Here is a 53,988-nt window from a genome sequence, read left to right on the forward strand (position 1 = left end):
GGTATCGTCGAGCCAGAGCACGATGTCGGCGCCGGCCATCGCGGAGCGCGCGCGGTCGATCCCGATCTGCTCGATCTCGTCACCGGGCTGGTCCGTCAGACCGGCGGTGTCGGTCAGGACATAGGCAACCCCGCTCCGAACTACCGTCGCCTCGATGCGATCGCGGGTCGTCCCCGAAATGGCCGATACGATGGCAACGTCGCGTCCGGTCAGCGCGTTCAGCAGCGTCGACTTCCCGCTGTTGGGCGGTCCGGCGATCACCACCCGAATGCCATCGTGAAGCCGCTCGACCGGCGGTTCGCCGAGCAGACGATCGATCGCTTGTGCGACGTTCGCAATCTTTGCGGTGACAGCTGCGATTGGCTGCTCGCTGACATCGTCCTCGTCCGAAAAGTCGAGCGCCGCCTCGATCTCCGCCGCGACCGCGACAAGTTGATCGGTCCAGCGATCGAGTTCGGCGCGCAGCCCGCCCTCCGCTACGCGCAGCGCCGCCTTGCGCTGGGTCTCGGTCTGCGCCGCCAAGAGATCCCCCAGCCCTTCTGCCTCGGTCAGGTCGATCCGGCCGTTGGCGAGCGCCCGCCGCGTAAACTCGCCCGCCTCCGCCAGCCGGGTTTCGGGGACCAGGCCGATCGCAGCCTCGACCGCTGCTATCACCGCTCGTCCGCCATGGATGTGAAACTCGACCAGATCCTCGCCGGTCGCGGTCGCAGGTCCCGGGAAGAACAGAACGACCGCCCGATCGAGCAGCGTACCCGTCGCTGGATGGCGCAACGCGCGCAGCGACGCACGGCGCGCTTCCGGCACGGACCCTGCCAGCCTCTCCACCACTCGGCGCGCCACGGCGCCACTGACGCGGACAATCGCGATCGCCGCTGGCGCAGCGCCGCTGGAGGTCGCGTAGATGGTGTCGCGGTGCGGCATGCTTACTTCTTCGCAGTGTCGAACATCTGCCGCCACATTGCCATGCCGGCGTCCCCCATCGGCATCCAGCTGCGCATCACCGTTTCCATCATCTCGGGCGCGACCGATCCGTCCATCGAATTGGTAAGCATCGCCAGATACTTTTCATGCACCGGCGCCATGTCGGGCAGTCCCATGAAGCGGCGTGCTTCTTCCGGCGTGCAATCGACTTCGACGTTGATTTTCATCGCGGCTTCTCCCCTTGAGCGGGCGGGCGCCGCGCTGCATGATGCCGCCATGTATGCGCGCGATAAGGCCAGGATCGCAACGCCTGTCGGCACCGTCACGGTGTGGGGCGACCACGTTGCCGTGGCATCGATCACGATCGATGCTGCCGACCTCCCGCTGAATGGCGGATCGGCGCGTGCGGTTCGCGCCGCCGCCGTGCAGCTCGAGGAATGGTTTGGCGGCACGCGCCGAGACTTCGATCTGCCGCTCCTTCCCGCCGTCTCGCCCCGCGGAGAGGCGCTTCGCGCGGCAATGTGCGCCATCCCTTACGGCGAGGCCTGGAGCTATGGACGGTTGGCCGCCGCTGCCGGATCCAGCGCCCGGGCCATCGGGCAGGCATGCGCGCGCAACCCTTATCCGATCGTCGTCCCCTGCCACCGCGTCACGAACGCCGACGGCACGCTCGGTGCCTATTCCGCCGGCGCCGGCAGTCACACCAAGGCATGGCTACTGGACTTCGAAGCGCGGGATCGACGCGGCCTTCTATAGCCTATTTGCGGGGCAACAGCGTCAGGATGCCGACATTGTGATCGATGATCCCATCGTAAATCATCCGCCCGGCAACGAACAGGATGACAAGCAGGCCGACATAGGCGATCCAGCGGTGCTTGCCGATGATCCGTGCGATGTAATTGGCCGCAACCGCCATCAACGTCACCGACAGGGCCAACCCGAAGAACAATACCGACGGATGGTCCCGCGCAGCACCGGCAACCGCCAGGACGTTGTCCAGGCTTAGCGACAGATTGGTGATGGCGACCTGAACCGCCGCCTGGGCGAACGTCTTCTGCGCCTTGGGCGCCAGCCCTGCGGTAGCGTCAAGCGCGGGCACATTGTGCGACCGGATCTCGCTGAAGAGTTTCCATGCGACCCACAGCAGCAGGATCCCGCCGGCCAGGAGCAAACCAACGACATGCAGCAATTGCGTCGCAATCAGCGCGAAACCGATCAGGCAGACGAGGGCCATGATGACCCCCAAGCCAAGGACCTGCTTGCGCTGCTTCGCCGGGAGGCCTGCCGCGAGGGTGCCGAGGACCATCGCGTTGTCGCCGGAGAAGATCAGGTCGATCAGGATCACCTGGCCCAGCGTGGCTAGCCCCGCGGCGGTGAAGACATCGGCTATATCGAACATGGTCCTACCCCCGCACGGCAATGGCCGGGATCGGGCTTCACCCCCATCCCGGCCATTTCAAACCGCGTTACTCTGCACAAACCCGATCACCGCGCTTCCGCGCCAGACCTTGCACCGTCAGTTTGACTACTGGTTCATGCTTTCGAAGAAGTCTTCGTTGGTCTTCGAATTCTTCATCTTGTCGAGCAGGAACTCCATCGAGTCGATCGTGCCCATCTGCATCAGGATGCGGCGCAGCACCCACATCTTCGACAGCTTGCTCTGATCGACCAGCAGCTCTTCCTTGCGCGTGCCCGACTTGCCGACGTCGAGCGCCGGGAAGATGCGCTTGTCCGCAACCTTGCGGTCGAGCACGATTTCCGAGTTACCCGTGCCCTTGAATTCCTCGAAGATCACTTCGTCCATGCGGCTGCCGGTATCGATCAGCGCGGTCGCGATGATCGAAAGCGAACCGCCTTCCTCGATGTTGCGCGCGGCACCGAAGAAGCGCTTCGGGCGCTGCAAGGCGTTCGCGTCGACACCGCCGGTCAGCACCTTGCCCGACGACGGCACCACGGTGTTGTAGGCGCGGCCGAGACGCGTGATCGAGTCGAGCAGGATCACGACGTCCTTCTTGTGCTCGACCAGGCGCTTGGCCTTTTCGATTACCATTTCGGCGACCTGGACGTGGCGCGTCGCGGGTTCGTCGAAGGTCGAGCTGACCACCTCGCCCTTGACCGAGCGCTGCATGTCGGTGACTTCCTCGGGGCGCTCGTCGATCAGCAGGACGATCAGGAACACCTCGGGGTGGTTGTCGGTGATCGCCTTGGCGATGTTCTGGAGCATCACCGTCTTGCCGACGCGCGGGGGCGCGACGATCAGCGTGCGCTGGCCCTTGCCCTGTGGCGAGATGATGTCGATGACGCGCGCCGACTTGTCCTTGACGGTCGGGTCGGACGGATCGAGCGTGAGCTTCTCTTCCGGATACAGCGGCGTCAGATTGTCGAAATTGACGCGGTGGCGGACCGCATCGGGATCGTCGAAATTGACAGCGGTCAGTTTCACCAGCGCGAAATAACGTTCGCCATCCTTCGGTCCGCGGATCTCGCCCTCGACCGTGTCACCGGTGCGCAGGCCGAACTTGCGGACCTGGTTGGGCGAAATGTAGATGTCGTCGGGGCCCGCGAGATAGTTCGCCTCGGGGCTGCGGAGGAAGCCGAAGCCGTCGGGCAGCACTTCGATCGTGCCGAGCCCCATGATCTGCTCGCCCTGCTCGGCCTGGACCTTGAGGATCGCGAACATGAGGTCCTGCTTGCGCAGCGTCGACGCGCTCTCGATCCCGAGCTCCTCGGCCATCGCGACCAGCTCGGCCGGTTTCTTGTTCTTGAGATCTTTAAGATGCATTTCGGGCGTCCGGGGCATGAAGATGCGGAGGAGGAGCTTCGGTCGGCGAAGGGTACGCGACGATGCTTGAGGAAGGATAAGGCAGCCGAACGGCGCAAGGCCGTCGCACTACAATACCGGCCTCAGATACGACGCGCGCCTGAACGCGTCAAGGCGTGGCGTACCGGGATGGCGACGTAGCCGCGGCGCCTGTCCTTCAGAACGGCTGGACGATCGCCAGGATCACGATGAAGGTCACCAGGACCGCAGGAACCTCATTGATCATGCGGAGCTGCCGCCCGGTCAGGGTTGGTTTGCCTGCCTTGAGCTTGCGTGCATAGCCGACCGCCCAGCCATGATACCCGCTGAGGACGACCACGAGCAACAGCTTGAGATGCAACCAGCCAAGCCCCGCCTGACCCGAGAACAGGCCTGCGTTCGCCGCCAACAGCAACCCGAGGACCCAGACGACGATCATCGCCGGCGTCAGGATGATGGTGCGGATCTTCGCCTCTCGCTCGACCCACAGCGCGGCATCACCCCCCGCCCCGGCAAGCGCCTCCTGATGATAGACGAGATAGCGCGGCAGCATGAACAGTCCCGCCATCCAGAAGATCACGAAGATCACGTGCGCTGCCTTGACCCAGAGGTAGGCGTTGCCGAGCATTCCAGCCATCATGCGTTCCGAACGAAGGCCAGCAGTTGCTCGACATGCGCGATCGGCGTGTCCTGCAAGATGCCGTGGCCGAGATTGAAGACGTGGGGACGGCCCGCGAACGCCGCAAGGATCCGCGCTGCTGCCGCATCGAGGTCGGCCCCGCCGGCAATCAGCGCAAGCGGGTCGAGATTGCCCTGGACCGGCATGCCTTCAGGAAGGTTAGCCGCGGCCCATTCCGGGTTGATCGTCTCGTCGACGCCCACCGCATCGACCCCGGTTTCGCGCGCGTAGATCGGCAGTTTCTCGCCCGCCCCTTTCGGAAAGCCGATGACCGGCACCCCTGGATGCCGCGCGTGGAGCGCCGCGACGATCGCCGCGTTGGGGGCGATCACCCAGCGCTCGAATTGGGCGGGGCTGAGGCTGCCCGACCAGCTGTCGAACAATTGCACCGCCTCGACCCCTGCCTCGATCTGCTTCGACAGATAATCGACAGTGCTGCCGACGATCGCATCGATGATCGCGCCAAAGGCCTGTGGGTCGGCATAGGCGAACCGACGCGTCTCGCTCTGATCACGGCTGCCCTTGCCCGCGACCATATAGGTGGAAACCGTCCAGGGGCTCCCTGCAAAGCCGAGGAAGGTTGTCTGGGCAGGCAACCGCGTCGCGACCCGCCGCACGGTCTCATAGACCGGCTCCAGCCGTTCCGGCGCCTGTTCGAGCGCTTCAAGCGCGTGGTCGACCAGCGGCGGCGTCAGGGCGGGGCCCTCGCCGACCCCGAAGGTCAGGCCCTGCCCAAGGGCTGCCGGGACCATCAGAATGTCCGAAAACAGGATCGCGCCATCGAACCCGAACCGGCGGATCGGCTGGATCGTCACTTCCGCGGCGGCGTCACTGTCGTTGACCAGCGCCAGAAACCCCCCCTTTTCGGCGCGTAACGCGCGGTATTCGGGGAGGTACCGCCCGGCTTGGCGCATCAGCCAGATCGGCGGAACGGCTTGGCGCGCGCCTTTCAGCGTCGCGAGCAGCGGTTTGAACGGTACCTGAGACAGGGGTTCCGATGGAGTCGATGCAGGCAGGATCGCTGTCCCCTCTTCAATAAGAGTCTAGATTCTTAAAAGGTATTAGCAGTTGTTGGCCGGTGGAAGCCGGGGCTTATGCAATTGTCCCCGAATTGCCAACACTCCGTGCTGAATCGCAGAGCCGATTCCCCGAGACGATCGGCGATTCCATCCCCATGATTCACAGCCTGTGGATAAATCCGGCGGCTGTGCACGCGGTTGTGGAAAACTCGGGCGTTTTCCACCGGTCCGGGCGGCTTTGCGCGGTTGCGAAGTTACGCTAGCGGTTATCCCCATGTTATCCACAGGCCTTTCCCGGGAACACGGCTGATGCGGCTTCACCTCCACCTCCTGTCGGATTCGACCGGCGAGACGCTCGAGAACATCGCCAAGGCGGCGCTCGCGCAATATGACGACGTCGAGACGATCCGGCATTTCTGGCCGATGGTGCGGACCGAGGCGCACCTCGAGCGGATCCTCCAGGAAATTTCGCAAAATCCGGGGCTCGTGCTCTTCACGCTGGTAAACAGCGAGACGCGCAAGACGCTCGAGGCACGGTGCCGTACGCTCGGCTTGCCCGCGGTCGCGCCGCTCGATGGAGTGACCGGTGCCCTGTCGGGTTTGCTTGGACAGGCGGCCAAGGCGCGCCCGGGGCGTCAGCACGTCCTTGATGCCGCCTATTTCGCGCGTGTCGACGCAATCCAGTTCACCATCGCGCATGACGACGGCATCTTGTCCGAGGATTGGGAAGAGGCCGACATCGTGCTCGCCGGGGTTTCGCGGTCGTCCAAGACCCCAACGTCGATCTATCTCGCCAATCGCGGGTTCAAGACCGCGAACATCCCGATCGTGATCGAAAGCCCGCCGCCCCGCAGCCTGTTCACGCTCAAGAACCCGATCGTCGTCGGGCTTACCACGAGCGCTGACCGGTTGATCCAGGTTCGTCGCAATCGGTTGCTGTCGCTCAACCAGAAGACCGAGACCGCCTATGTCGATCAGGAAGCCGTGACGCGCGAGGTCGCCTTTGCGCGGCGCATGTTCGCGGACAACGGCTGGCCGGTGATCGACGTCACGCGACGGTCGATCGAGGAAACAGCAGCGGCGATCATCGCGCTCGTCGGCGAACGCGTCGGCGCGCAGCGGGGCGAAGCATGAGACTGATCCTCGCTTCGCAAAGTGCGTCACGGCGCGCGATGCTAGCCGCCGCGGGTATTCCCTTCAGCGCGGTATCGGCCGGGGTGGATGAGGATACCGCGAAAGCCGCCCTTCTTGCCGACGGCGTGGGACCGCGGGATCTCGCGGATGCGCTCGCTGAATTGAAAGCAGTCAAGGTATCGGCGGGGAACGACCAGGCGCTGGTGCTGGGGTGTGATTCGGTTGTCGCGCTGGAGGACGGATCGATGCTCGACAAACCGCGATCGCGCGATGAGGCGGCAGACCATCTGCGGCGCCTGTCGGGCAAACGGCACGATTTGATCAGCGGTGCAGTCATCGCCGAGGGCGGACAGCCGGTGTGGCGCGTGGTCGATCGCGCGCGGATGCATGTTCGCCCGTTGAGCGAGGCCTTCATCGAAACCTACCTCGATCTCGAGTGGCCCGAAATTGCGGGATGCGTCGGGTGCTATCGGATCGAGGGCCCTGGCGCGCAGCTGTTCACGCGGATCGAGGGAAGCCAGTTCACCGTCCTTGGCCTGCCGCTGCTGCAGGTACTCGACTATCTACGGGTTCGCGGAGTGATGCCGTCATGATGTATGCAGAAGTGATTGGCGACCCGATCGCCCATTCCAAATCGCCGCTGATCCACGAGTTCTGGCTCGAAGCGTTGCGTTTGGAGGGCAGCTATCGCGCGTGCCATGTGGCGCCGGAGGGCCTGAACGCCTATTTCGCCGAGCGGACGGCCAATCCCGCCTGGCGTGGGTGCAATGTCACCTTGCCGCACAAACAAACAGTGTTCGATCATATCGCCGACCCGGGTAGCGTGCGCGGGTCGATCGGCGCGGCGAACACCGTGTTTCGCGGTGAGGACGGTGCCTTTCTTTGCACCAACACCGACGCAGCGGGCTTTTACGCTCCGCTCGCCGGAATGGACCTGACCGGAGCGCCGGTCGTGGTGATCGGTGCCGGGGGCGCCGCGCGCGCCGTGCTGTTCGCGCTCGCGAAGCTCGGCGTCGGCCCGGTCACCGTCCTCAACCGCAACGTGCTGAAGGCTGCCGCCCTCCTGTCGTCTTTCGGACTGAAGGGCCAGGCGCTGCCGCTGACGGCATCGCTCCCTCCGGCGGCGCTCGTGGTCAATGCAAGCGCGCTCGGCATGGCCGGGCAGCCGCCGCTCGACCTCGATCTCGATCCGCTCCCCGAAGATGCTGTGGTCTATGACGTGGTCTATGCACCGCTCGAAACGCCGCTGCTCGCCGCGGCACGCGCGCGCGATCTCGATACGATCGACGGTCTCGACATGCTGATCGGTCAGGCTGCGCTTGCCTTCGAGCTGTTCTTTGGCGCCGCCCCGCCACGTGACGAGGAACAGGACCTGAAACTGCGCGCCCTGCTGACCGCATGATCACGATTGGCCTTACGGGGTCGATCGGCATGGGCAAGTCGACCGTCGCGGCGATGTTCGCCGATGCCGGCGTGCCGGTTTTCGACGCGGATGCAACGGTGCACCGGTTACAGGCCACAGCCGGTCCCCTGGTGACCGCCATCGAGGCGGCCTTCCCGGGATCGACCGGCCCGGGCGGCGTCGATCGCGCAAAGCTCGGGCCGATGGTCCTTGGCGACCCCGTTGCGCTCAAGCGGCTCGAGGCGATCGTCCATCCCGCCGTCGGCAGGGAACGCGCGGCGTTTCTTGCGCAAAACGCCGATGTGCCGATGGTCGTGTTCGACATTCCCTTGTTGTTCGAAACCGACGGCGAGTCGCGCGTCGATGCCGTCGTGGTCGTTTCTGCGCCCGAGTCGGTGCAACGCGCGCGCGTGCTCGCCCGTGCTGGCATGACGGCGGACAAGCTCGATGCCATCCTGCGCCGGCAGCTGCCCGATGCAGAAAAGACCGCACGTGCAGATTTCGTCGTTCCGACAGGCGGTTCGCTCGATACGACGCGTGATGCGGTGCACCGCATCATCGCTTGCCTCGCAGCGCGCAAAACCCCACTATCCTGAGTCTATGAGAGAGATCGTCTTCGACACAGAGACCACGGGGTTCAGTTTTTCCGATGGCGACCGGATGGTCGAAATCGGATGTGTCGAGATGATCAACCGGGTCGAAACCGGTCGAACCTTCCACGCCTATTTCCACCCCGAGCGCACCATGCCGCCCGAGGCGCAGCGCGTGCACGGCCTCAGCGACGCGTTCCTCGCGGACAAGCCCCTGTTCCACCACGGCGCCGAAGCGCTTCTCGAATTTCTCGAAGACAGCCCCCTCGTCGCGCACAACGCGAGCTTCGATTTCGGCTTTCTCAACGGTGAGCTGACCCGGTGCAGCCGCACGCCGATCAAAATGCACAGAATGGTCGATACCGTCGCGATGGCGCGCATACGCCACCCGGGGGCCAAGCATAGCCTCGACGCGCTGTGCAGCCGCTATGGCATCGATCGCAGTCACCGCACGCTCCACGGCGCTCTGCTGGACGCCCAGCTGCTGGCGCAAGTCTATGTCGAGCTGACCGGTGGTCGGCAGATCGGGCTTGGTCTGGTCAGCGAGGCGATCGAGGTGGCGGTGGCGTCTGCTCCGGCAGCCCCCGCCAGGCCCCGCCCGCCGCGGGTTTTTACGGTGCCGGAGGCGGATCTTGCACGGCACGCAGCGTTTATGAAGTCGGTGGTCAATCCTTTGTGGGGAGGCGAGACGGCCAACTGATTCAACCTATTGGGGGGTCGAGGCGTCCGACAGACGTCATCTACCAGCCGGAAGACCCGAAAAGCGGGATCCGGCGATACAGTATGGAGAAGTGCTCATGGATATTCGGGTTTCCGGCCACCAGGTCGAAACGGGCGACGCGCTCAGGACCCATGTCGACGAGCGGCTCCAGGGCATCGCGACCAAATATTTCGCTCGGACGATTTCGGCGCAGGTGACCTTCGGCAAGGGACCGCACGACAACCGCTTCACCTGCGACATCGTCTGCCACGTCATGCAGGGCCTGATCCTGAAGGCCAGCGGCGACGCTACCGACGCGCACGCCGCGTTCGACTCGGCATCGACCAAGATCGAAAAGCAGCTTCGCCGGTACATGCGCCGTCTCAAGGATCGCAGCGCCGTTGCGAACAGCGCGGCATCCAGTGCGGCGGCCGATCTGGCGTCGGGTGATGCCGGCTACACGCTGTTCCAGGAAAATACTGCCGAGGAAGAAGTCGAGGACTTCCCGTTGATCGTTGCCGAGACGCGCGTCGATATCCCTGATGCGACCGTTTCGGATGCAGTGATGATGCTCGATTTGCGCAACACGACTGCATTGCTGTTCCGCAATTCGGGCTCGGGTACCTATAACATGGTGTACCGCCGCGGGGACGGTACGATCGGTTGGGTGGAGCCACAGCGCGTTTCATAATGTTTCGCTCCGCTTTCGCCGATCCCTGATCGGCGCTATGGGCCCGCGCAAGCACCCGTGCCTGTCGCGGGCCCAAGGATTGCGATGACTGACTTGCACGATCTTCTGAGCGCCGACGCGGTGCTCGAACGCGAAAGCGCTGGCACGCGCAAACTGTTGTTCCAGCATCTCGCCGGCGTCGCCGCCAAGGTCTACGGGATCGATGCCGCCGCCGCGGCGGAAGCGCTGGTTGCGCGAGAGAAGCTCGGGTCGACCGGTTTCGGTCGTGGCGTCGCGACGCCGCATGGGCGGTTGGCCGGACTTCCCAGGGTTTGCGGGGTCTTCGCCCGTCTGGCCAACCCGATCGACTTTGCCGCGGTCGATGACCTTCCCGTCGATATCGTCTTCATGCTGCTGTCGCCGCCCGACGCCGGAGCCGAACATCTCAAGGCCTTGGCGCGGGTATCCCGGATGCTGCGCGATGCCAGTTTCGTCGACAAGCTGCGGGGCGCCGGATCGCGCGACGCGATGATTGCGCTCCTGATGGCGGATGAAGCGCGTGACGCCGCCTGAACCCGCCCCCTCGGGCGAAGCAGCGCATTTCCGCGCACTCGAAAACCTGTATGCGGCGGCGCCGATCAACCAGTTGTTCGATTCAGTGCTGGAAATCCCCGAAGCAGGGGTCGCACGAATTCGGTTCACGATCGCGCCACAAGTCTTTCACGCCGGCGGTGCGGCCCATGGCACGAGCTATTTCAAGATGCTCGACGATGCCGCCTTTTATGCCGCGAACAGCCTGGTGACGGATCGTTTCCTGCTGACCACCGCCTTCAACCTGTTGCTGACCAAGCCCTTGCGGGAAGGACCCGTCATTGCCGAAGGCCGATGGGTCTCCGGGCACCGACGGGTGTTCGTCGCCGAGGCTCGGCTGGTCGATGCGGCGGGTGACGAGGCAGCCCGGGGGACCGGCACGTTCATGCGGTCCCAGATGCCGCTCGCCACGCTGCCGGGATACCGTCCGACGTGAGCCATGCGCTTCCGACCGCATTGCTGGTGTCTGCCCTGCTCAAGCGCGTCAATGATGCCGGGGGCATGGGCATGGTCCGCGCTCGCGGTGAGCCCAGTTCAGGCGCCATATTACTCATTTTGAATGACAATAATGGATCCACGCACATGGTCGAGCGTGCCCTGGATCCCAGCGGCAAAACCGCGCTGATTCCGGCCGGGCCAGCCGATGCCTCGGATGGTCCGGCACGCGAGTCGTACTGGCGGCGGCGACGGTCGCGCGATCCGGATTTGTGGGTGATCGAACTGGACATCGCGTCGCCGGAACGATTCGCCGCAGAAACAATCCTCGACGGTTGACCCTTGGGTTCGACCCCTCGATAGCGAATTTATCGATTTAGGCGTTGTGCCGTACCGGGTGCGATCCGGTTAGGTTACGCAGTCGGGGGGATGTCCGGGTGAACGATCGCAAGGTCGTTTATGTCCGCGCACCAACCGCATTTTTGTAGTTTGAATGTCGTTTGCCAACCGGGTCGTCACGTGCGCGACCATGATCCTTACCGCTGCCGCCATCATCGGCGCGGGCACGCCGGGCTTCGCTCAGCAACTCGATCGGGCCATCAACGCCCCGGTCGTTGCTTCGGTTCCCGAAGCGGGTGTCGTCCAGGCAGTGGATATCAAGGAGCCGATGGCCAGCGACGAGTTGCAGGATGGCGATGACGTGGCTTTCGGCACGCTGGACGCTGCGGTCGCGGCACAGTCGGTTCCTGACGAAATGGGTGACGAGCTGCAGTGCATGGCTGGCGCGATCTACTTCGAAGCCAAGGGCGAACCGCTCAGCGGTCAGCTCGCCGTTGCCGAAGTCATCCTCAACCGTTCCAAATCCGGCCACTTCCCGAAATCGGTCTGCTCGGTCGTAACCCAGCCCGGCCAGTTTTCGTTCGTACGCGGCGGTCACGTTCCGGCAGTCCCGTCCAACCGCCAGTATCGCACCGCCGTAGCGGTCGCCCGTGTCGCCCTCGCCGACAGCTGGGACAGCCCCGCTGCCGACGCGATGTATTTCCATGCGAAGCGCGCAGCTCCGGGCTGGCATCGCCAGCAGGTCGCCGCGATCGGCAACCACGTCTTCTATCGCTGAGCATCGCGGCGCGTCGGGTTTGACGTGTTCGTGAAATGTTCTAGGATCGGCGCATGTTACGCGATGCGCCCGAAACCCCTCCGCAATCCTGTGTCGACGCGCCGGGCTCCCCGCTTTGCGCGGCAGACGTCGCGTGCGGTACGATCCGGATGTTGCTGCGGCACGATCTGGTCGCGCTGACAGAAGTTCCCCTCGACGGGAATCGCCGCGCAGACGTGATGGCCATCGACGCGCGCGGACAGATCGTCATCGTGGAGATCAAGGTGTCACGTGCCGACTTGCTCGGTGACGCCAAGTGGACCGAATATCTTGGCTGTTGCGACCGCTATTATTGGGCGGTTCCGGCTGGGTTCGATGCCAGCCCGCTCGACCGCGAGGGGTTCCTGCCCGCACGGACCGGTATCATCGTCGCCGACCGGTATGACGCCGCGATCCTGCGGGAGGCGCATACCGATCCGTTGTCAGCCGCGACCCGGAAGCGCGTTACGCTCGCGTTCGCGCGACGTGCGGCGCGGCGCATGATCGCGCTCACCGATCCCGAAGCGGACGGGTTGTCTTTCGCGGGTTGAGGCGCAGGACGGCGATCAGCGGCCCCGTCTTACAGTTTGGGCCCCGACACGGCCTTGCGGACCTTCTTGGGCGCAGCGTCGATCAATGCCGCGATCGCGGGCGTTCGCGTGTCCTGATGCGCATAGTCGCGCGCCGAGGATCCCTGGAGCAGGTCCTTCTGATCCGGATCGGCGCCGAGATCGAGCAGGCTGCGCACCATCGTCGCATCACGACGCTGCACGGCACGGATCAGCGCGGTCTCGCCGCTCGCATTGCCGAGATTGACGTTCGCACCGTGCTTGGCAAGATTTTCGATCATGTCGGTCGCACCTAGGCTCGACGCGATCAGCAGCGGGGTTTCGCCCCGGCTGTTCTTGAGGTTGGGATCGGCGCCTCGTGCCAGCAAGTAGTTCAGATAGGTCGAATCCTGGCGCCGAACGACGATATGCAGTGCGCCATCGCCATTGGTGACATCGCGCGTGTTGATCACCGTGGCACCCGGCTTGTCGAGAAATTTGGTGACCTCGTCGCCCTTGCCGTCCTTGACCGCCTGCAGAAACTTGTACCCCTCGGACTGTCCAAGCTGCGCGATCGCCGGGGTCGCGACCAGCGCGAAGGGGGCGGCGACGAGCGTGAGCGTGGTGGCGAACGAGCGAAGAGTCATCGGATAGATGTCCTGACAGAAGGCGAAACCGGCGCAATGCTTGCGCCCTGCCCCCTAACAGATCATGACGGACCGCGCCATGAACCAGATCGCCCGCGCGCTGTCCGCGTTACTGCTAGCCGCGCTTCCCATCGCCTGCAGCAGCCCCATAACGACCGACCACGCCCCGCTTGACGGGGCTCGGATCGGTGCACCGTTCCAGCTGACCGATCAGGACGGAAAGCCCCGCAGCGACCGCGATTTCGCGGGGCGGTATCGGATCATGTACTTCGGTTATACCTTCTGCCCCGACGTTTGCCCGACCGACATGCAGACGATCGGCGCTGGCTTGCGGGTGTTCGAAGCAAAGAATGCCGTGCGCGCCGCGAAGGTCGTGCCCGTCTTCGTCACGGTAGACCCCAAGCGGGATACGCCCGCCGTCCTGAAGGCGTTCGTGACGGCGTTTCATCCGCGCATGGTCGGATTGACGGGCGACCCTGCCGCCGTGCTTGCGCTCGCCAAGGCCTATGGCGTGGCGGTCCAGGCGGACAAGCCCAATGCGCAAGGTGGATATCTCGTCGCGCATGGGCGTTTTGCCTTCTTGATGGACCCGGCGGGCAAGCCCGTGGCGCTGCTGCCACAGGACCAGACCCCACAGGCGGTCGCAACCGAGCTTGAACGGTGGGTGAAATGAGCGGCAAGTTTTGGGAAGAGCCGATCGACACGCTCGACCGCGGACAATGGGAAGCGTTGTGCGACGGGTGCGGCAAATGCTGCGTCCACAAGCTGGAGGATGACGAGACGGGCGAATTGCTGCCGACCAACGTGTCCTGTCGCCTGCTCGACCGGGCGACGGCGCTGTGTTCGAACTACAAGCATCGCCATGCCTATGTCAGCGAATGCGTGCGGCTCAGCCGCGATAACGTGCGTACGATCGACTGGCTGCCCTCGACCTGCGCCTATCGGCTGCGCGCCGCGGACGAGCCGTTGCACGCGTGGCATTATCTCGTCTGCGGCGACCGCGAGGCGGTCCATCGCGCAGGGCAGTCGGTGCGCGGATGGACGATCTCCGAGGACGATGCGGGCGAGCTGGAATATCATCTGGTAGATCGCGAGCTGTGAGCGACCAGCCCGAGGTCGTCCGCAACGCGCGCGCGCGTCGCGCGCGTCTGTCGGTCGATAGCACAACCGGGCGGGTGCGGCTGGTGTTGCCACCACGCGCTTCGCTGAAGACGGCCCTGGCCTGGGCTGCCGGCAAGTCCGACTGGATCGCAGCGCAGCGCGAACGCCTGCCAAAACCCATGCCGTTCGCGCCCGGCGCCAGCTTTCCATTCGACGACGGCATGGTGACCATCGCCTGGCAGGACGGCGCGAGCCGGCGGATCGTCCGCGACGGCGGGGTACTGCGGTGTGGCGGTCGGCGCGACGGTCTGTCACGACGGGTCGAACTCTGGCTGAAGCGCGAGTCCCTTCGCGTGCTGAGCGAGGAAACAGCCGAATTTGCCGCCAGGGCGGGTGTCGTCGTCACCAAGGTGGCGGTCGGGGATCCCAGGACACGCTGGGGAAGTTGCGCCTCGAGCGGGACGATCCGGTACAGCTGGCGCCTGATCCTGATGCCGCGGTTCGTTCGGCGGTCGACGGTGGCGCACGAGGTCGCGCATCGTCTGCACATGAACCACGGGCCGCAGTTTCACAGGGTCGTCGCGCTGCTCGACGAAACCGATCCCGCGCGCTCGCATGCGTGGCTGCGCGCGAACGGCGCGGCGCTTCACTGGGTAGGGCGCGAATCCTGACGATCTGACGGCGGTGGCGCCTGTCGGTCACGCGGCGGCCGCGCCGGCGCGCCACGCGACGGATCCCGACCCAGGACATGATCCAGCCAGGCCTGGTCGAGCTTCTCGCCGTCGGCGGGACGATCGGTCGGTTGCTGCTCGTCCGTGCCGCGGTCCGGTGCCGGCCGAGGCTGACGGACGATCGGATTGCCGTCCGGGTCGACCTGTTGGCCCTCAACAGGCGCCGGAACGGTCTGACCGGGCTCCGCGGGGTTGCCGTTCTGGTCCACGAACAGTCCGTTATCCGCCTCGCCAAAATAGGATTCCTGGTCGGGCTCCAGCTGATATTCGGGCAAGGTCACCTTGGTGTCGAACTGTTCGACCGGCCGGTTGGCGACGGCGACCTTCATGAAATCGGCGAAGGCCCGCGCCGGTGCCGTCCCGCCGTGCAGCCCCGCGATCGGCTTCGCATCGTCGCGGCCCATCCATACGCCCGTCGTCAGTCCGCTCGAGAAGCCCAGGAACCACCCGTCCTTGTTCGACGTCGTCGTTCCGGTCTTGCCTGCGACCGGACGGCCGATCTGCGCCGCGCGACCCGTCCCGGTGTTGACCGTGGTCTGCAGCAGGTCGGTCATCTGCGCGGCCACATACGGGGCGACCAGGACATGGCTGGTATCGACCGATTGGGCATAGATGGTCTCGCCCGAGGTGGTTACCTTGGTGATGCCGTAAGGGGTCACGGCGACGCCCTTGTTGCCGACGCTCGCAAATGCGCGCGTCATGTCGATCAGCCGTACGTCCGACGTCCCGAGAACCATCGACGGATGGGTGTTGACCTTGGTGGTGATGCCGAAGCGGCGTGCCATGTCGGCGACGGTGGCGAACCCGACCTCCTGCCCAAGCTTGGCGGCAATCGTGTTGAGGGAATAGGCAAAGGCCGTGCGCAGCGACACCGCACCGGAGTTATGGCGGCTGTCGTTCCGGGGGCTCCAGCCGTCGATCGTGATCGGCTCGTCCACGATCGAATCCTCGGGCTTGTGGCCTGCTTCGAGCGCGGCGAGATACACGAACAGCTTGAACGCCGACCCGGGCTGGCGTTGTGCCTGGGTCGCGCGGTTGTAGATCGACGAGACATAGTCGGTGCCCCCGACCATGGCGCGGACCGCCCCGTCACGATCGATCGCGACCAGTGCGCCTTGCGCCCCGGGCGGGGCGTTGGAGCGGATCGCGGTGTCGGCCGCGCGCTGCATGTTGAGGTCGAGCGTGGTCCACACTTCGAGCGGACGCTGCGTTTCGTCGATCAGCACTTCGAGCTGCGGGAGCGCCCAGTCGGTGAAGTAGCGGACGCTGTTCTGCTTGGGTTCGGGTGCGAGCTTGACGTCCTTCGGATTCGCTTCCGCTGCCTGCTCCGCCGTGATCGCGCCGGTTTCCTGCATCAATCGGATCACCACGCCGGCCCGACCCACCGCGGCCTCCGCGTCGGCGGTGGGCGAATAGACCGACGGGGCCTTGACCAGGCCCGCGATGATCGCGGCTTCGGACAGGCTCAGATGGTCCGCGCCGTGGCCGAAGAACCGGCGCGAGGCTGCATCGATGCCGTAGGCCCCGCCGCCGAAATACACCTTGTTGAGATAGAGTTCGAGGATCTGGTCCTTGGTGAACTTGCGTTCGAGCGCGAGGGCCAGGATCGCTTCGCGGCCCTTACGACCGAACGTATATTTGTTCGACAGGAAGATCGTCCGCGCGACCTGCTGCGTGATCGTGGACGCACCCTGCAGGCGACGACCCTTGCCGCGATTGTCGATCGCCAGGCGGACCGAGCGTGCCATACCGATCGGGTCGACGCCGAAGTGCGACCGGTAACGGCGATCCTCGACCGACACCATCGCCTCGCGCATCACCATCGGGATCTTGTCGTAGGACAGCCATTCGCCATAGCTCGGCCCGAGCGACACGATCACCGTGCCGTCGGCGGCATGGACGCGGATCATCTGGCCATTGGGAGACGATTTCAGCTCGTCATAGCTCGGCAACTGGCCTTCCGAGACATAGACCGTGATGGCCAGGACCGCGAAGGCCAACATCACCAATCCCGCCACCAGCTGCAGTGCAAGCACCAGCCGACGCCGCCACAGGGGCGCGCGCACGGAGCGGGGGGAAGAAGCGGGAGAGCGGGCCATGCGCGGTTGTCAGCGTTAGGGCTTGCCGGACGATCCGACAAGCCATGCCTTGGCAATCCCTGCCGCGGCGACGCTTGCCGAATCGATCAGCCGCGCGCCTCTTCGCCGTTGGCAGCGCCGCGCGCCCTGAACTCGAGACTCAGCGAATTCATGCAGTAGCGCAGGCCGGTCGGTGGCGGACCATCGGGGAACACATGGCCGAGATGACCATCACACCGGGCACAGCGCGCTTCGGTCCGCGTCATGCCGTGGCTCGTGTCGCTGTGGTCGGTAACATTCTCGGGATCGATCGGCTGGGTGAAGCTTGGCCAGCCCGAGCCCGAGTCGTATTTGTCGGCCGAGTCGAACAGCGGCAGCGCGCAACCGCCGCAGCGATACACGCCATCGGCTTTGTTGTTGTTATACCGGCCGGAAAACGCCCGTTCCGTTCCGGCTTCGCGCAGCACGTGATAGGCTTCGGGGCTCAATTTCTTGCGCCACTCGGTTTCGGACAGGGTGATATGCTCCATGGACTCAGTTTTCCTGTTGGCGTGCGGCGTGGTCAAGCGGCGAATGGCCGATACGAGTGGCGCGTGCGATGATATCAATCAGTCCGGGGACGTGGCCGACCAGCGGAAGCAAGGCTTTGCCGAGCCACGGCCGTTCGGCCGCGTCGCGCACCAGTCCCGCCAGCCGGATCGGCCGGGCAGTGGCAGCAGCGAAATCACGCTGGAAGCGCGGTGCCGCCGCCGCACCTCTTGCGATATAGGCATGGCCTGCCCGGATGCCACTGGCGATCGCGATTCCCATCCCCTCCCCAGCCAGCGATGGAATGACGCCCGCCTGATCACCGAGGCGAAACACCGCGTCGGTCGTCTGCAACGCGCGCCAGCCATAGGGCACGTTGGCGATCGCATCGATCGGCTCCCCCCCGGTTCGATAGGCTAGCCGGTCGCCAAGCGCAGGATGGTCCCGACCCAGCGTGTCGAGCAAAGCAGCGGGTGAGCCCGCGGCCAGCATCTTCGAGCGGTGGACCGCCATGCACAGGTTGGCGCTTCCGTCTTCCTGCAGCACGATGCCGACATAGCCGCGGTCGAACAGATGGAGTTCGATCGCGTCGCCGATCAGGCGGGTGAGACCGGGTGCAGCGGCAAGGCGGACGCGCAGACCTAGCACAGGGTCCTCCCCGCGGGCTTCGGCTGGTCGCGCCGCGCCGCGGACATCGTGCTTCCCGCTTGCCAGGAACAGCGTGTCGCCGGCCAGTTCCGCACCATCGTCGATCAGCGCGGTGCTGCCGACGAGGCTGCGGACCGTCACGCCGCGCTCGACGGCCGCGCCCATGGCGATGGCTTGCTGCATGAGGACGGTATCCAGAAGCCGCCGGGAAACGCCGTGCGCAGGGCGGGGCAAGGGCGTGTCGATGCGCCGGTGGCCCAGGAAGATGCGGTTCCGAACGACCCTTGCCGGGCCCAGGGCGCCGGGCGCGATCCCGATCCGGGCAAGCGATTCGAGCGTGCGCCAGCTGAGGAAGCCGCCGCAGATCGCGTCTCCGGTCTCCCGACTACGCTCGACGAGCAGATGTGGTGCGCCCGCACGCGCAAGCACGATCGCGGCGCTGGCGCCCGCGGGGCCGCCGCCGACGATCAGCGCAGCTGTTCGACGCATAACCGGTACGGAAAAACGCAATAGACGCGCGCGGCAACACCGGCCTCGGCAAGGATCGGGGGCCATTCACCGGGGCGGTAGGAGCGTGCGACCGACAAGGTGCCGTCATGGCGGACGATCGGATGCCAGCGCGCCAGCGTCGCCAGAATCGGAAAGCCGACATGCGCGACGCCGTGACGGTGCAGATCGTTGATCAACCAGCCTCGCGCGCTTTCCCGGTCCATGAACCGCAGGAAGGCGATCAACTGGGCATGGGTCATGTGGTGCGCGACGAGGCTGCTGACCACGAAGTCCCAACCGGCCCCCGCGTGGTCCGCATAATCGCCGGTGACGTAGCGGATCGGCAGTTCGCCCGGGGTGTGCCCGGTTGCCGCAAGCGCGCTGCGCGGGTTGAGGTCCACCCCGACGAGGTCCGCCACCAAGCCACGCCGTTCAGCCCACCGCGCGATCCGGCGAAGCATGTCGCCATCGCCAAACCCTACGTCGAGCAGCTTGAACCGGGACATGCCGGCGGTCGCGCGCGCGAGGAAATCGAGCGTCGGGCGGGGTGCCATCGTCACGACGTTGACCTTGGCGAGATCCCCCACGACCGCGGCATAGATTTCGGCCGACAGATCGTCCGCGTCCATCAACTCTTCGGCGATGGCGCGTTGTCGGAGCGTCATCGGGCGCTCCGGAAACCGAAGCCTTCGGCTGCAAGGCCGGGCCCGAAGGCGAGCGCAACACCATTTTCGATCCGCGGACCTGCGAGCAACCGCGCCAGCACGAACATCAGCGTCGCCGACGACATGTTGCCGACATCGGCCAAGACGCCCCGCGACGTGGCCAGCGCGTCATGCGGCAGGTGCAGGGCGGTTTCGACCGCGTCGAGGATCGACCGCCCACCGGCATGGACGGCCCAGCCGTCGATGTCCTGCGGGTCGCGCCCTCCCGTCGCCGCAGCGGCAAAGACCGGATCCGCAAGTCCGGCCGCGATCCGGCCCGGAACTTCGCCCGAAAGGTGCATCGCGAAACCCTGGTCGGTGATGTCCCAGCGAATCAGTTCGGCGGAATCCGGCAAGGTGGTCGCAAACGGCGCGTCCAGCGCAAAGCCTAGCGGGTCAGCGCAGACGAGTGCGGCGGCGGCGCCATCGCCGAACTGCAGCATCGCCAGCAAAGGCTCCAGCGCCGGCGTATCCTGCAGATGAAGGGTCGACAGTTCCACACATACGACCAGAACCCGCGCGGCGGGATCGGACCGGACGATATGCCGGGCACTGCGCAGCGCCGCGACCGCCGCATAACAGCCCATGAACCCCACCAGCAGCCGCTCGACCGTCGGGGCCAGCCCGAGCCGTGCGGCAATGATCTGATCGATGCCGGGCGCGACGAACCCCGTGCAGCTCGCCACGACCAGATGCGAGATGTGGTCGAGGGCCACCTTTTCCCCGAGCGCCGAGATCGCCGCGAGCGAGAGTGCGGGCGCGGCTTCGGCATAGAGCTTCATGCGTTCCGCGGTTCCCGGCAGGACCGCGCGCGCATAGAATCCCCCCGCATCGACCGGTGATCCGCCGTCGTCACCGACCGGGAGGATCGACCAGCGATGGTTGATCGCGGCGCGCGACGCCATGCGATCGAACACCCTCGTGCTGCGGGGATCGGGCAGGCGCGCGCGCGCCCACGCGATGAAAGCGGCGTGGATGTCGTGTCCCGGGACGGCGGTGCCGATCCCGGTGATGTGAGCGGTGGTAAGCAATGCACGCTTTCAATCGGCGGAGAGTGGGGTTCCCGACCGCTGAGACAACGCTAGCCCGCGCGTTCGGATCCGGGAAGCCCCGAACGGATGCCCCAAGCCGCGACGTGCGGGCCGTTCCCGGCCACCACGGGCGCGGAAAACCGCGACCGGGGGTACGGGTTACAGTTTCCCAACCTGCGCGTACCCGCCGCCGCTGTGCGATCGCGGCAACGCCAAAGTCACGCCCAGACCGACCGTTCCCCGGGCGATCGCGATGGTTCCCCCATGCGCCGCGGTGATCGCCGCCACGAGGCTCAACCCCAGGCCGTTGCCCGCCTTGGTCCGGCTGGCCTCGGTTCGTGCGAAGCGCTGGAGGATACGCTCGTGGTCCGCCGCCGGGACACCGGGCCCATCGTCGACCACGGTCACCTGCGCGACGGTGCCGATGCCGGCGAGGATCAGCCGCGCGGCGGTGCCTTGGCCGGTGTGGACCCGAACATTGTCGAGCAGGTTGCCGATCGCCTGCGCCAGGAGTTCGCGATGCCCAAGCACGCAGATCCCCGGCTCGATCGACCAGCTCAGCGCATGATCGCTGTCCGCCATCGCGGGAGCGTAGCTTTCGGCCACGTCGGTCGCGAGCAGGGACAGGTCGACGGGCGCGAAACTCTGCACCAGCGCCCCCCCTTCCACTTCCGAGATGCGCAGAATGGCGGTGAACAACGCCAGCAGGGCGTCGCCCTGCTCGATCGCCTTCTCGGCGGCACCCTCGACGGTCCCGACCTGTTCGAGCCGGTTGCGCAACCGCAGCAGCGGCGTGCGCAGATCATGCGCCACGTCGCTCGACACCTGGCGGAGGTTCTCCATGAGATGCGCGATCCGGTCGAGCATGGTGTTGAGCGCGTGCCCGACCTGGTCGAATTCGTCATCCGCGGCGCCGATCGGCACCCGCTGCGCGAGATCGCCTGCCACCACCGCGCGCGCGGTCCGGCTGATCGCGCCCAATCGGCGACGAAGGTAGCTGCCGAGCAGCAGGGCGCCGCACAGCCCGACCAATAGCACGGCCACGAACGCGACGCTGAACAGTTCGAGGATCGTGGCGTCGATCACTTCGATCGTCTCGGAATCGGCCGCGACCACGATACGGCTGCCATCGTCCCGCGCGACCGCCAGGGCATGGGCGGAGTCCTCCCCCTCGGCGGGATCCCGAAAGACGATCGTGCTCCAGCCGAGCGGCGGGCGTGACGTCACCATCGATCCGGCGATGCGGCGTCCCGCCCGGTCGAACACCGCGAACCCGAGCGCCTCGGTCGACGCGCTGGCTTCGCGCTCGCTGACTTCGCGGCGAAGCGCGGCAAGATCGGGCTGGCTCTTCAGCGCAACGATCGCTTCCTGGATGGCGGAATCGCGTTGCGTGCGAAATGCCGAGTCCGCCGCCAAATAGACGGCACCGCCGAGCAGCAGGATCGCCAGCGCGAAGGCGGCGGAACAGGTGAAGGCGATCCGGTAAGCCGCGCTGGCGCGCACGCTAGCCATGGCTTCGGATCCGATAGCCGGCCCCGCGGATGGTTTCGATCGGATCGTCCTCGAAGCCTTCGCGCAATTTGGTGCGAAGCCGGCTCAAATGGCTTTCGACGATGTTGGTCTGGGGATCGAAATGGAAGCCCCACACCAGCTCGAGGAACATCGTGCGCGTGACGACCGTGTCGACATGCCGCATCAATTGCTCGAGCAAGGCGAACTCGCGCGGTTGCAGATGCACCACGCGCCCGGCGCGCGTCACGTCGCGCCGCAACAGGTCGATGACGATGTCGCCTACCTCCAGCCGGGTCGGTACCGCGTCGCCCGGGGCGCGCCGCGCCAGCGCGTTGAGCCGCGCGGCAAGCTCGGCCAGCGCGAACGGCTTGACCAGATAATCGTCCGCACCGGCGTCCAGCCCCTCGACCCGATCCGCGATCCCGCCCTTTGCGGTGAGCACCAGCACCGGAGCCCTGCCCCCCGCCGCGCGGATCCGCCGCAGCACTTCCAGTCCTTCGACCTCGGGCAGCATCCGGTCGAGCACGATCGCGTCGAAAGGATCCTCGGTCGCGCGCCGTGCGGCCGCCGAACCATCGCCGACGCACGTCACGACATGTCCGAGCCCCGCGAGCCCTTGCGCGATGAAGTCCGCAACCTCCTGGTCGTCTTCGGCAAGCAGGATACGCATAGGCCGTCTTCAGTCTTTCGCAGTTGATGCCGCGCGCCGGAATCGTGTCACCGATAGCGCCGCGCTGGCCCGAAACGAAGCCCTTGTGGCGATGCCCCGAAACGGGCGCCGCCCCGCGGCTGCGAGCGCCGGTAGCGGGTCTGGGTGCCGGATACAGCGCCGACGGCGATTACAAAGTGCCAACCTTGTGGTGCGGGCGGTCCCGGCGCGCCTGCGCGACGGAGACCAACCGTGGCTTCGTCCGTTGCGTCAGCTTGGACGCGACCCGTACCGGGTTGGCGGTGCCCCGGAAACGAGCGTGTGATCATGGTAATGCTGCGAGCCCTGCAATCCCTGCAACGACGCCCCGACCGGGCGCTGTTGCTTGCCTTCGGGATCGCGGCGGCCTTGCTCCTGCTCGTCCTGCACCTCGCCTCCGAAGTCGGGGCCGGCGACACCAACGCCTTCGACGCCATGATCCTGCGCGCGATCCGGAACGCGGCGGATCGCCCGGGGGCGGGTTTCCACGCGCTGTACAAGGCGATGCTCGACTTTACTGCGCTTGGCGACGTGACCACGCTGACGCTCGTCGTGGCACTGGTCGCCGGGGCCTTGCTGATCGCACGCAAGGCCGCGATGGCCGGGTTCCTGATCGCCGCGTCGCTGCTTGGCACCTTTGCGGTGGAGACCCTCAAATCGGTGTTCGACCGGCCGAGGCCGAACGTCGTCGCGCATTGGGCGACCTTCTCGAACACCAGCTTCCCGAGCGGTCATGCCGCCGACTCGGCGATCGTCTATCTCACGCTCGCGGCGCTGGTCGCGCGCAGCGTCGAATCGTCGGGGTTGCGGGTGTACGTCCTGCTGGCGGCGATGGCGCTGACGCTGCTGATCGGCCTGTCGCGGCTGTATCTGGGCGTGCACTGGCCGACGGACGTTCTGGCGGGCTGGATCCTCGGGGCGAGCTGGGCCTTTCTGGCGGCCACGATCGCCTGGTGGCTCCAGGCGCGCAACACGCTCGAGCAACCGGGCGACTGACCGCGCCCGACGGGCCGGGCGCTCGCGGACCTGCGCCGCAAGAGCCCGGCCGGGCCGTTCACCCCAGCGCGCGGGTGAGGACGCGCGCGAGGCGGGCGGCGAAGGCGCGCGGGTCGAGCGGTTGCTCGCCGTCGGCGATCTGCGCCTCGTCGAACAGCAGATGCGCCGCATCCTCTCGTAGCGTCGTATCGCCTTCGCCGAGTGCGGCGAGCTTGACGATCAGCGCATGCTGCGGATTGACTTCGAGCACCGGCTTGGCCTTGGGCGGTGCCTGCCCCGCACTCGCCAGCATCCGTTCGAGCTGGCGATCCATGCCGCTTTCGGTCGCCACCAGGCACACCGCGCTTTCGGTCAGGCGATCCGACGCCCGTACGTCCGAAACCGAGTCGGCCAGCGTCGTCTTCACGAAGGCGAGGAAGTCGGACACCGCACCGCTCGCCTCGGCGGACGGCGGCGTGGTGCCCTCCAGCAGCGGGATCAGCGCGAGATCGGCACTGCCTTGCGTGACCGACCGGAACGGCTTGCCCTGATAGTCGATTCCCGCCGTCACCCAGAAATTGTCGATCGGGTCGGACAGCAGCAGCACTTCGACGCCGCGAGCGCGGAAGCCCTCGAGCTGGGGCGCGGTGGCGATCCGGTCGAGATCGGTCCCGGTCACATAATAGATCGCGGTCTGGTTCTCCTTCAGCCCCGCCGCATAGTCCGCAAGCGAGCGCCAGCCGCCGTCCGACGTGGTCGTGTGGAAGCGCGCGAGGTCGAGCAGCGCTTCGCGGCGTTCGAAATCCTCGTACAGCCCTTCCTTCAGGACCGGCCCGAACGTGTCCCAGATGCCGAGATAGGCCTCGGGCTCGGCGGTCGCGCGCTTTTCGAGCTCGGACAGGATCTTCGCGGTGACACCCTTCTTGATCGCGGCGAGCACCGGGCTTTGCTGGATCATCTCGCGCGACATGTTGAGTGGCACGTCGGACGAGTCGACCAGCCCGCGCACGAAGCGCAGATAGCGCGGCAGCACCTCCGCCTCGTCGGTGATGAAGACGCGGTTGACGTACAGCTTGATCCGCCCGGCGCGATCGGGATCGAACAGGTCGAACGGCTTGGTCGACGGCACGAACGCCAGCACCGAATATTCGTGGCGCCCTTCCGCCCGGTAATGCAGCGTCAGCGCGGGATCGTCGAACTGGCCCGACACGCTGCGATAGAAATCGGTGTAATCGGCCTCGGTGATCGCCGACTTGGGCTTGGTCCAGAGCGCCGCGCCATCGGCGATCTCGACCGGCTCGGCATCGGGCTTCTCGCGCAGGAAGATCGGCACGGGGACATGCCCCGACTGCGCCTTGATCGTCCGTTCGACCGTGAAACGCTGCGCATAGTCCTGTGCGTCGTCGAGCAGGTGGAGCACGACGCGCGTCCCTCGCGACGGCGCTTCGGACGGCGCAATCGGTGCGATCGTGTAGCTGCCCAGCCCGTCCGACGACCAGATCGATGCATCGTCCGCCCCGGCACGGCGTGACACCACGTCCACCGTCCTTGCGACCATGAACGCCGCGTAGAAGCCGACGCCGAACTGGCCGATCAGCTGCGGGTCGTCGCTGCCTTGCGCGTCGGCGAGCTTGTCCATGAAGCTCTTGGTGCCCGAGCGCGCGATCGTGCCGAGCGCATCGGTCATTTCAGCGGCGCTCATGCCGATGCCATTGTCCTCGATCGTCAGGCGGTGCGCATCGGGATCGAGCGTCACGGTGATCCGCGGGCTGGCATCGTCGCCGAGCAGCGCGGGGTCGGCGATCCCTTCGTAGCGCAGCTTCTCGCACGCGTCCGCCGCGTTCGAAACGAGTTCGCGCAGGAACACGCTTTTGTCGGAATAGACCGAATGCACCATCATGTGCAGCAGCTTGGCGACGTCGGCCTCGAAGGCGTGGGTCTGGGGAGTGGTTTCCGGAGCGGTGGTGGTCGTCATGATGTGGTCGCAGCCCCTATGCGGTGGTGATGCGCCGGAGTTGGGTTGGCAGGGCGATGGGGTCAAGGGTTTGCAGGGGTCGCACGTGCGCACCCTGCCGGAGCGGGCGCGGAAGGTTAGGCGAAAGTTAGGCGAAATCGATGTCGCGCCCCGACCGCTTCATCGGGGCGCATCGGGAGGATGCCGGTGCTGTCAAAGAGCCCGGCGGGACAATAGCAGGGGGGTGGCTTGTAGGACAGCCAGGGGGGTGGAAACGCGCTCTTGCGGCGGGTCGCGGCAGCAGCAATGATGCTGCATGAACCCTTGGTCGTTATTCGCAGCTACCTTCATCGCGGGCGTGTTGGCGCAAGTGATCTTCCCGCGGCATCGGTGGGGTGCGGCGGTCTTCATCGCCATTGTCCCCCTCGTCATTCTCACCGCCACGATCTGGTGGGACGTGTGGGCCCATGACGCGCTTTATGCGGTCGGCTATCTCGTCGGCCTGTTCATCTGTTCGGGCGCATCCATCTTGAGCCTGTTGGCAGTGGAGGGAGGAAGGCGTGCGCTCGGCAAGTAGCGCGAGTGTCTGCGATCGCCTTCCAGACCTGGCCATTTCCGAAAGGCCATAGCCGGCCAGAAGACCCTATTGCGACGCGGGTTTGGCGTTGGGTTCCCACAGCTCGATCTTGGTCCCATCCGGATCGACGATCCACGCGAACTTGCCGCTGGGGTCGCTGTCGTCGCGCTTGAGGATGGGAACGCCCTTCGCTTGCAACCGACCGAGGAACGCCGCGAGATCGTCGACCGCGAAGTTCAGCATGAACTCGCGCGTGGAAGGGGCCAGGTAACCGGACGCTTCCTCGAACACGTTCAGGGTCAGGACGGGCGGGTGGTCCGGCGCGTCATAAGGCAGCAGCACGCCACCCCAGGATTCGACCTTGATGCCGAGCACGTCGCGATACCAGGCCAGCAGCGCTTTCGGGTCTTTGCTCCTGAAGAAGATCCCACCGATGCCGGTGATCCTTCCGGGCGGCTCTGCCGATACGGACATGGGCGTCAGCGCGGCCAGAACGGCGGCGACGGGTAGTAGTCTGCGACTGATCGACACACCCTTGCCTCCTGCGCATTCTGTCGCGGCATGCTACAGCAGAACCGCGCGCAATCCCATGCCCGCGAGCGGTCGGTCGCCTGGCGATCAGGTCGTGGCGCTCGGGCCGCATCCGCGCGGCGACCGTTCGCGCAGGGGGTGTTCCCTGGATGGCTGGCGCGTCGCGGGGCCACGTTCATGCTCAGGGCCTGGCCGACGGGCGTTCCCTACCCCTCCCGCCCGTCCACGGTTCCAGGATCCACGCCCCGACCCGCTTCCCATCCGCCGCGCGTAATCTGGCGTTGGCTGCGCGGCGCCGGCGTGCAACACGTCGCATTCAGGTTTTTCAGTTTATCAACAGCCCGTCGCTGAAGGACAACACGCAAGGACGATCGATGCGCGTACCCCTGCTTTCCCGCCTGCTTCTCTCAGGTATCGCCGCAAGCCTCCTGATCCCGGCACCGGTGGCCGCCAGTTCGCCCGAGCTCGTCGGGCTGGAGCGCGAGCTGAGCAAGCTGGTCGCGGAACGCTCCGGCGAATATGGCATTGCCGCGCTCGACCTGCGCGATGGAACGACCGTTGCCGTCAACGGCGACATCCCGTTTCCGATGGCGAGCACGGTCAAGCTCGCCATCGCCGCTGCCTATCTCGCCGAGGTCGATCAGGGTCGCCACAGCCTCGGCGACATGATCTATGGCCGTCCCGCGGCGAAAGTCCTGGAGCTGATGCTGGTCCGTAGCGACAACCAGGCGGCCGACCAGCTGCTCGCCACGCTCGGCGGGCCCGCCGCTGTCCAGCAATGGCTGTGGTCGCACAAGATCCTCGGTATCCGGGTGGACCGGACGATCGCCCAGCTGCTGCGCGAACGTGGCCATCTTGCCGACAGCAAGGATGTTGCCACCCCGGTCGCGATGGTAGCGTTGCTGTACAAGCTCGACAACGGCACCGTGCTGACCGCGCAGAGCCGGGGCTTCCTGTTCGAACTGATGCGCCGATGCGAGACGGGTACGCGCCGTATCCGCGCGCTTCTTCCCGCGGGCACGCTGGTGGAGGACAAGACCGGCACGCTCGACGGAGTGACCAACGACGTGGGGATCATTACCATGCCCGATGGCCGCCGCGTGGCCGTCGCGGTGTTCGCGCGCGGGGGACGCGATCGCCAGCCGGTCATCGCGCAGGTGTCGCGCGTGATCTACGACCGCTTTGCCGACAGCGTCCGCAACGCCCTGGCGCTGTTCCTGCGCATGCAGTGAGCCGCGCCAGGTCGACCGGATTCGCGCGGGCGATCGCGACGACCGTCGTCACGACATAGAGGGGTGGCCCCCGAAAGGGTCCGTTGCACATCTGCATCTGGAAAATGGTGCGGCCGAGAAGACTCGAACTTCCACGGGCTTTCGCCCACAACGACCTCAACGTTGCGCGTCTACCAGTTCCGCCACGGCCGCACGTAACATCACCGGGCAAGCCCGGCAGCTGGTAGGCGAGCGCCCCTAGCAAAGCTATTCGGGCTGCGCAATGGCTGTCGTCAAAGCCTTTCGCATTTTGTCCCGGCCCGGTAGCAGCGCTGCATGACCATGGCGCGCCAATCCATCCTTGAGGAGACGCGCCGGATCCTGGCGCTGGCGTGGCCGGTGATGCTCACCAGCCTCAACTGGACCATCCTGAGCGTCACCGATATCGTCGTGGTCGGGCTGACCGGCACCGATCAGGTCGCCGCTTTCGGCGCGAGTCGCGCGCTCACCTTCATCACCATCGTGGCGGGGCTGGCGTGGCTGTCGGGGGTGCTGGTGTTTACCGCGCGGGCGGATGGCGCGGGCGAACTGCGGCGGACCGGCGCGACGCTGCGCGAAGGGCTGGTGCTGGCGGGGTTGCTGGGGCTGGCGGGGGCGTTGGGGTTCGGGCTGTACGCCGCGCCGTTGCTGGCGATGATCGGCGTTGCGCCCGCGCTGGTCGATCCGGCGGCGGCGGTGGTCCGGGTGATGGCGCTCGCCTATCCGGCGCAGATGATCAGCATCGCGGCGAGCTTCTTCCTGGAGGGGATATCGCGGCCGCGGCGCGTCACCGTCGTCAACCTGGCGACGCTGCCGATCAACGCGCTGCTCGCCTGGGCGCTGGCGGACGGGCACCTTGGCGCGCCCGCGCTGGGGGCGGTGGGCGCGGCGGCGGCCACCGCGATCGCGTCTCTGCTGGGGGCGGCCGGCATGCTGGCGGTGGCGTGGACCACGCGGGACGCGCAGGCGCGCGAGATCCGGGTGATGACGCTGTCGGCGTGGCGCGCGGCGGTGCCGGGCGCGGTGCGGCTCGCGCGGTTCGGCGCGGTGCCGGCGATCGCCTCCGGGCTCGAGCTCGCGGGGTTCTCGATCCTGATCGCGCTGTCGACCGACCTTGGCCCGGTGACCGCGCACGCCTTCCAGATCGTCTTCTCGCTGCATAACGTGACGTTCGGCGCGGCGGTCGGCCTGGCGTCGGCGGCTGGGGTGCGGGTCGGCAATGCGATCGGCGAGGGGCAGCCGGCCCGGGTGCGTTTCCGCGCGCTGATCGCGGCGGGGCTGGCGGCGGGCGTCACGGGCCTATTGGCGCTGGGGATCCTGCTGGTGCGCGGGCCGATCGTCGGGGCCTTCCCGGCGGCGGCGGGCGTCCATGCCGCCGCGCTGGCGATGTTGCCGGTGTGGGTGCCGTTCATCCTGTTCGACGGCGTGCAACTCGTGTTCGTCTATGCGCTGCGCTCGCTCGGCGACCAGATCGTCGCGGGAGCCAACAGCATCCTCGCCTTTTTCGTCGTGACGGGGGGCCTCGGCTGGATGTTCGTGACGCACGGCGTCGGGCCGCTCGGGCTGGTCTATGCCTCGGGACTGGGAATGGTCGCGGCGACGATCCTGCACGGCGCGCGGTTCCTGTGGGTCAGTGCTGCGGCTCGCCCGAGAAACTCAGCACCAGATCCTTCGCATTGACCGGCACGTCGAGCTTCGCGCTGTTGAACTCGACGCGCCCCTTCGGCGGAAGCGAGGTCGCCTCGGGGCGGATCGTCCAGCTGAAGACGATGCGTTGCTGCGCATCGCGCAGGTCGGCGCGAATGTCGGGGACGGGCTGGCGCGTGTCGGTGGGGTTGAGCACGGTGCCGCTGATCGCGAAGATCTCGTTGCCGTTATAATCATGGCGGTCGACCGGCCGGTTGACGATCTTCAGCGGGGTTTCCACCGCCGGGTGGAACAGCGTGCTGGCGGTGCGCGGGGCCCCGGTCGACACGATCGCGGCGGTCGCGCCGATCATCGCGAGCCCCGCGATCACCGCGGCCAGCGTCCAGCGGCGCACGCTGTTGCGGCGCGGGCGAAAGGGCGGGCGGTGCGCAAAGGCATCGTAATCGCCATAGGTCGGGCGCGCCGATTCCGATACGATGAAACCCTGCGCCTCGCCCGCAATATCCGCACGCGAGTCCGGCGCGGCGGGGATCGGCGGGGCCAGTGCATTGGGCAGCGCACCGGCGATCGTTCCGGTTGGCGGCTTGGTTGGCGTCCCGGCGGGGGGGCGGGCGTGGCGCGCCTCGACGCGAGCTTCGTCTTCGTCTTCCTCTTCCTCGATCGGCGCGTCCAGTTCCAGCGCGGGCAGCGGCGCCTGGAACCAGCTATGCTTGCAGCTTGCGCAGCGCACGGTGCGGCCGTCCGGCCCGATCGCGGTGTCGGGAATCACGTAACGGGTCTGGCACTCGGTACATTCGAGAATCATCGGGGCAATTCAGACGGTAAGGGCGGACGGTCGCGGCGGCATATCGCAGGATACACCAGCCGGGGCGTCCGCGGTGTCCCGGGAAACTACGCTGTCCTTGGCCCCGGTGGCAAGGGGCCGCCAACAGGCGCGAACCTGCGCGCTTGTCGCGGCGCAAGGGATCGTGCGATGCAGGGGCGGGGCACAGACAAGTAGCGGGTAGCGCACGCCGCATGGCGAATATCGTTCAGTTCGAGAATGTGGGGCTTCGCTACGGCACGGGGCAGGAGACGCTGAGTGACGTCAGCTTCACGCTGTTGCGGGGTGCCTTCTATTTCCTGATCGGCGCGTCGGGCGCGGGGAAGACGTCGCTGCTGAAGCTGCTGTACCTGTCGCAGCGTCCGACGCGCGGCAGCATCCGGCTGTTCGGCGAGGATGCGGTCACGCTGCCGCGCACCCGGCTGCCGGGCTTCCGGCGGCGGATCGGCGTGGTGTTCCAGGATTTCCGGCTGGTCCCGCACCTGTCGGCCTATGACAATATCGCGCTGCCGCTGCGCGTATCGGGCGTGCCCGAGCGCGACGTCGCGGATCCGGTGCGCGAGATGCTCGCCTGGGTCGGGCTGTCGGACAAGATCGCGGCGCGGCCCCCCACCCTGTCGGGCGGCGAGCAGCAGCGCGTCGCGATCGCGCGCGCGGTGATCGGCCGGCCGGAGATCCTCGTCGCGGACGAACCGACCGGCAACGTCGATCCCGACATGGCGGAACGGCTGTTGCACCTGTTCGATTCGCTCAACCGGCTGGGGACGACGGTCGTCGTCGCGACGCACGATTTCCAGACGCTCGGTCGCATCCCGCATGCCCATATGATGCGGCTCGAGAAAGGACGTTTGCTCGATCCGACCGGTTCGCTGCGCTTCCCACCCCCCGGCAAGTCCGCATGAGCGGCGGCTTGATCGCCTCCAAGGCCGACCGGCGGCTGCTCGACGACCGGCGCGGCACGCGCGTGATGCTGTGGGTGATGGCGATCATGCTGTTCCTGACGGTGCTGGCGGCGGCGCTGGGGCTGGCGACGCTGGGGGCGGCGGCGCTGCTCGACCGCCAGCTTGCGGGCCGGCTGACGGTGCAGATCGTCGCGCCTGCCGAGGGCGTGCGCACGCGCGAGGCCGCGGCGGCGCTTGTGGCCCTGCGGCGGCTGCCCGAGGTCCGGCGGGCGGCACCGGTCGATCGCGCGCGGCTTGCCGAGATGCTGCGCCCCTGGCTCGGCGCGGACGGGGCGGACCCCGACCTGCCGATCCCGGCGATGATCGACGTCGACCTGTCCAGCGGCCGCGCAGCCACGGTGCAGCGCGTGACCGCCGCGGTGCGGACCGCCGCACCCAGCGCGCGGATCGACCGGCAGGAAAGCTGGATGGCGCCGGTGCGGACCGTCATGGCGATGCTGACCGGGCTGGCGGGCGGGCTGGTCGTGCTGATGGCGGGGGCGACCGCCGCGGTCGTGATCCTCGCCGCGCGCGCCGGGCTCGACACGCACGGCGACACCATCGCGGTGCTCCACATGCTGGGTTCAACCGACGTCCAGGTCGCGCGGTTGTTCCAGCGGCGGATCGGCGTGGATACGCTGATTGGCGGATTGCTCGGCATGGCGGTGGCGGTGGGCGTGGTCGCGTTGATCGGCGCGCAACTGAACGCGCTGGAATCGGATCTCGTCGCGGGGTTGACGCTGGGCACGCGCGACTGGGCGATCCTGGCCTGCCTCCCGCTGGCCTTTGCCGTGCTGGCGACGCTGTCGGCCCGCCTGTCGGTGCTCGCGGCGCTGCGGCGGGTATTGTGATCCTCCGCCTGATCGCCGTGCTCGCGCTGCTGTGGGGCGGCGGGTTCGCGCTGTTCCTCGCCACCATGCCCGCGCCGGTGAGCGGACCCCGCACCGATGCGATCGTGGTGCTGACCGGATCGTCGGGGCGGATCACGCGCGGACTGGCGCTGCTGCAGGATCATGCGGCGAAGCGCATGCTGATCAGCGGTGTCGCGCCCGCGGTGAAGCCCGGCGAACTGGCACACGAATATAAAGTCAGTCCCAAGCTGTTCGCCTGCTGCATCGACCTTGGCCATGAGGCGGTCGATACGCGATCGAACGCGGACGAAACCGCCGATTGGGTGCGCGAGCATGGCTATCGCTCGGTGCGGTTGGTGACGTCGGACTGGCATCTGGCGCGCGCGCGGCTCGAACTGGTCAACGCGCTGGACGGCGACGCGACCGTGATCGGCGATGGCGTTCCCAGCAGCCCGCGCTATGCGGTGCTGATCGCCGAGTATAACAAATTGATTCTGCGCCGCGTGGCGCTGCTGGTCGGGGCGGCGACATGATCACGATGCGCAATCTGCTGTTCACGATCATCTTCTACGGCGGCTCGGTGCCGATTGTGCTGACCTCGGCGATTTCCGCGCTGTTCGGCTGGAAGGCGATGGTCGCGCACACCCATTTCTGGACCCGCTTCCACGGCTGGACGACGCGACACATCCTCGGGATCGACCGGCGGATCGAGGGACAGTGTTTCGCCGATGGACCGGTGATCTACGCCGCCAAGCACCAGGCGATGTACGAGACGCTCGAGCTCGGCCGGATGCTGCACAATCCCGCGATCGTGATGAAGCAGGAGCTGACCGACATCCCGGTGTGGGGCTGGGCCGCCAAACGCTACGGCGTGATCGTCGTCGACCGCGAGGCGTCGGCCGGCGCGCTGCGGCGGATGCTGCGCGAGGCGCGGGTCGCGCTGGCGGCGGGACGGTCAATCCTGATCTTTCCCGAGGGCACGCGAGTCACGCCGGGCGAGCAACCCGAGCTGAAGGCGGGCTTTGCTGGCCTGTACCAGATGCTCAGGATCCCGGTGGTGCCGATCGCGATCGACAGCGGGCTGGTATGGCCACGGCAGGGGCCGCATCTGCCAGGCACCGTGACGTTCCGCTTCGGCACGCCGATCCCGCCCGGCCTGCCCCGCGCCGAGGCCGAGGCGCGGGTGCATGCCGCGATCAATGCACTGGAGCGACACCAGGCGATTGCGCCACGGGGGTGAGTCGCGTTGCCCCTCCCGGCACCCCGGCGCAGGTCGGGGCGGCGTAATTACCTGGGCGTGCCGGCGCGGTCGAGCGCCGTATCGCCGGTTGTCCGGGCAACGTGGCGGCCCCGGCCTGCGCCGGGGTGACGGGAGGGCGACTTTCGCAGAGATCCCGCCTGCGCGGGCATGACGGAAGACGGGGGCTGGCCGCTGCGTTCCGCGGCGCAGACGCAAGGCCCGCGCGCTATTCGTGCGTCCGTCCGAAGTCGGGGGCGGGATCGTCCTGCCCCTGCTCGATGATCCCGCGTCGGATCGCGCGTGTTTTGGAAAAGAGGTCGAACAGTTCGTCCCCCTTCCCCCAGCGGATCGCACGCTGGAGCGCGGTGAGGTCCTCCGAGAAGCGTTGCAGCATGTCGAGCACCGCCTCGCGGTTCGCGAGGAACACGTCGCGCCACATCGTCGGGTCGGACGCCGCGATCCGCGTGAAATCGCGAAAACCGCCTGCCGAATATTTGATCACTTCGGACTGAGTCACTTCCTCCATGTCCGATGCGGTGCCGACGATCGTATAGGCGATCAGGTGCGGCAGATGACTGGTGATCGCGAGCACGCGGTCGTGATGGTCGGGTGCCATCATCTCGATCTCCGCGCCCAACCGCCGCCAGAATTCGGCGACGCGTTCGACCGCGAGCGGATCGGTCCCCTCGGGCGGGGTGATGATGCACCAGCGCTTGTGGAACAGCGTGGCGAAGCCCGCCTCGGGGCCGCTGCGCTCGGTCCCCGCCACCGGGTGCGCCGGAACGATCGTCGCGCCGGGGAGCGCCTCGCCCAGCATGCGGACGACCTCGGCCTTGCAGCTGCCGACATCGCTGACGATCGCTTCCGCCGGCAACTCCGCCGCGAATTCCGCCGCTGCGGCCCCCATCGCCCCGACCGGGACGCACAGGATCACGAGATCGGCGTCGATCACCGCCGCGCCACCGCTGTCCGCGACATCGTCGAACAGGTCGATCCGCGTCGCGATCGCGCGCACGTCGGCGTCCGCGTCATAGCCGGTCAGCCGCACCGTGGGCATGGTCGCGCGGACCGCGCGCGCGATCGACGATCCGATCAGGCCGATACCGATGATGGTGACGCGGGCGAAGGGCAACATGGCCTGCGGCATGGCGGATCGATTCGGCGAAGGCAAGCACGCCCCCCGCCGCCCGACCCTCGCGCCGCTTGAACCCAGCCCGCCACGCGCTTATCCGCTGGCGGCATGGACGACACGCGCTTTGGGCTTGCCCGCCACGTCACGCTGCCGGGGCCCTTGCGCCTGGATGGCGGCGGGCTGCTCTCGCCGGTCGAGATCGCATACGAAACCTATGGCACGCTCGATGCCGATCGTTCCAACGCGATCCTGATCTGCCACGCGCTGACCGGCGACCAGCATGTCGCCTCGCGGCATCCCGTCACCGGCAAGCCCGGCTGGTGGGAACGGATGGTCGGCCCGGGCAAGCCGGTCGATCCGGAACGGCATTTCATCATCTGTTCGAACGTGCTGGGCAGCTGCATGGGCTCGTCCGGACCCGCGACGGTCAACCCCGCGACCGGCGTCCCGTGGGGGATGAGCTTCCCCGTCATCACGATCCGCGACATGGTCCGCGCGCAGGCGATGCTGCTCGATCATCTCGGGATCGAGACGCTCGCGGCGGTCGTCGGCGGGTCGATGGGCGGGATGCAGACGCTGAGCTGGCCCGCGACCTTCCCCGACCGGGTCCGCGCGGTCGTTGTCATCGCCTCGACCGCGCGGCACACCGCGCAGAACATTGCCTTCCATGAAGTCGGGCGCCAGGCGGTGATGGCCGACCCGAAATGGCGCGAGGGGGCCTATTATGCCGAGGCCGATCCGCCCGCGGCGGGCCTCGCGGTCGCGCGGATGGCGGCGCATATCACCTATCTGTCCGAGGCCGGGCTCACCGCCAAGTTCGGGCGGCGGCTGCAGGCGCGCGACGCCAAGAGCTTCGGGTTCGATGCGGATTTCCAGATCGAAAGCTATCTGCGCCACCAGGGGATCAGCTTCGTCGACCGGTTCGACGCCAATTCCTATCTCTACATTACGCGAGCCATGGATTATTTCGATCTGGCCGAGGAGCATGGCGGCCACCTCGCCAACGCCTTCCGCGCGACCAGGGCGCGCTTTTGCCTGGTCAGTTTCGATACCGACTGGCTGTACCCCACCGCTGAATCGCGCGCGATCGTCCACGCGCTCAACGCGGCGGGCGCGCCGGTCAGTTTCGTCGAATTGTCGAGCCCGTTCGGGCATGACGCGTTCCTGCTCGAGGCGCCCGAGTTGAATCGCGTCGTCGATGGTTTCCTGAGGGCCGGCGCATGACGCTCCGCCCCGATCTCGCGATCATCGCCGACCGGATCGAGCCCGGGGCACGCGTGCTCGACGTCGGCTGCGGCGACGGCGCGCTGATGGCCGCTTTGCGCGATACCAAGCGGGTCGATGCGCGCGGGCTCGAACTCGATGCGGGCAATGTCGCGGCGGCAGTGTCGCGCGGCCTGTCCGTGATCCAGGGCGATGCCGACGTCGAATTGGCCGAATATCCCGACGCCAGCTTCGACTATGCGATCCTCAGTCAGACGCTCCAGACCGCGCGGCATCCCGATGTCGTGCTCGATCATCTGCTCCGGATCGGCCAGCGCGCGTTCGTGTCCTTCCCCAATTTCGCGCACTGGCGGGTACGGTTGTCGCTGTTGTGGGGCGGACGGATGCCGGTGACGCGGTTGTTGCCCGAACAATGGTTCGATACGCCCAACATCCATCACGTTACCGTCGACGACTTTCGCGCCTTCGTGCGAACGCGAAACATTGCGGTCGAAGGCGCGTGGTTCTTGTCAGGAGACAAGCAAACCACGTCCGCAGCAGCGAATTTTCGCGCGGAGCATGCCGTATTCCTTCTTCGATCCGGCGAATTGTCGGAACCAAAGCCTTTGACTCGGGGTTCGAAGCTTTAACTTACATTATGTAGATCGTGTTCATCTTATGTCCCTGCCAACCGCCTTGATCGTGGAAGACGAGATTTTCGTCGCGCTCGACCTGGAGCGGATCCTGATGCGGGGTATGAAGTGAAGGCGATCGCCGCCGACAAGCTCGGCGCGCTGGATGCGGCGCAGGATTGCAGCTTCGCGCTGGTCGACATCAATCTGCGCGACGGGGCGACCGGGCCGGAACTCGCGCGGCAGCTGACCGACCAGTTCGGCCTGAAGGTCGTGTTCGTCACCGCCAATCCGGGCCAGATCGCACACCCGAGTGGTGCGGTTGGTTATGTCCGCAAGCCCTTCAGCGAATCCGCGATCCTGACCGCGGCTGCGGCGGCGACCGCAGACGACGACATGCCGCTGATGATGATGAACAGTGATTTCGTCCGGCTGGGATGACGCCTAGCCGCGGCTGAGCGCCGCGCGCGAGACTTCGATGACCACGCGCAGGCCATCCTCGGCCCAGTCGTGCACCACCGTACCGCCCAGCTGGCGGCTGGCGCTCAGATCGATCAATTGCGCCCCGAAGCCCAGGGTCTCCGGTTGGCGCACCTTTGGACCGCCGTCCTCCTGCCAGACCAGGACGATGTCGCTGCCGTCGATCAGACTGGTGACCGTCACCGAGCCCAGATCGTTGGAAAGCGCACCATATTTCGTCGCGTTGGTCGCCAGCTCGTGGAACAGCAGGGCAAGCGGCGTGGCCGACCGGTCGTCGATCGGGACATCCGCTCCACCCACGCTGATGCGGGCCGCGTCGACCGCCTGATAGGGCAGGAACAGCGCATCCAGCAGGCCGTGCAAGCTGGTCTGTGCGACGTCCGGGCGCGACTTGGCGCTATGCGGCCGGACGAAGTCGTGGGCCCGCCCCAGCGCCGTGACGCGGTGGCGCAAATCCTCGGCGATCGGCCGGAACTCGGGGCGCGAGCGGGCGGCGAAGGTGATCAGGCCAGCGATCACCGCGAAGATGTTCTTGATCCGATGGCTCAGCTCCTGCGCGACCACCTCGCGCTCCTCGCTGGCCAACTTCTGTTCGTGAATGTCGGTGCAGGTGCCGATCCAGCGGGTGATCTTGCCCGCCCTGTCGGTCATCGGCAACGCGCGGCCGAGCGTCCAGCGATAGGTGCCGTCCCGATGGCGCAGGCGATATTCGATCTGATACGGTTCGCCGGTCTCCAGCGACTGCCGCCAGACGCCCCAGGCGCGCGCCTGATCCTCCGGATGGAAGATGTCGTTCCAGCCATCGCCATCGGTCGACCCCGCGGGCATTCCCGTGAACTCGTACCAGCGCGCATTGTAATAATCGTGGAAGCCATCCGGCAACGTCGACCAAACCATCTGCGGCATGCTGTCGGCGAGGGTGCGGAATCGGCTTTCGCTGTCGGCAATCGTCGCGCGCGAAATCGCGCTGGCACGACTGTCGCTCAGCCGGTTGAGGACATCGTCGGCCAGCACCTTCAGCCCCTGGCGCTGGAAATCGGTCAAGCCATCGCGCGGCTCGCGCGCGATCACGCACAGCGAGCCCAGCGGGATCCCCGCCTCGCTGACCAGCGGAACGCCGGCGTAGAACCGGATGCCCAACTCGCCGGTCACCAACGGATTGTCGGCGAAGCGGGGGTCCAGCCGCGCATCCGGAACGACCATGATGTCGTCTTCCACCATCGCATGCGCGCAAAAGGACGTTTCGCGCGGCGTTTCGCTGGGACCGAGCCCGGTGCGCGACAGGAAGGTCTGGCGGCTCAGCTCCACGATGCTGACGAGCGCGATCGGCGCGTCACACAGGGCGGCCGCAAAATCGGTGATCTTTTTCAGCGCGAGATCGTCCCGCAGCGTCTCGATCCGATGTTCGGCGATCGCTGCGGCACGGACACCTTCGTCGATGCGCCAGCCGTTGCCGATCGGCGCATCAACAGACAGGATATTGGTCATAGGTTAACGGAACGCAGCACACCCGGTTCGGTTCAGAACGGAACGTCGTCATCGAGATCGTCGGCGAAACCACCGCGCGCCGCGCCGCCGCCCATGCCGCCGCCGCCGCCCGCTGCACCGCCCCGGCTCGCGCCGCCCCGGCCGCCGCCGCCGCCGTAGCCGCCACCGCCCGAACCACCGCCGAAGTCATCCCGCGCGCCGCCACCGCCGCCGGCACCACCGCCCGCACCCGGCGCACCGTCGAGCATCGTCAGCACGCCGTTGAAGCCCTGCAACACGATCTCGGTCGAATAGCGGTCCTGGCCTTGAGCATCCTGCCATTTGCGCGTCTTGAGCGCGCCCTCGATATAGACCTTCGAGCCCTTGCGCAGATAACGCTCGGCGACGCCGCCCAGCGCTTCGTTGAAGATCGCGACCGAATGCCATTCGGTCTGCTCCTTGCGCTCGCCGCTGTTCTTGTCCTTCCAGCTTTCCGACGTCGCGATGCGCAGGTTGACGACCTTGCCGCCGTTCTGGAAGCTCTTGCTTTCGGGATCGCGGCCGAGATTGCCGACGATGATCACCTTGTTGACGCTGCCCGCCATAGTCTCAAGTCCCGCTGCTGTGGGGCTCCTTAGAGCCCGAGTCCTATCGCGGCCCAGTAGACCGCCCCCGCAGCGATGTAGGCGAGCGCGAACAAATAGCCAACCATGAAGGCGGGCCACTTCCAACCGTTGGTCTCGCGCCGGGTGACGGCGATCGTGGAAATGCATTGCGGCGCGAACACGAACCACATCAGGAAGGCGAGCGCGGTCGGCAGGCTCCAGCGCGCGTGGAGCGTCTGCGCCATCTTCGCCTCGCTCTGCTCGCCCGCGGTATCGATGGCATAGACCGTGCCGAGCGCCGCCACCGCGACCTCGCGCGCCGCCATCGCGGGGATCAGCGCGAGCACGATGTCGCGGTTGAAGCCGATCGGTCGGAATGCCGGCTCGATCCCGTTGGCGATCCGCCCGGCGATCGAATAATTGACCGCCGAGACCGGGCTCCCTTCGGGCGGCTTGGGGAAGCTCAGCAGCGCCCACAGGATGATCGTCGTGAAGGCGATCGTCGTGCCTGCGCGCTTGAGGAAGATCTCGGCGCGGCTCCACAGCCCGATCGCCAGATCGCGCGCGCGCGGCATCTGATATTTGGGCATCTCCATCATGAAGCCCGAGGATTCGCCCTTGGTCACGGTGCTGCGCAGCACCAGCGCGACGACGAACGCGCCGACCACCCCCATGATGTACAGCCCGAGCATCACCAGCCCCTGCAACCCGACGAACGGCAGCACCTTGGTGTTGGGGATCAGCGCGCCGATCACCAGCGTATAGACCGGCAACCGAGCGGAACAGGTCATCAGCGGCGCGACGAGGATCGTGGTCAGCCGGTCCTTCTCGTCCTCGATCGTGCGCGTCGACATGATCCCCGGCACCGCACAGGCGAAGCTCGACAGCAGCGGAATGAACGCGCGGCCCGACAGCCCGACGCTCGCCATCACCCGGTCCATCAGGAAGGCGGCGCGGACCATATAGCCGCTCGCCTCGAGCACCAGGATGAAGAAGAACATGATCAGGATCTGCGGCAGGAACTTCACCACCGCGCCGACCCCCGCGATGATCCCGTCAGTGATCAGCGAGCGCAGCACCGAATCGGGCATCACGTCCTTGACCAGTCCGGACAGCCAGTCGAACCCCGACGCGATCGCATCCGCGGGCGCGGCACCCGCGAAGAACACCGCCTGGAACATCGCGAACAGGATGACGAACAGCAGCACCAGCCCGAAGATCGGGTGAAGCGCGACCGAATCGAACGCATGGCCCCAGCGGCGCGCGGGCGCCTCCGCCACGGTCGCCGCGGTCGCGATCTTCCGTGCGCGGCGTTGCAGGGTGACGATGTCCTCGCCGATCGCATGGTTGCTCGGGCGCAGCCGGATCGCGGCATCCGCATCGACGATCGCGGCGACCAGCGTCTTGAGTTCCTCGAGCCCGCGCCGCCGCACCGCGACGGTGGGGACGACCGGCACGCCCAGTTCCTCGGACAGCTTCTTGGGGTCGAGCGTCAGCCCGTCGCGCTCCGCCAGATCGAACATGTTGAGCGCGACGACGACAGGAAGGCCGAGCGCGATCAGCTGGAGCGTGAAGCGCAGGTGATTGTCGAGGTTGGACGCGTCGACCACCACCACCAGCGCATCGGGAAGTCGCTCGCCGACTTGCGTCCCCGTCACGACGTCGCGCGTGACGCGCTCATCGGGGCTCGAGGGTTCGAGGCTGTATGCGCCGGGCAAGTCGACCAGGTCGACGATCCGGCCATCGGGCAGCGCGAGTCGTCCCGAATGCCGCTCGACCGTGACGCCCGGATAATTGCCGACCTTCTGGCGCGCGCCGGTCAGCGCGTTGAACAGCGCGCTCTTGCCGGCATTGGGATTGCCGACCAGCGCCACGAGGGGCGTGGCGGTCATCGTAATGGGGTCACTTATTGCGTGACGGGCGAAACGAAGATCGTGCTGGCAACGGCGCGACGCAGCGCGACGGTCATGCGGCCGATCCGGCACGCGATCGGTCCCTTGCCGAGGCTGGCGCGGTGGAGCACCTCGATCCCGACGCCTTCATCGAACCCGAGCTCGCGCAGACGGCGCGCTTCGGGAGTCGACAGATGCGCCCAGTCGATCGCGGCAACCGTCGCGACCTGCCGATGCGGCAGCGATTCGAGGCTCAAGGGCAGCTTCACGGGATTGGACATATCCATGATGCGAGTGATTATCAATAACGCGAGGACAACGCCAGCACTAAATGCGAGCCATTCGCAGTTTGTCGCATCCGGCCGGCAGGATGGCGCAGGAGGCGATCGACACCCCCGTCACCCCGGCGAAGGCCAGGGCCGCCATGTCGGGATTCGGAACCGCCGTCCCGCGACCAACGTAGCGGCCCCGCCCTGCGCGAGACCTCTGTGAAAGTCAGCTTTTGGACCCTTATTTGCTGTTTTCCCGCGAAGGCGGGAATCCAGGGCCAAGCAAAACAACACCTTAAAGCTCTCGTGACTCCTGGGCTCCCGCTTTCGCGGGAGAACAATTGTGGTTTCGCAAGTGGTCTCGCGCAGGCCGGGGTGGCCGCCGAATCACACCGCGGGGTAGCGCAACCGCCCGATAAACCGCGACAGACTCGGGCGCAGTTCGGACTGGCTGACGATCCGGCTCTTGATCCGCTCGAACCGCATGATCCCCCAAATCCGCCGGGCAAGGAACGCGCGCGTATCCGCATGCCCCTCGCTGTCGTCGTCGAGGAACACGGTGACGGTCGCGGCATAGACCCCGGAGAGCAGCGTGCGCTTGGTATAATGGTTATAGTCGGTCGCGGTGTCGCCCGCCGCGCGCCACATCACATCGGCGGCATGCCACCCGAGCTTGACCCCGCGCACCGCATTCTGCGGCAGCGCCAGGATCGCCAGCGCCCGCCGCAAGGCCTCGCGATTGGGCGCGACGATGTCGAGCCGTGCCTCGACCAGCGCGGGAATCCGGTCGCGCACCTTCATCATCGTCAGCCGCGCCTGCGGCAGGCGCGCGAGCATCTCGGCATCGACCTGCGCGAACCACGCCTCGATCATGTCGACGGCACCACCCGGAAACGCCAGCCGCGCGACGTCGCGATCGACCCCCGCCTGGTCCGCCGCCATGTCGCGCGCGGCATCGCCCCAGCCATCGAACCCGGCATTGTCCGCGATGGACGGCGCCAGCGCCGCGCGGATTTCGTCGAGCGTCGCATCGGCGAGGCGGTTGACGGGAACGGATGCTGGAACGGGGAGCGGGATCGGATCGGCCATGCGCCCTATCTAGTCGCGTGCGCGACGGCTTACCAGCACCAGCGCGACCGCGACGAGCGATGCGCCGAACAGGTCCGCCAGCCCCAGTTTCTCGCCATAGACGCTCCAGCCGATCGTCGCCGCGACCATCGGCTGCACCAGCAGGGCGAGACCGACGACGAGCGGCGGCAGCTTGCCGAGCGCAAAGATCATCAGCCCCTGCCCGATCACCTGGCTGACCAGCGCGAGCCCGATCAGCGGTCCCCAATGGGTCGGCCACATCTGTTCGCCGAGCGCTTGCGCGAAGATCAGCAGCGGCAGCACGCTGGCCATCGTCGACAGCGCCAGCGCGGGGATCGGCGCCAGCGTCGTGCGCGCGCGCGCCATCAGGATGAAATAGGCGGTGTAGAGCACCCCCGCGAGCAGGCAGAGCATATCGCCGGCCAGATGCCGCGAATCGAGCTGGTAGGAGCGCCCCATCAGCAGGATCGCCCCCGCCGTCGCCAGCGCCAGCGCGATGCCCTGGATCCGCGTCGGCCACGCGCGCGCGACCAGGAAGCCGTAGATCGGGAACATCAGGATCGCGCAATTGCCGAACAAAGTCGCATTGGCGAGCGTGGTCCGCAGGATGCCGAGGTGCCAGCTTCCCAGGTCCGCCGCGAAGCAGATGCCGCCGAGCGCGATCATGCCCCACAACAGGCGCGACAGATTGGCGCCGTTCGCGCCGAACGGTCGCCACCCCGTCGCCAGCGCGGTTCCGGCAAGCAGCGGCGCCGCGAGCGTAATGCGCCAGAACGCCGAGGACACCGGCCCGACATCGGCAAGCCGGACGAACCACGGCCCGAACGCGAGCGCGACGTTGGCGAGGATCACTGCGACGATCGCGAGCGCTGTCGGCTCAGGCGGTTTTTGGGCGGCGACAGTTTTTCTTTCGGGGGAGCGCGGATGCATGTCGCCGTGTAGCCTCCTATCTGTGCTGCGTCACAGCAAAAGGACCTTGTGCACATGCCCAGCCTGTTCGATCCGATCCAGCTCGGCGCGATCCACGCGCCCAATCGCATCCTTATGGCGCCGCTGACGCGCGGTCGGTCGACCAAGACGTTCGTCCCGACCGAGATGATGCAGGACTATTACGAGCAGCGCGCGAGCGCGGGCCTGATCATTACCGAGGCGACCGGGATCAGCCGCGAGGGTCTGGGCTGGCCGTTCGCACCGGGCCTGTGGAACGACGAGCAGGTCGAGGCGTGGAAGCCGATTACCGATCGCGTCCATGCCGCCGGTGGCCGGATCATGGTGCAGCTGTGGCACATGGGCCGCCAGGTCCATTCCTCGGTGATCGGCACGCAGCCGGTGTCCTCCTCGGCGACCGCGACCGCGGGCCAGGCGCACACCTATGAGGGCAAGCAGGACTTCGAGACCGCGCGTCCGCTCGAACTGTCGGAGATTCCGCGCTTGATCGACGATTACGCGCTGGCGACTCGCAACGCGCTCGCCGCCGGGTTCGACGGGGTGCAGATTCATGCGGCCAATGGCTATCTGATCGACCAGTTCCTGCGCGACAACGCGAACTTCCGCGAGGATGCCTATGGCGGCCCGATCGAGAATCGCATCCGCCTGCTGCGCGAGGTGACCGAGCGGGTGGCGAGCGTCGCCGGTGCCGATCGCACCGCGGTGCGCCTGTCGCCCAATGGCGACTCGCAGGGTGTCGACGACAGCAACGCGACCGGCCTGTTCACCGCCGCCGCCAGGGTGCTCGACGAGATCGGCATCGCCTTCCTCGAACTGCGCGAACCCGGCCCGAACGGGACGTTCGGCCGGACCGACGTGCCCAAGCAGTCGCCCGAGATCCGCAAGGTGTTCAGCAAGCCGCTGGTGCTCAACTCGGATTACATGACCGTCGCGGAGGCGCAGGCCGTCCTCGATTCGGGCGTGGCCGATGCGATCGCCTTCGGACGGACGTTCATCAGCAACCCCGACCTGCCCGAACGCCTGCGCACCGGCGCGCCGCTGGCGAAGGACGACGCCAGGACCTGGTACAGCCAGGGTCCGGAGGGGTATATCGACTACCCCGCGTTGCAGAAGGCGGACGCGTAAGCGTTACCTGACGACCGCCACGCGAGTGATGGCGTGGCGGTCCCTTCCCCAATACCGTCATCGCCGCGCAGGCGGGGATTCATAGCGGCTGACGGTGCCAGGTACATCAGACGTCCGAGACGAGTTCTGCCTGCGCATGGCCTCTGCAAAACCATAGCTGTTCTCCCGCGAAGGCGGGAGTCCAGGGGTTGCAAGAACTGCAAGCCGTCGGTCTGCTCGGCTCTGGATTCCCGCCTTCGCGGGAAAACAGCGGATACTGCGTCCGTAACCCATCTTTCGCAGGGGGCTGGCCTCCGCGCGAATGACGGACTTGGGGGACGGGGAATTACCCCAGCTTCACGAACCGCAGCGGCAACCCGTCCTTCGGCCGCGGGATCGGCCAGGCCTGCCATTCCGCCCCCGACCCCGCCTCGAGCTCGATCCGATACCGGCTCAGCAGCTGCGTCAGCAGGATGCGGATCTGCATCGTTGCAAAGTGCAGCCCGAGGCACATGTGCGCCCCGCCCCCGAACGGCACCCAGGCATATTTGTGCCGCGCCCGGACCGCGTCCGGCGTAAAGCGCAGCGGATCGAACCGCGAAGGCTCGGGCCATAGCGCGGGCATCATATGGGTATAGGCGACGCTGACGCTGACCGTGCTGCCCGCCGGGATGTGATAGCCGCCGAAATCGAAATCCTTGATCGCGCGCCTGGGCAGCGATGGCACCGGCGGAATCATCCGCAGCGCTTCCTTGAACGCCATGTCGGTCAGTTCCAGCCGGTCGAGCTGGCCATAGGGCAGCGCGCCGTCGTCGTTGAGCCCGAGCCCGGCGATCTCCGCGCGCAGCTTCTCCTGCCATTCGGGATTCTGTCCGAGCAGCATCACGAGGCTCGTCGCCGACGAGGTGATCGTGTCATGCGCCGCCATCATCAGGAAGTTCATGTGATCCGCGATCGCATCGGCCGACAGCGGCTGCCCGTCATCCCCGGTCGCGCGACAGAATTGCGAGAAGAAATCCTGCCCGTCGCCCGCCCGCCGCGCCGGAATCTCGCGCTTGAACAGGTCGACAAGATAGGCGCGCGCGCGGACCCCCTTGCGCATTTGGGTGCCGGGGAGGGGAATGCGGATCGGCGTGATCGACGCCTGAACCTCGTCGACGAACGCCTGGTTGATGCGGTTCGCCTCCTCCCCCAGCGGCATCCCGAGGAAACTCTCGGCGGCGAGATCGAGCGTCAGTTCCTTGATCGCATCGTAGAAGCGCAGCGGCCGATCGCTCCAGGTCGCGACTTCGCGCGCGATCCCCGCATTGAGCGTCTCGGCATAATGCCGCATCGGTTCGGGCTTGAACGCGACCGCCATCACCTTGCGGTCGGCGCGGTGCTTTTCGAAATCCATCAGCATCAGCCCGCGCGGGAACAGCAGGTTGAGCAACGGCCCCCAGCCCTGTTCCGACGAGAACACGCGGTCGCGGTCGAACAGCACCAGTTCGTTCGCGTCCGCGCCGACCAGCGTCACGGTCGGGCCGCCGAACGCATTGTTGCGGAACACCGGGCCATAGGTCGCGATCATCCGCCGCCCGAACGCCCCCGGATCGCGCAGCATGCGGAAGGTGTTGCCGATGAAGGGAAGCCCGTCCTCACCGGGAATCGCGCGGATCGCGGATTGCTTCTGGCGCGGCAGCCAGTGCGGATTGGCCTTGAACGTGTGGGCGTATGCCATCGTGTCGCTCTCCCCGCTTATTGACACCGGTATAAGTAAGCGGGGGGACGGTGGGAAGAGGGTGTGCCGAGCGTCGCCGCGCTTCCCCGGCGAAGGTAGCCCTCTTCTAACTTTTTCCAATTCTGCTTCCCCGGCGAAGGCCGGGGCCCAAGAGAGGGACTTGAGAAGTTCAGGCGCTGCGCTTCGTTACCAAAACCTGCGCTCCTGGGCCCCGGCTTCGCCGGGGAAGCGCAAAGCGGTGCGGGGAGTGCTGAATGGCGGGTGCGCGATAAACCCGCGCACGCCTTAGCCGAATCGTTCTTTCAGCGCGATCATCGCCAGAGCGGCCTTGGCAGCTTCCCCGCCCTTGTCCTTCTCGTGCCTACGCGCGCGCGTCAGCGCCTGCGCTTCGTTCTCGGTTGTCAAAATGCCGTTGCCGATCGCCAGCCCGTCCATCGACAGCGCCATCAGACCGCGCGCGCTTTCGCCCGCGACGATCTCGAAATGATAGGTCTCGCCGCGGATCACGACGCCCAAAGCGACGAACCCGTCATACTGGTCGCTGTCCGCCGCCAGCGCGACCGCGCCGGGAATCTCGAGCGCGCCCGGCACGGTGATCGTCTCGTGGCTGTGCCCCGCCTCCTCTATCGCGGCGCGCGCGCCTTCGAGCAGCAGGTCGTTGAGATGGTCGTAGAAGCGCGCTTCGACGATGAGGATCTTGGCCATTATTCTCCGCCCGTGCCGGGGATGGTGCGTTCGTCGACGATCGACAGGCCATAGCCTTCGAGCCCGACGAGCGCGTGATGCGTGTTGGTCAGCAGGATCATTTCCTCGACCCCGAGTTCGGCGAGGATCTGCGCGCCGACGCCGTAATCGCGGAGTTCCTCGACCTCGGGCGCGCCCGCGCCCTTGCCCTCGCCGCGCAGCTTGATGAAGCGCGTGACCGAATCCTTCATCGGGCGGTTGATCACGACGATCACCCCCGCGCCTTCCGCGGCGATCGCTTCCATCGCCCCCGACAACAGGCCCGATCGTTCCGACGTCTCGCCGAACATGTCGACGAAATAGGAGGCGGTGTGCATCCGCACCAAGGTCGGCTTGGCCGGGTCGATCTTGCCCTTGACCAGCGCGATCGTCTCGTCGCCGGTCGCCTTGTTGTGGAAGGTCATCGCTTTCCACTGCCCGCCCCATTTCGACTCGAACGCCATTTCGGCGCGCTTCTCGACGAGATGGTCGTGGCGGCGGCGATAGGCGATCAGGTCGCGGATCGTCCCGATCTTGAGATTATGGAGCTGCGCGAAGCCGACGAGGTCGTCGAGCCGGCTCATCGTGCCGTCCTCGTTCATGATCTCGCAGATCACGCCCGAAGGATTGAGCCCCGCCAGCCGCGACACGTCGACCGCCGCCTCGGTATGCCCGGCACGCACCAGCACGCCGCCATCGCGCGCGACCAGCGGGAAGACGTGGCCCGGCGTGACAATCTCCTCCTTGCCCTTGGACGAATCGATCGCGACCGAGATGGTCCGCGCGCGGTCGGCGGCCGAAATGCCCGTCGTCACCCCGTCGCGTGCCTCGATCGAGGTGGTGAAGGCGGTTTCGTGTCGCGTGCCATTGTGGCGGCTCATCAGCCCGAGCCCGAGCTCCTCGACGCGCTTCTTGGTCATCGCGAGGCAGATCAGTCCACGGCCATGCTTGGCCATGAAGTTGATCTTCTCCGGGGTCGCCATCTGCGCGGGAATGACGAGGTCGCCCTCATTCTCGCGATCCTCGTCATCGACCAGGATGAACATGCGGCCGTTCTTGGCCTCGTCGATCAGTTCCTCGGGCGACGACAGGAAGCCGTGGCGCAGGCGCGCGACTTCGGGACCGGTCGATGGGTTAACGGCCACGATAATGCTCCATTCGCTTGAGATACCGCGCCAGCACGTCGATCTCGATATTGATCGGCGAACCGGCCTGAAGACTGCCGAGCGTGGTGACCGCGGCGGTGTGCGGGATCAGGTTGATCCCGACGAGCACGCGGTCGTCCCCATTCTCGACGACGTCCTCGACGCTGTTGACGGTGAGCGACACGCCGTCGAGCGTGATCGACCCCTTGGGCGCGACGAACGGCGCGATGTCGGGCCCGGCGGCGATCACGACACGGAGCGATCCGCCCTCGGTCGTGGTCGAGACCACTTCGCCGATCCCGTCGACATGCCCCGTCACGATATGCCCGCCGAGTTCCTCGCCGAGCTTGAGCGCGCGTTCCAGATTGAGCTTCGCGCCGTCGGTCCATTGCCCCGCGGCGGTGCGCGACAGCGTTTCTCCCGATACGTCGGCGGCGAACCAGCCGCCAAGCGCGTCGCCGCCCCCATTTACACCCTTGTCCACGACCGTCAGACACACGCCCGAGCACGCAATCGACGCGCCGAGATCGACCCCGCTCATGTCATAGCCGGTCGCGACGATGACGCGCAGGTCGCCGCGCTGCTCGACTCGGTCGATCGTGCCGATGTCGGTAATGATCCCGGTGAACATCGCTTTATCCTCTTGCGCCCGTCGTTGCCGCGGCAAGGGGTGCCCTTACGCGTTCGTAAACCTCGAGCCGGTCGCTGCCAAGGGTGCGCGCATCGGTCAAGGCCCAGCGGCCATGCGCGTCGGCCAGCGCGGTCAATCCGATGTCAGGAAGCGTGCGCCCGCCACCGATCACGATCGGCGCGCGGTACAGCAACAGGCGGTCGACCAGATCGGCCGCGAGGAACGCCGCCGCAGTGGCGGGGCCGCCCTCGACCAGCACGTGATCGACTTGGTCGAGCGCCGCAATTGCTTCTGGCGACGCGACATTTTCCCATGCACCGGAGTCGGCATCGGAATGCGCGAAGGCGGGCGTGTGCGACAGGATCAGCCGCCGCGGCGCGCGATCGTCGAGTCCGGCAAGCCGGACGTCGAGCGCGGGCGAATCCGCGTCGATCGTCGCGCGGCCGACGAGGATCGCCTCGTGCCGCGACCGTTCGAGATGCGCGTGCGCGCGTGCTTCGGGGCCGGTGATCCACTTGCTCGTCCCCGACTCCATCGCCATCGCGCCGTCGAGCGACATGGCGAGCTTGAGCGTCACGTACGGACGGCGCAACGCAAGCCGCGTGAGGAAACCCGCCATGGACGCGCGCGCGGCAGCCTCGCCGGTCCCCACGTCGACCACGATCCCCGCCTCGCGCAACCGCGCAATCCCCACGCCATCGGTGCGCGCGTCGGGATCGCGCAGCGCGACGACGACGCGCGCGACGTTCGACAGGATCAGCAGGTCGGCGCAGGCGGGCCCGCGCGGCGAGACATGCGCGCACGGTTCGAGCGTGACATAGACCGTCGCACCGCGTGCGCGGTCGCCCGCCTGCGCGAGCGCCATCGCCTCGGCATGGGGGCGTCCGCCGGGCTGCGTCCAGCCACGCCCGACCACCTTGCCTCCCCCGTCTCCTGGCGCGACGATGATGCATCCGACGTTCGGGTTGGGCGCGGTCCGCCCGCGACCGCGCGACGCCAGCGCAAGCGCCGCGCCGATCCAGCGATGATCGCCCATCGCTAGATCCCCCAGGCCTTCAGCCCGTCGTTCACCTTCTTGAATTGCGCGCGGCGTTCCGCCTTCAGTCGCTCGAGCTCGGCGTCCTGCTTGGCCTTCGCCGCGCCGTCGATCTTCTGCTGCGCGATGATCTGCGCATCGGTGCGGTCGAGCCGCCAATTCTGCACATAGATGATGTCGCGGTGATACGGCTTGGGCGGGATCCGCGATTCATAGATCACGCCCATGATCATCACGTACGTCAGCGCGAGTGCGACCCCCATGAAGCCGAGCTGATGCGGCCGCCGCGTCGTGACATACCCCTTCACGTCGCGGAACGCCTGCCTGGGCGAGAGATATTGCAGGAACTTCATGGGAGGAGAGATAGGCGCGGGCAGGGGGCTGCGCCAGCCCCGCCCGCGCACGCTATTCCTGCCCGAGCTGGAAGCGGACCGCCATCTGCTGCCACGCCTCGACCGCCACGCCGTCGCGCGTCGCCGGGGTGAAGCGCCATTTGGTCAGCGCCTGGCGGCGAGTCGCCTCCAGGAATGCGGGCGACGCCGCGCTGATCGCCTCGACCTGCTTCACTCGCCCGTCCGTGCCGACCAGCACGCGCACGACGACTCGGCCCTCATGTTCGGCAAGACGTTCGTCCGCGGGATAGGCGGGCTGGAACGAGTCGCGGTACCGCGCGTCGATCCGGGCCGGGGTGAGGACCGGCGCGGGCGGCAGCGGGATCGTCCCCACATCCCCGCTGTCCCCGGCCGTGGCCGTCCCGCCCAGCGGCGGAAGGTCGACCTTCACCCCGGTGATGCCGCCGGTCGTCACCGGGATCGGCGGATCCGTGACATCGACGTGATCGATCGGCTTGGGCGTCACCGTCTTGGGCAGCACGCTCTTCGGCTGCGGCTTGGGATGTTCGGGCGGGGGCGGATCGGTCGGCAGCGGGATGTTGGTCGCCTCGATCGTCGGGACGAAATGCTGGACGAAATGCGGGGCAGTCAGCGAAAGCCCGAACAGCAGCACGCCGCTCGCGCCAAGCGCAAAGGCGACGCCGCCCGGATTGAGTCCGCCGGGCCGGGAATAGCGATCTGCAACCATGCGCTCATCTCCACCTAAGACCGCCCGGTCTGCGCCGGGACTAATCGAGGATGTTACATCATAACGTTACCAGCGCAAGAGACGTTGTCTCATGTCATAGCGCCGCCTGCGGGCGCATGATTCTGTCCGAACGCGCGAAGCGGTGGCTTGCCGCCGGTGCGGTGCGGCGCGTCCGGCCCGGCGACCTGACCCGGGTTGGAACAGATATCCATCCCGCATGTCCTACACGCCGCGATTCCGCTAAGCTCCGGGCACGCTCTTTGACAGATCCGCTCGCTTGACCTTCCCTTCGGAGAACGCGCGCGAAACGACTGCGTTTATCCCTAACCTTCCCCTAACCTTCCGGCGGCGGTCCTACCCCGCCAGCCGCTCGCGCGCCCGATCCTGTCCGATCAGCGGCAGCAGCGCCTTCATGTCGGGCCCGTGATCGAGCCCGGTCAGCGCGCGGCGCAGCGGCAGGAACAGCGCCTTGCCGCTGCGCCCGGTCTCCTGCTTGAGCGCGGCGGTCAGCGCGTGCCACGGGTCGGCGTCCCAGGCGATGACGTTGGTCAGCCGCGCCGCCGAGGCGAGGAAGTCGGCGTCGGCGGGGTCGCGCTCCGCGGTGATCGGGCCTTCGATCACGCGCCACCAGTCGGCGGCCTCGGCGACCGTCGTCAGGTTGGGCCGCACCGCTGCCCATTCCGCTTCGCCCATCCCGGCGGGAAGCCGGTCGGCGACCTGCGCGAAAGCGAGCTGGTGGACGATCTTGGCGTTCAACCCGCTGAGTTCCGCCTCGTCGAACCGCGCTGGCGCGCGGCCGAACCTGGCGAAGTCGAAGCTCTCGACCAGCGCCTGGGTCTCGACCAAGGGCTCGACCGGCAAGCTCGTCCCAATCCGCGCGAGCAAGGCGCGCACCGCTTCGGGTTCGATCCCGCTCTCGCGGAAATGCGCGACGCCGAGCGACCCCAGCCGCTTGGACAATTTGCCTTCCGCCCCGGTCAGCAGCGCCTCATGCGCGAAGGCGGGCGCAGGCACCCCCATCGCATCGAACATCTGAAGCTGGAGCGCGGTGTTCGAGACATGGTCCTCGCCGCGTACGACATGCGTGATCCCCATCTCGGCATCGTCGATCGCGGAGGGCAGCATGTAGAGCCACGATCCGTCGGCGCGGCGGATCACCGGGTCGCTCATCGTCGCGGCGTCGAACTTCTGCGGCCCGCGGATCAGGTCGTCCCACATGATCGGGGTTTCGTGATCGAGCTTGAAGCGCCAGTGCGGCCGGACGCCCTCGGCTTCCAGAGCGGCGCGATCCGAATCGCTCAGCGCGAGCGCAGCCCGGTCATAGATCGGCGGCAGCCCGCGTCCGGCGGCGATCTTGCGCTTGAGGTCGAGCTCCTGCGACGTCTCATAGGCGGGATACACCCGACCCGCCGCGCGCAACGCCTCGAAGCGCGCCTCGTACAAGGCAAAGCGCGCGGACTGGCGTTCCTCGCCATCGGGCACCAGCCCGAGCCACGCAAGATCCGCGCGGATCGCGTCGACGAAACGCTCCTCGCTGCGCTCCGCATCGGTATCGTCGATCCGCAGCCAGAACTGTCCGCCGGAGCGCTGCGCCCACAACCAGTTGTGCAGCGCGGCGCGGATGTTGCCAACGTGGAGGTGCCCGGTGGGCGACGGGGCGAAACGGGTGCGGACGGTCATGTGCGTGGCCTACGCACCGTCGCGATCCGGGGCAAGCGCGGCAAGGTTTGTCCCCCCGCCCCCTTTCGCGATCCGGATCGCGCTTCTAAGGGAGTCGCAAATTTGTTACGCAGTAAGGGCGGCCACACATGAAACTTCTCACCGGGAACGCCAATCTCCCGCTGGCTCGCGACATTGCCGCCTATCTCGAGATCCCGCTGACCCAGGCGAGCGTCCGCCGCTTCGCCGACGAGGAAGTGTTCGTCGAGATTCACGAGAACGTCCGCGGCGAGGACGTCTTCGTGCTCCAGTCGACCGGCTACCCGGCGAACGACAACCTCATGGAATTGCTGATCTGCATCGATGCGCTCAAGCGCGCGTCGGCCAAGCGGATCACCGCGGTTGTGCCCTATTTCGGCTATGCCCGGCAGGACCGCAAACCCGGCCCGCGCACCCCGATCTCGGCCAAGCTCGTCGCCAACCTGATCACCGTCGCGGGCGCCGACCGCGTCCTGTCGGTCGATCTCCACGCCGGGCAGATCCAGGGGTTCTTCGACATCCCGACCGACAATCTGTTCGCCGCCCCCGTGATGTCGGCGGACATCCTGACGCGCTATGGCAGCCGCAACCTGATGGTCGTCTCGCCCGACGTCGGCGGCGTAGTCCGCGCGCGCGCGCTGGCCAAGCGACTCGACAACGCCCCGCTCGCGATCGTCGACAAGCGCCGCGAGCGCGCGGGTGAATCCGAGGTGATGAACATCATCGGCGAGGTCGAGGGCCGCTTCTGCATCCTGATCGACGACATCGTCGATTCGGCCGGCACCCTGTGCAACGCCGCCGCCGCGCTGAAGCAGGCGGGCGCCGAGGGCGTTGCGGCCTATGTCACGCACGGCGTGCTGTCGGGCGGCGCGGTCGCGCGCGTCGAGGGGTCGGCGCTCGAGGAACTGGTGATCACCGATTCGATCGGGACGCACGAGGTGATCAAGGACGCCAAGCGCATCCGCAACCTGACGATCGCGCCGCTGCTCGCGGAAGCGATCCGCCGGATCGCGGACGAAAGCTCGGTGTCGTCGCTGTTCGACTGAGCCGGGGGACGACGCCCCCCGCGCCTCAGTGGATCGGGTCGCGCTGCGTCATCGGCGCGCGCACCCCGGCGCGGTGGCGGCGTTTCAGCTCCGCCTTCAGGACTTCCGGCCGTTGCGCGACCAGAAACCCGAAGCTGACGCTTCCGTCCCTGGTCTCGACCACATGGTGCAACCGGTGCGCCTGGATGATCCGCTTCATATAGGCGGATTTGGGCAGATAGCGGGTCGGCAGGCGGCGGTGCACGATGATGTCGTGAAACCCGAAATAGATCGCCCCGTACGCCGCGATCCCCGCGCCGATCCAGGTGCATCCCGGCCACCAGCCAAGCTGCACGCCGCCGAGCAGCAGCACGAACGACGGCACCGCGAAGATCGCGGCATACCAGTCGTTCAGCTCCCAGTTGCCGGTACGTGGCGCATGGTGGCTGGCATGGAGGAACCAGCCGAATCCATGCATGATCCAGCGGTGCGCAGCGTAAGCGAAAGCCTCCATCCCGACGACGGTGGCGAGAAACAGC

At 66.9% G+C, this 53,988-nt stretch carries 60 protein-coding genes, 1 tRNA gene and 1 pseudogene (2 of these 62 cut by a window edge); 28 read left to right on the forward strand and 34 right to left on the reverse strand.

The features are described from left to right. Positions 1-921, reverse strand: partial view of a tRNA uridine-5-carboxymethylaminomethyl(34) synthesis GTPase MnmE gene (gene mnmE, locus L8K25_RS06285; protein WP_242138049.1) — the 5' portion only. 369 nt of this gene lie to the left of the window's left edge; the window shows 921 of its 1,290 coding nt (coding positions 1-921); the start codon lies at positions 919-921; its stop codon lies off the left edge, out of view. Positions 922-923: 2 nt separating this feature from the next. Then, a complete protein-coding gene (locus L8K25_RS06290) occupies positions 924-1,148 on the reverse strand; it encodes a DUF6489 family protein (protein ID WP_242138050.1) in 225 nt (74 codons plus the stop codon). A 49-nt stretch (positions 1,149-1,197) separates the two neighbouring features. Between L8K25_RS06290 and L8K25_RS06295 the strand changes: the two genes are divergently transcribed. Further along, positions 1,198-1,677: a methylated-DNA--[protein]-cysteine S-methyltransferase gene (locus L8K25_RS06295; RefSeq protein WP_242138051.1), complete on the forward strand. Its 480-nt coding sequence runs from the start codon at positions 1,198-1,200 to the stop codon at positions 1,675-1,677. Position 1,678: 1 nt separating this feature from the next. Here the strand turns inward: L8K25_RS06295 and L8K25_RS06300 are convergent, their stop codons facing one another. The 4 genes from L8K25_RS06300 to hemE form a co-directional block, all read right to left on the reverse strand. Beyond that, the gene (locus L8K25_RS06300; RefSeq protein WP_242138052.1) at positions 1,679-2,320 is read right to left on the reverse strand and encodes a YjbE family putative metal transport protein; all 642 of its coding nucleotides are present in this window, start codon (positions 2,318-2,320) and stop codon (positions 1,679-1,681) included. 126 nt (positions 2,321-2,446) lie between these two features. Beyond that, entirely contained in the window at positions 2,447-3,703 is a 1,257-nt protein-coding gene (rho, locus tag L8K25_RS06305; RefSeq protein ID WP_242138053.1) for a transcription termination factor Rho, read from the reverse strand. A 196-nt stretch (positions 3,704-3,899) separates the two neighbouring features. After that, entirely contained in the window at positions 3,900-4,358 is a 459-nt protein-coding gene (locus tag L8K25_RS06310) for a CopD family protein (protein WP_242138718.1), read from the reverse strand. Next, the gene (gene hemE, locus L8K25_RS06315) at positions 4,358-5,389 is read right to left on the reverse strand and encodes a uroporphyrinogen decarboxylase (RefSeq protein WP_277923534.1); all 1,032 of its coding nucleotides are present in this window, start codon (positions 5,387-5,389) and stop codon (positions 4,358-4,360) included. The genes L8K25_RS06310 and hemE overlap by 1 nt, the downstream gene beginning before the upstream one ends. A 336-nt stretch (positions 5,390-5,725) precedes the next feature. Here hemE and L8K25_RS06320 point away from each other — a divergent pair, with 336 nt between their 5' ends. The 11 genes from L8K25_RS06320 to L8K25_RS06370 all read left to right on the forward strand — a co-directional run bounded on the left by L8K25_RS06320 (position 5,726) and on the right by L8K25_RS06370 (position 12,627). After that, a complete protein-coding gene (locus L8K25_RS06320) occupies positions 5,726-6,553 on the forward strand; it encodes a pyruvate, water dikinase regulatory protein (RefSeq protein ID WP_242138719.1) in 828 nt (275 codons plus the stop codon). After that, positions 6,550-7,146 carry a nucleoside triphosphate pyrophosphatase gene (locus tag L8K25_RS06325; RefSeq protein WP_242138055.1) on the forward strand — a complete coding sequence of 199 codons (597 nt, stop codon included), beginning with the start codon at positions 6,550-6,552 and terminating at the stop codon, positions 7,144-7,146. The genes L8K25_RS06320 and L8K25_RS06325 overlap by 4 nt, the downstream gene beginning before the upstream one ends. Next, positions 7,143-7,955 (forward strand): shikimate dehydrogenase, encoded by an 813-nt coding sequence (locus tag L8K25_RS06330; protein WP_242138056.1) that lies wholly within the window; start codon positions 7,143-7,145, stop codon positions 7,953-7,955. Before L8K25_RS06325 ends, L8K25_RS06330 begins: the two co-directional genes overlap by 4 nt. Then, a complete protein-coding gene (gene coaE / locus L8K25_RS06335) occupies positions 7,952-8,551 on the forward strand; it encodes a dephospho-CoA kinase (RefSeq protein ID WP_242138057.1) in 600 nt (199 codons plus the stop codon). Before L8K25_RS06330 ends, coaE begins: the two co-directional genes overlap by 4 nt. Positions 8,552-8,555: 4 nt before the next feature. Then, positions 8,556-9,245 (forward strand): DNA polymerase III subunit epsilon, encoded by a 690-nt coding sequence (gene dnaQ, locus L8K25_RS06340; RefSeq protein WP_242138058.1) that lies wholly within the window; start codon positions 8,556-8,558, stop codon positions 9,243-9,245. A 97-nt stretch (positions 9,246-9,342) separates the two neighbouring features. Beyond that, complete coding sequence (gene raiA, locus L8K25_RS06345; RefSeq protein WP_242138059.1) at positions 9,343-9,936, forward strand: ribosome-associated translation inhibitor RaiA; 594 nt, start codon at positions 9,343-9,345, stop codon at positions 9,934-9,936. Positions 9,937-10,020: 84 nt separating this feature from the next. Next, positions 10,021-10,488, forward strand: coding sequence for a PTS sugar transporter subunit IIA (locus L8K25_RS06350; RefSeq protein ID WP_242138060.1), 468 nt, complete (start codon positions 10,021-10,023; stop codon positions 10,486-10,488). After that, positions 10,466-10,942 carry a PaaI family thioesterase gene (locus L8K25_RS06355; protein WP_242138061.1) on the forward strand — a complete coding sequence of 159 codons (477 nt, stop codon included), beginning with the start codon at positions 10,466-10,468 and terminating at the stop codon, positions 10,940-10,942. The genes L8K25_RS06350 and L8K25_RS06355 overlap by 23 nt, the downstream gene beginning before the upstream one ends. Next, a complete protein-coding gene (locus L8K25_RS06360) occupies positions 10,939-11,280 on the forward strand; it encodes a DUF1491 family protein (RefSeq protein ID WP_242138062.1) in 342 nt (113 codons plus the stop codon). The genes L8K25_RS06355 and L8K25_RS06360 overlap by 4 nt, the downstream gene beginning before the upstream one ends. A 154-nt stretch (positions 11,281-11,434) precedes the next feature. Continuing rightward, entirely contained in the window at positions 11,435-12,058 is a 624-nt protein-coding gene (locus L8K25_RS06365) for a cell wall hydrolase (protein WP_242138063.1), read from the forward strand. Between the two features lie 53 nt (positions 12,059-12,111). Continuing rightward, positions 12,112-12,627 carry an MmcB family DNA repair protein gene (locus tag L8K25_RS06370; protein WP_242138064.1) on the forward strand — a complete coding sequence of 172 codons (516 nt, stop codon included), beginning with the start codon at positions 12,112-12,114 and terminating at the stop codon, positions 12,625-12,627. Between the two features lie 29 nt (positions 12,628-12,656). On the opposite strand, the gene L8K25_RS06375 is transcribed toward L8K25_RS06370, so the two are convergent. Next, positions 12,657-13,271, reverse strand: a complete 615-nt coding sequence (locus L8K25_RS06375) for an ankyrin repeat domain-containing protein (RefSeq protein WP_242138065.1) — start codon at positions 13,269-13,271, stop codon at positions 12,657-12,659. Between the two features lie 79 nt (positions 13,272-13,350). Between L8K25_RS06375 and L8K25_RS06380 the strand changes: the two genes are divergently transcribed. Genes L8K25_RS06380 through L8K25_RS06390 form a run of 3 tightly spaced genes read left to right on the forward strand, consistent with a single transcriptional unit; the run spans position 13,351 to position 15,043 of the window. Beyond that, the gene (locus L8K25_RS06380) at positions 13,351-13,944 is read left to right on the forward strand and encodes an SCO family protein (RefSeq protein WP_242138066.1); all 594 of its coding nucleotides are present in this window, start codon (positions 13,351-13,353) and stop codon (positions 13,942-13,944) included. Next, positions 13,941-14,372, forward strand: a complete 432-nt coding sequence (locus L8K25_RS06385) for a YcgN family cysteine cluster protein (RefSeq protein ID WP_242138067.1) — start codon at positions 13,941-13,943, stop codon at positions 14,370-14,372. The genes L8K25_RS06380 and L8K25_RS06385 overlap by 4 nt, the downstream gene beginning before the upstream one ends. Further along, positions 14,369-15,043: a YgjP-like metallopeptidase domain-containing protein gene (locus tag L8K25_RS06390; RefSeq protein ID WP_242138068.1), complete on the forward strand. Its 675-nt coding sequence runs from the start codon at positions 14,369-14,371 to the stop codon at positions 15,041-15,043. Before L8K25_RS06385 ends, L8K25_RS06390 begins: the two co-directional genes overlap by 4 nt. Here L8K25_RS06390 and L8K25_RS06395 read toward each other — a convergent pair. The 7 genes from L8K25_RS06395 to L8K25_RS06425 all read right to left on the reverse strand — a co-directional run bounded on the left by L8K25_RS06395 (position 15,019) and on the right by L8K25_RS06425 (position 22,763). Next, positions 15,019-17,106 (reverse strand): PBP1A family penicillin-binding protein, encoded by a 2,088-nt coding sequence (locus L8K25_RS06395; RefSeq protein WP_242138720.1) that lies wholly within the window; start codon positions 17,104-17,106, stop codon positions 15,019-15,021. The two genes, L8K25_RS06390 and L8K25_RS06395, sit on opposite strands and share 25 nt — an antisense overlap. A gap of 182 nt (positions 17,107-17,288) precedes the next feature. After that, positions 17,289-17,711 carry a peptide-methionine (R)-S-oxide reductase MsrB gene (msrB, locus tag L8K25_RS06400; protein ID WP_242138069.1) on the reverse strand — a complete coding sequence of 141 codons (423 nt, stop codon included), beginning with the start codon at positions 17,709-17,711 and terminating at the stop codon, positions 17,289-17,291. 4 nt (positions 17,712-17,715) lie between these two features. Continuing rightward, entirely contained in the window at positions 17,716-18,846 is a 1,131-nt protein-coding gene (locus L8K25_RS06405; RefSeq protein ID WP_242138070.1) for an FAD-dependent monooxygenase, read from the reverse strand. Continuing rightward, positions 18,825-19,511, reverse strand: coding sequence for a methyltransferase domain-containing protein (locus L8K25_RS06410; RefSeq protein WP_242138071.1), 687 nt, complete (start codon positions 19,509-19,511; stop codon positions 18,825-18,827). The genes L8K25_RS06405 and L8K25_RS06410 overlap by 22 nt, the downstream gene beginning before the upstream one ends. Continuing rightward, positions 19,508-20,581: a type III polyketide synthase gene (locus L8K25_RS06415; RefSeq protein ID WP_242138072.1), complete on the reverse strand. Its 1,074-nt coding sequence runs from the start codon at positions 20,579-20,581 to the stop codon at positions 19,508-19,510. Before L8K25_RS06415 ends, L8K25_RS06410 begins: the two co-directional genes overlap by 4 nt. A gap of 159 nt (positions 20,582-20,740) precedes the next feature. Continuing rightward, complete coding sequence (locus L8K25_RS06420; protein WP_242138073.1) at positions 20,741-22,093, reverse strand: HAMP domain-containing sensor histidine kinase; 1,353 nt, start codon at positions 22,091-22,093, stop codon at positions 20,741-20,743. Then, the gene (locus L8K25_RS06425; protein ID WP_242138074.1) at positions 22,086-22,763 is read right to left on the reverse strand and encodes a response regulator transcription factor; all 678 of its coding nucleotides are present in this window, start codon (positions 22,761-22,763) and stop codon (positions 22,086-22,088) included. Before L8K25_RS06425 ends, L8K25_RS06420 begins: the two co-directional genes overlap by 8 nt. A gap of 306 nt (positions 22,764-23,069) precedes the next feature. Between L8K25_RS06425 and L8K25_RS06430 the strand changes: the two genes are divergently transcribed. Beyond that, complete coding sequence (locus L8K25_RS06430) at positions 23,070-23,777, forward strand: phosphatase PAP2 family protein (RefSeq protein ID WP_242138075.1); 708 nt, start codon at positions 23,070-23,072, stop codon at positions 23,775-23,777. A gap of 58 nt (positions 23,778-23,835) precedes the next feature. On the opposite strand, the gene htpG is transcribed toward L8K25_RS06430, so the two are convergent. Further along, a complete protein-coding gene (gene htpG / locus L8K25_RS06435) occupies positions 23,836-25,731 on the reverse strand; it encodes a molecular chaperone HtpG (RefSeq protein ID WP_242138076.1) in 1,896 nt (631 codons plus the stop codon). Between the two features lie 295 nt (positions 25,732-26,026). On the opposite strand from htpG, the gene L8K25_RS06440 reads away from it, so the two are divergent. Next, the gene (locus tag L8K25_RS06440) at positions 26,027-26,287 is read left to right on the forward strand and encodes a hypothetical protein (RefSeq protein ID WP_242138077.1); all 261 of its coding nucleotides are present in this window, start codon (positions 26,027-26,029) and stop codon (positions 26,285-26,287) included. Between the two features lie 66 nt (positions 26,288-26,353). Here L8K25_RS06440 and L8K25_RS06445 read toward each other — a convergent pair whose 3' ends face one another. Continuing rightward, entirely contained in the window at positions 26,354-26,818 is a 465-nt protein-coding gene (locus tag L8K25_RS06445) for a VOC family protein (RefSeq protein WP_242138078.1), read from the reverse strand. Between the two features lie 374 nt (positions 26,819-27,192). Between L8K25_RS06445 and L8K25_RS06450 the strand changes: the two genes are divergently transcribed. Beyond that, the gene (locus L8K25_RS06450; protein WP_242138079.1) at positions 27,193-28,050 is read left to right on the forward strand and encodes a serine hydrolase; all 858 of its coding nucleotides are present in this window, start codon (positions 27,193-27,195) and stop codon (positions 28,048-28,050) included. Positions 28,051-28,155: 105 nt separating this feature from the next. On the opposite strand, the gene L8K25_RS06455 is transcribed toward L8K25_RS06450, so the two are convergent. Continuing rightward, a tRNA-Leu gene (locus L8K25_RS06455) sits at positions 28,156-28,242 on the reverse strand. 123 nt (positions 28,243-28,365) lie between these two features. Between L8K25_RS06455 and L8K25_RS06460 the strand changes: the two genes are divergently transcribed. Continuing rightward, positions 28,366-29,748: an MATE family efflux transporter gene (locus L8K25_RS06460; protein WP_242138080.1), complete on the forward strand. Its 1,383-nt coding sequence runs from the start codon at positions 28,366-28,368 to the stop codon at positions 29,746-29,748. Here the strand turns inward: L8K25_RS06460 and L8K25_RS06465 are convergent. Next, complete coding sequence (locus L8K25_RS06465; RefSeq protein ID WP_242138081.1) at positions 29,699-30,520, reverse strand: zinc-ribbon domain-containing protein; 822 nt, start codon at positions 30,518-30,520, stop codon at positions 29,699-29,701. The two genes, L8K25_RS06460 and L8K25_RS06465, sit on opposite strands and share 50 nt — an antisense overlap. A 212-nt stretch (positions 30,521-30,732) precedes the next feature. On the opposite strand from L8K25_RS06465, the gene ftsE reads away from it, so the two are divergent. From ftsE to L8K25_RS06485, 4 genes are read left to right on the forward strand one after another with little or no spacing between them, the layout of a single operon-like run. Beyond that, positions 30,733-31,440, forward strand: a complete 708-nt coding sequence (ftsE, locus tag L8K25_RS06470; RefSeq protein WP_242138082.1) for a cell division ATP-binding protein FtsE — start codon at positions 30,733-30,735, stop codon at positions 31,438-31,440. Continuing rightward, on the forward strand, positions 31,437-32,330 hold the full coding sequence (locus L8K25_RS06475) for an FtsX-like permease family protein (protein WP_242138083.1): 894 nt from the start codon (positions 31,437-31,439) through the stop codon (positions 32,328-32,330). Before ftsE ends, L8K25_RS06475 begins: the two co-directional genes overlap by 4 nt. Further along, complete coding sequence (locus L8K25_RS06480; RefSeq protein ID WP_242138084.1) at positions 32,327-32,863, forward strand: YdcF family protein; 537 nt, start codon at positions 32,327-32,329, stop codon at positions 32,861-32,863. The genes L8K25_RS06475 and L8K25_RS06480 overlap by 4 nt, the downstream gene beginning before the upstream one ends. After that, on the forward strand, positions 32,860-33,570 hold the full coding sequence (locus L8K25_RS06485; protein ID WP_242138085.1) for a 1-acyl-sn-glycerol-3-phosphate acyltransferase: 711 nt from the start codon (positions 32,860-32,862) through the stop codon (positions 33,568-33,570). Before L8K25_RS06480 ends, L8K25_RS06485 begins: the two co-directional genes overlap by 4 nt. Positions 33,571-33,796: 226 nt before the next feature. Here the strand turns inward: L8K25_RS06485 and L8K25_RS06490 are convergent, their stop codons facing one another. Then, entirely contained in the window at positions 33,797-34,705 is a 909-nt protein-coding gene (locus L8K25_RS06490) for a prephenate/arogenate dehydrogenase family protein (protein ID WP_242138721.1), read from the reverse strand. A 105-nt stretch (positions 34,706-34,810) separates the two neighbouring features. On the opposite strand from L8K25_RS06490, the gene L8K25_RS06495 reads away from it, so the two are divergent. From L8K25_RS06495 to L8K25_RS06505, 3 genes and pseudogenes are all read left to right on the forward strand, one after another. Further along, positions 34,811-35,926 carry a homoserine O-acetyltransferase gene (locus tag L8K25_RS06495; protein ID WP_242138086.1) on the forward strand — a complete coding sequence of 372 codons (1,116 nt, stop codon included), beginning with the start codon at positions 34,811-34,813 and terminating at the stop codon, positions 35,924-35,926. Further along, positions 35,923-36,555 carry a methionine biosynthesis protein MetW gene (metW, locus tag L8K25_RS06500; protein WP_242138087.1) on the forward strand — a complete coding sequence of 211 codons (633 nt, stop codon included), beginning with the start codon at positions 35,923-35,925 and terminating at the stop codon, positions 36,553-36,555. Before L8K25_RS06495 ends, metW begins: the two co-directional genes overlap by 4 nt. Positions 36,556-36,583: 28 nt before the next feature. After that, positions 36,584-36,978, forward strand: a pseudogene (locus tag L8K25_RS06505) (response regulator). A gap of 3 nt (positions 36,979-36,981) precedes the next feature. On the opposite strand, the gene L8K25_RS06510 reads toward L8K25_RS06505, so the two are convergent. The 6 genes from L8K25_RS06510 to L8K25_RS06535 form a co-directional block, all read right to left on the reverse strand. Beyond that, a complete protein-coding gene (locus L8K25_RS06510; RefSeq protein WP_242138088.1) occupies positions 36,982-38,505 on the reverse strand; it encodes a PAS domain-containing protein in 1,524 nt (507 codons plus the stop codon). Positions 38,506-38,537: 32 nt separating this feature from the next. Beyond that, positions 38,538-39,089 (reverse strand): single-stranded DNA-binding protein, encoded by a 552-nt coding sequence (gene ssb, locus L8K25_RS06515; protein WP_242138089.1) that lies wholly within the window; start codon positions 39,087-39,089, stop codon positions 38,538-38,540. Between the two features lie 29 nt (positions 39,090-39,118). Then, a complete protein-coding gene (locus tag L8K25_RS06520) occupies positions 39,119-40,981 on the reverse strand; it encodes a ferrous iron transporter B (protein ID WP_242138090.1) in 1,863 nt (620 codons plus the stop codon). 14 nt (positions 40,982-40,995) lie between these two features. Further along, entirely contained in the window at positions 40,996-41,268 is a 273-nt protein-coding gene (locus L8K25_RS06525; protein WP_131533015.1) for a FeoA family protein, read from the reverse strand. A 369-nt stretch (positions 41,269-41,637) separates the two neighbouring features. Beyond that, positions 41,638-42,339 (reverse strand): COQ9 family protein, encoded by a 702-nt coding sequence (locus tag L8K25_RS06530; RefSeq protein ID WP_242138091.1) that lies wholly within the window; start codon positions 42,337-42,339, stop codon positions 41,638-41,640. Between the two features lie 9 nt (positions 42,340-42,348). Then, entirely contained in the window at positions 42,349-43,269 is a 921-nt protein-coding gene (locus tag L8K25_RS06535) for a DMT family transporter (RefSeq protein WP_242138092.1), read from the reverse strand. Positions 43,270-43,323: 54 nt separating this feature from the next. Here L8K25_RS06535 and L8K25_RS06540 point away from each other — a divergent pair, with 54 nt between their 5' ends. Continuing rightward, positions 43,324-44,412, forward strand: coding sequence for an alkene reductase (locus L8K25_RS06540; RefSeq protein WP_242138093.1), 1,089 nt, complete (start codon positions 43,324-43,326; stop codon positions 44,410-44,412). A gap of 325 nt (positions 44,413-44,737) precedes the next feature. On the opposite strand, the gene L8K25_RS06545 is transcribed toward L8K25_RS06540, so the two are convergent. From L8K25_RS06545 to L8K25_RS06580, 8 genes are all read right to left on the reverse strand, one after another. Then, complete coding sequence (locus L8K25_RS06545) at positions 44,738-46,111, reverse strand: cytochrome P450 (protein WP_242138094.1); 1,374 nt, start codon at positions 46,109-46,111, stop codon at positions 44,738-44,740. A gap of 285 nt (positions 46,112-46,396) precedes the next feature. Next, positions 46,397-46,816: a 6,7-dimethyl-8-ribityllumazine synthase gene (gene ribH, locus L8K25_RS06550; protein WP_242138095.1), complete on the reverse strand. Its 420-nt coding sequence runs from the start codon at positions 46,814-46,816 to the stop codon at positions 46,397-46,399. Next, on the reverse strand, positions 46,816-47,979 hold the full coding sequence (gene ribB / locus L8K25_RS06555) for a 3,4-dihydroxy-2-butanone-4-phosphate synthase (protein WP_242138096.1): 1,164 nt from the start codon (positions 47,977-47,979) through the stop codon (positions 46,816-46,818). Before ribB ends, ribH begins: the two co-directional genes overlap by 1 nt. Further along, positions 47,969-48,610 carry a riboflavin synthase gene (locus L8K25_RS06560; RefSeq protein ID WP_242138097.1) on the reverse strand — a complete coding sequence of 214 codons (642 nt, stop codon included), beginning with the start codon at positions 48,608-48,610 and terminating at the stop codon, positions 47,969-47,971. The genes ribB and L8K25_RS06560 overlap by 11 nt, the downstream gene beginning before the upstream one ends. A gap of 4 nt (positions 48,611-48,614) precedes the next feature. After that, a complete protein-coding gene (gene ribD, locus L8K25_RS06565; RefSeq protein ID WP_242138098.1) occupies positions 48,615-49,646 on the reverse strand; it encodes a bifunctional diaminohydroxyphosphoribosylaminopyrimidine deaminase/5-amino-6-(5-phosphoribosylamino)uracil reductase RibD in 1,032 nt (343 codons plus the stop codon). A 2-nt stretch (positions 49,647-49,648) separates the two neighbouring features. Then, positions 49,649-49,999 carry a hypothetical protein gene (locus L8K25_RS06570; protein WP_242138099.1) on the reverse strand — a complete coding sequence of 117 codons (351 nt, stop codon included), beginning with the start codon at positions 49,997-49,999 and terminating at the stop codon, positions 49,649-49,651. 52 nt (positions 50,000-50,051) lie between these two features. Beyond that, a complete protein-coding gene (locus L8K25_RS06575; RefSeq protein ID WP_242138100.1) occupies positions 50,052-50,726 on the reverse strand; it encodes a TonB family protein in 675 nt (224 codons plus the stop codon). Positions 50,727-51,080: 354 nt separating this feature from the next. Next, entirely contained in the window at positions 51,081-52,406 is a 1,326-nt protein-coding gene (locus L8K25_RS06580; RefSeq protein WP_242138101.1) for a glutamate--tRNA ligase, read from the reverse strand. Between the two features lie 128 nt (positions 52,407-52,534). On the opposite strand from L8K25_RS06580, the gene L8K25_RS06585 reads away from it, so the two are divergent. After that, positions 52,535-53,470, forward strand: a complete 936-nt coding sequence (locus L8K25_RS06585) for a ribose-phosphate pyrophosphokinase (protein ID WP_242138102.1) — start codon at positions 52,535-52,537, stop codon at positions 53,468-53,470. 25 nt (positions 53,471-53,495) lie between these two features. Here the strand turns inward: L8K25_RS06585 and L8K25_RS06590 are convergent, their stop codons facing one another. Continuing rightward, positions 53,496-53,988, reverse strand: partial view of a sterol desaturase family protein gene (locus L8K25_RS06590; RefSeq protein WP_242138722.1) — the 3' portion only. The gene runs 23 nt beyond the window's last position; 493 of the gene's 516 nt are visible here — the last part of the coding sequence; the start codon falls outside the window, past its right edge — the gene reads right to left on this strand; its stop codon occupies positions 53,496-53,498.

The sequence above is a fragment of the Sphingomonas sp. TREG-RG-20F-R18-01 genome, from assembly GCF_022662475.1.
Taxonomy (GTDB): domain Bacteria; phylum Pseudomonadota; class Alphaproteobacteria; order Sphingomonadales; family Sphingomonadaceae; genus Sphingomonas.

Bases quoted from the DNA above. Each gene is read 5' to 3' on its own strand.
- L8K25_RS06290 (WP_242138050.1), bottom strand. From the start codon at position 1,148: ATGAAAATCAACGTCGAAGTCGATTGCACGCCGGAAGAAGCACGCCGC.
- L8K25_RS06295 (WP_242138051.1), top strand. From the start codon at position 1,198: ATGTATGCGCGCGATAAGGCCAGGATCGCAACGCCTGTCGGCACCGTC.
- L8K25_RS06300 (WP_242138052.1), bottom strand. From the start codon at position 2,320: ATGTTCGATATAGCCGATGTCTTCACCGCCGCGGGGCTAGCCACGCTG.
- rho (WP_242138053.1), bottom strand. From the start codon at position 3,703: ATGCATCTTAAAGATCTCAAGAACAAGAAACCGGCCGAGCTGGTCGCG.
- L8K25_RS06310 (WP_242138718.1), bottom strand. From the start codon at position 4,358: ATGGCTGGAATGCTCGGCAACGCCTACCTCTGGGTCAAGGCAGCGCAC.
- L8K25_RS06325 (WP_242138055.1), top strand. From the start codon at position 6,550: ATGAGACTGATCCTCGCTTCGCAAAGTGCGTCACGGCGCGCGATGCTA.
- L8K25_RS06330 (WP_242138056.1), top strand. From the start codon at position 7,143: ATGATGTATGCAGAAGTGATTGGCGACCCGATCGCCCATTCCAAATCG.
- coaE (WP_242138057.1), top strand. From the start codon at position 7,952: ATGATCACGATTGGCCTTACGGGGTCGATCGGCATGGGCAAGTCGACC.
- dnaQ (WP_242138058.1), top strand. From the start codon at position 8,556: ATGAGAGAGATCGTCTTCGACACAGAGACCACGGGGTTCAGTTTTTCC.
- raiA (WP_242138059.1), top strand. From the start codon at position 9,343: ATGGATATTCGGGTTTCCGGCCACCAGGTCGAAACGGGCGACGCGCTC.
- L8K25_RS06350 (WP_242138060.1), top strand. From the start codon at position 10,021: ATGACTGACTTGCACGATCTTCTGAGCGCCGACGCGGTGCTCGAACGC.
- L8K25_RS06355 (WP_242138061.1), top strand. From the start codon at position 10,466: ATGAAGCGCGTGACGCCGCCTGAACCCGCCCCCTCGGGCGAAGCAGCG.
- L8K25_RS06365 (WP_242138063.1), top strand. From the start codon at position 11,435: ATGTCGTTTGCCAACCGGGTCGTCACGTGCGCGACCATGATCCTTACC.
- L8K25_RS06370 (WP_242138064.1), top strand. From the start codon at position 12,112: ATGTTACGCGATGCGCCCGAAACCCCTCCGCAATCCTGTGTCGACGCG.
- L8K25_RS06375 (WP_242138065.1), bottom strand. From the start codon at position 13,271: ATGACTCTTCGCTCGTTCGCCACCACGCTCACGCTCGTCGCCGCCCCC.
- L8K25_RS06380 (WP_242138066.1), top strand. From the start codon at position 13,351: ATGAACCAGATCGCCCGCGCGCTGTCCGCGTTACTGCTAGCCGCGCTT.
- L8K25_RS06385 (WP_242138067.1), top strand. From the start codon at position 13,941: ATGAGCGGCAAGTTTTGGGAAGAGCCGATCGACACGCTCGACCGCGGA.
- L8K25_RS06395 (WP_242138720.1), bottom strand. From the start codon at position 17,106: ATGTTGGCCTTCGCGGTCCTGGCCATCACGGTCTATGTCTCGGAAGGC.
- msrB (WP_242138069.1), bottom strand. From the start codon at position 17,711: ATGGAGCATATCACCCTGTCCGAAACCGAGTGGCGCAAGAAATTGAGC.
- L8K25_RS06405 (WP_242138070.1), bottom strand. From the start codon at position 18,846: ATGCGTCGAACAGCTGCGCTGATCGTCGGCGGCGGCCCCGCGGGCGCC.
- L8K25_RS06410 (WP_242138071.1), bottom strand. From the start codon at position 19,511: ATGACGCTCCGACAACGCGCCATCGCCGAAGAGTTGATGGACGCGGAC.
- L8K25_RS06420 (WP_242138073.1), bottom strand. From the start codon at position 22,093: ATGGCTAGCGTGCGCGCCAGCGCGGCTTACCGGATCGCCTTCACCTGT.
- L8K25_RS06425 (WP_242138074.1), bottom strand. From the start codon at position 22,763: ATGCGTATCCTGCTTGCCGAAGACGACCAGGAGGTTGCGGACTTCATC.
- L8K25_RS06430 (WP_242138075.1), top strand. From the start codon at position 23,070: ATGGTAATGCTGCGAGCCCTGCAATCCCTGCAACGACGCCCCGACCGG.
- htpG (WP_242138076.1), bottom strand. From the start codon at position 25,731: ATGACGACCACCACCGCTCCGGAAACCACTCCCCAGACCCACGCCTTC.
- L8K25_RS06440 (WP_242138077.1), top strand. From the start codon at position 26,027: ATGAACCCTTGGTCGTTATTCGCAGCTACCTTCATCGCGGGCGTGTTG.
- L8K25_RS06450 (WP_242138079.1), top strand. From the start codon at position 27,193: ATGCGCGTACCCCTGCTTTCCCGCCTGCTTCTCTCAGGTATCGCCGCA.
- L8K25_RS06460 (WP_242138080.1), top strand. From the start codon at position 28,366: ATGACCATGGCGCGCCAATCCATCCTTGAGGAGACGCGCCGGATCCTG.
- L8K25_RS06465 (WP_242138081.1), bottom strand. From the start codon at position 30,520: ATGATTCTCGAATGTACCGAGTGCCAGACCCGTTACGTGATTCCCGAC.
- ftsE (WP_242138082.1), top strand. From the start codon at position 30,733: ATGGCGAATATCGTTCAGTTCGAGAATGTGGGGCTTCGCTACGGCACG.
- L8K25_RS06475 (WP_242138083.1), top strand. From the start codon at position 31,437: ATGAGCGGCGGCTTGATCGCCTCCAAGGCCGACCGGCGGCTGCTCGAC.
- L8K25_RS06485 (WP_242138085.1), top strand. From the start codon at position 32,860: ATGATCACGATGCGCAATCTGCTGTTCACGATCATCTTCTACGGCGGC.
- L8K25_RS06490 (WP_242138721.1), bottom strand. From the start codon at position 34,705: ATGTTGCCCTTCGCCCGCGTCACCATCATCGGTATCGGCCTGATCGGA.
- L8K25_RS06495 (WP_242138086.1), top strand. From the start codon at position 34,811: ATGGACGACACGCGCTTTGGGCTTGCCCGCCACGTCACGCTGCCGGGG.
- metW (WP_242138087.1), top strand. From the start codon at position 35,923: ATGACGCTCCGCCCCGATCTCGCGATCATCGCCGACCGGATCGAGCCC.
- L8K25_RS06510 (WP_242138088.1), bottom strand. From the start codon at position 38,505: ATGACCAATATCCTGTCTGTTGATGCGCCGATCGGCAACGGCTGGCGC.
- ssb (WP_242138089.1), bottom strand. From the start codon at position 39,089: ATGGCGGGCAGCGTCAACAAGGTGATCATCGTCGGCAATCTCGGCCGC.
- L8K25_RS06520 (WP_242138090.1), bottom strand. From the start codon at position 40,981: ATGACCGCCACGCCCCTCGTGGCGCTGGTCGGCAATCCCAATGCCGGC.
- L8K25_RS06525 (WP_131533015.1), bottom strand. From the start codon at position 41,268: ATGGATATGTCCAATCCCGTGAAGCTGCCCTTGAGCCTCGAATCGCTG.
- L8K25_RS06530 (WP_242138091.1), bottom strand. From the start codon at position 42,339: ATGGCCGATCCGATCCCGCTCCCCGTTCCAGCATCCGTTCCCGTCAAC.
- L8K25_RS06535 (WP_242138092.1), bottom strand. From the start codon at position 43,269: ATGCATCCGCGCTCCCCCGAAAGAAAAACTGTCGCCGCCCAAAAACCG.
- L8K25_RS06540 (WP_242138093.1), top strand. From the start codon at position 43,324: ATGCCCAGCCTGTTCGATCCGATCCAGCTCGGCGCGATCCACGCGCCC.
- L8K25_RS06545 (WP_242138094.1), bottom strand. From the start codon at position 46,111: ATGGCATACGCCCACACGTTCAAGGCCAATCCGCACTGGCTGCCGCGC.
- ribH (WP_242138095.1), bottom strand. From the start codon at position 46,816: ATGGCCAAGATCCTCATCGTCGAAGCGCGCTTCTACGACCATCTCAAC.
- L8K25_RS06560 (WP_242138097.1), bottom strand. From the start codon at position 48,610: ATGTTCACCGGGATCATTACCGACATCGGCACGATCGACCGAGTCGAG.
- ribD (WP_242138098.1), bottom strand. From the start codon at position 49,646: ATGGGCGATCATCGCTGGATCGGCGCGGCGCTTGCGCTGGCGTCGCGC.
- L8K25_RS06570 (WP_242138099.1), bottom strand. From the start codon at position 49,999: ATGAAGTTCCTGCAATATCTCTCGCCCAGGCAGGCGTTCCGCGACGTG.
- L8K25_RS06575 (WP_242138100.1), bottom strand. From the start codon at position 50,726: ATGGTTGCAGATCGCTATTCCCGGCCCGGCGGACTCAATCCGGGCGGC.
- L8K25_RS06580 (WP_242138101.1), bottom strand. From the start codon at position 52,406: ATGACCGTCCGCACCCGTTTCGCCCCGTCGCCCACCGGGCACCTCCAC.
- L8K25_RS06585 (WP_242138102.1), top strand. From the start codon at position 52,535: ATGAAACTTCTCACCGGGAACGCCAATCTCCCGCTGGCTCGCGACATT.